Genomic DNA, 55,587 nt, shown 5'->3' on the forward strand with positions numbered 1-55,587 from the left:
CGATGCCGTCCAAAAAACTGTTCGAAAAGCAGGCCATCGTGGACGCCGGCGCGGACGCCGTGAAGGTGGGCGTGGGCCCCGGCTCGATCTGCACCACCCGCATCATCGCCGGCGTGGGCGTCCCCCAGATCACCGCCGTCAACGAGGCGGCGAAGGCGGCGATCCCGGCGGGCGTGCCCCTGATCGCCGACGGCGGCCTCCAGTACTCCGGCGACATCGGCAAGGCGCTCGTGGCCGGCGCGGACTCCGTGATGGTCGGGTCCCTGCTCGCGGGCTGCGACGAGTCCCCGGGCGAGCTGATCTTCGTCAACGGCAAGCAGTTCAAGACCTACCGGGGGATGGGGTCGCTGGGGGCCATGCAGTCCCGCGGCAAGAACACCTCCTACTCCAAGGACCGCTACTTCCAGGCAGACGTCGCCAGTGACGAGAAGCTCATCCCCGAGGGCATCGAGGGCCAGGTCCCGTACCGCGGCCCGCTCTCGGCCGTGGTCCACCAGCTCGACGGCGGCCTGCGCCAGACGATGTTCTACGTGGGCGCCCACACCGTCGAGGAGCTCAAGCACGAGGGCCGGTTCGTGCGGATCACGCCGGCCGGGCTCAAGGAGTCCCACCCGCACGACATCACGATGACCGTCGAGGCCCCCAACTACCAGCGCTGAGAGCGACCGTCCGCAGCACCGTTCGGAAAGGACACCATGAGCTACGACATCGAGATCGGCCGCTCCAAACGCGCCCGCCGCACCTTCTCCCTGGACGAGATCGCCCTCGTCCCCTCCCGCCGCACCCGCGACCCCCGGGACGTGTCCACGGACTGGCAGATCGACGCCTACCGGTTCTCCATCCCGTTCCTGGGCGCCCCGATGGACTCGGCGACGTCCCCGGAGACGGCCATCGCCCTCGGCCGCGCCGGGGGACTGGGCGTGCTGGACCTCGAGGGGCTGTGGACCCGCTACGAGGACCCGCAGCCGGTGCTCGACGAGATCGCGGCGCTCTCCGGCGAGGACGCCCCGGCGTCCACGCGCCGGATGCAGGAGCTCTACGAGGCGCCCGTCCAGCCGGAGCTGATCACGGCCCGGCTGGCGCAGATCCGCGAGGCGGGCGTCATCGTCGCCGGGTCCCTGACGCCGCAGCGCACGGTGGAGCACTACCGCACCGTCCTGGACGCCGGCGTGGACGTCTTCGTGATCCGCGGGACCACGGTCTCCGCGGAGCACGTCTCCCGCAACCAGGAGCCGCTGGACCTCAAGAAGTTCATCTACGACCTCGACGTCCCGGTCATCGTGGGCGGCGCCGCGGGCTACACGCCGGCGCTGCACCTCATGCGCACGGGCGCGGCCGGCGTGCTCGTGGGCTTCGGCGGCGGCGCGTCCATGCGCATCCAGAACACCCTGGGGATCCACGCGGCCATGGCCACGGCGATCTCCGACGTCGCGGCCGCCCGCCGGGACTACCTCGACGAGTCCGGCGGGCGCTACGTCCACGTCATCGCCGACGGCGGCGTGGGGGTCTCCGGGGACATCGTGAAGGCGCTCGCCATGGGCGCGGACGCCGTGATGCTCGGCACCGCGCTGGCCCGCACGGAGGAGGCGCCCGGGCAGGGCTGGCACTGGGGCGCGGAGGCCCACCACGGGCAGCTGCCGCGCGGGCTCCGCACCCGCGTGGGCACCGTGGGCCCCCTCGAGGAGGTGCTCTTCGGGCCGTCCCGCCACGTGGACGGCACCTCCAACCTCGTGGGCGCGCTGCGCCGCTCGATGGCCACCACCGGGTACCTGGAGCTCAAGGAGTTCCAGCGCGCCGAGGTGGTCATCCGCGGCTGACCCGCGACCGCCCCGCGGGGGCCAGTGCCGCGCCCCGCCGGCCCGGCACGGGCCCCCGCCGCAACTGGCGAACGCCCAGGAAGGCGCACTAGCCTTGACGGGTGCTCACGACCGCCCTGCGCCCCCGCTCGATCCTCGCCCTGATCGTGAGCCTCGGGCTGGCCGTGGGCTTCGTGCTGCTGAGCCAGTGGCAGCTGGAGTCCAGCGAGCAGTCCCGCACGGTCGCGGACCCCGCGAAGGACGTGGCCGTCCCGCTCACCGAGGCCGCTGAGGCCGGCGCCCCCGTGACCGCCGCGCAGGCCGACCAGCTCGTCACCGTCACCGGCGACTACCGGGACGGGTCCACCGTCCTGGTCCCGGGCCGGCTGCAGGACGGGACGGAGGGCTGGTGGGCCGTCACCGCCCTCGACGTCCCGGACACCGGGCAGCTGTGGCCGGACGCCGGCGGGGAGCTCACCCTCGCGGTGGCCCGCGGCTGGACCGCCGATCCCGCCGCCGTGCCGGAGGAGCCGGCGGGCGCCGTCGACGTCGTCGGCCGGTACCTGCCCGCCGAGGGCCCGGTGCCCGGCGCCGACCTGCCCGCGGGGCAGGTGGGCACGGTGTCCCCGGCGCAGCTCACCAACCGCTGGGACGCCCCGCTGTGGTCCGGGTACCTGGCCGCCTTCGCCGAGAACCCCGCGTCCGCGCCGTTCCAGCTCGCCGGGGACGGGACCCTCGCCCCGGACGCCGCGCTGCTGGGCCCGGGGCTGTCCCGGCTCGACATCGACCAGCAGCCCACGGACGAGTCCGTGAACCTGCTCAACCTCTTCTACGCGGTCGAGTGGGTGGTCTTCGCCGGGTTCGCCCTCTACATCTGGTGGCGGTTCGTGCGTGACGAGTGGCAGCGCGAGCAGAACCCCGAGGAGTACTTCTACTTCGAGGGCGAGTACTACTACGACGAGGCGGCCGGGCGCTACTACTACTACGACCCCGAGGCGGGGGAGTACTACTGGTTCGACGACCAGCCCGGCGCCCGGGCGGGCGAGCCCAGCACCCACGACAGGACCCAGGACAGGACCGGAGCCCACCATGACTGAACCCACGCAGCCGACCCCCGCCCCGAAGGACCGCACCGACGGGGTGCGGGTCTCCCTCCCGCCGGACGCCCGCCCCGCGGAGGCGGCGTCCCCGGGCCGCGTCCCGCGCCGGGCGGCCGCCCTGCAGCCGCGCCGCCGCTTCGGGGGCACCGAGGCCCAGATCCGCGGGGCCCTGGGCTTCTACATGGTCTGTGCGTGGATCTCCGGGACCTTCCTGCTCCTGCTCGTGGCCGAGATGATCACCCGCTACGGACTGGGCTACGACCTCGTCGCGGGCGGCACCGACCGGGCCACGGGGGAGACCGTGGCCCTCGGCTGGCAGGACCTCGAGCTCGAGAACCTCGCGGGCGGGGTCAACATCTCCACGTGGATCCTCATCGTGCACGGCTGGTTCTACGTGGTCTACCTCATCTCCTGCTTCCGGATCTGGACGCTCATGCGCTGGCCCTTCCCGCAGCTCGTGGTGATGGCCCTGGGCGGCGTGGTGCCGTTCCTGTCCTTCGTGGTGGAGCGCAAGATCCACGCCTCCACCACCGCCGAGCTGCGCGCCAACCCGAAGGCCGCGAAGCGGTACTGAGCCCTCCCCGCGCCTGGCCTAGGATGGAGGGCGTGACCGAAACAGCTGAGACCCGCACCGATCTGGAGCAGCGCCCGGTCCTGGTGGTCGACTACGGCGCGCAGTACGCGCAGCTGATCGCCCGCCGGGTCCGCGAGGCCAGTGTCTATTCCGAGATCGTCCCCCACACCTGGTCGACCGAGCAGATCCTCGCCAAGAACCCGGCGGCGATCATCCTCTCGGGCGGCCCCTCCTCCGTCTACGCCGAGGACGCACCGCAGCAGGACGCGGCGCTCTTCGAGGCCGGGGTGCCCGTCCTGGGCATCTGCTACGGCTTCCAGGCCATGGCGCAGGCCCTCGGCGGGACCGTCGCGCACACCGGCGCCCGCGAGTACGGGGCCACCACCGCCACCGCCGTCGGCGGCCCCACGGCCTCCATCCTGGAGGGCTCCCCGGGCACCCAGACCGTGTGGATGAGCCACGGCGACTCGGTCGTCGAGGCCCCCGCCGGCTTCGAGGTGCTCGCCTCCACGGAGACCACCCCGGTGGCCGCGTTCGCCGACGACGCCCGCCGGCTCTACGGCGTGCAGTGGCACCCGGAGGTCAAGCACTCCGTGCACGGGCAGCAGGTGCTCGAGCACTTCCTCTTCGACGGCGCCCGGGTCGAGCCCACCTGGTCGACCGGCAACATCATCGAGGAGCACGTCCAGCGGATCCGCGCGCAGGTCGGCTCCGCGTCCGTGATCTGCGGTCTCTCCGGCGGCGTGGACTCCGCCGTGGCCGCCGCCCTGGTCCAGCGGGCCGTGGGCGACCAGCTCACCTGCGTGTTCGTGGACCACGGGCTGCTGCGCGAGGGCGAGGCCGAGCAGGTCGAGCAGGACTTCGTGGCCGCGACCGGCGTCAACCTCTACGTGGCCGAGGAGAAGGAGCGCTTCCTCACCGCGCTCGCCGGCGTCACCGACCCCGAGCAGAAGCGCAAGATCATCGGCCGGGAGTTCATCCGCTCCTTCGAGGCCGCCGCGGAGGAGGTCGCCAAGACCGCCGCCCAGGAGGGCGAGCCCGTGCGCTTCCTCGTCCAGGGCACCCTCTACCCCGACGTGGTGGAGTCCGGCGGCGGGGAGGGCGCCGCCAACATCAAGAGCCACCACAACGTGGGCGGGCTGCCCGAGGACCTGCAGTTCGAGCTCGTGGAGCCGCTGCGCACGCTGTTCAAGGACGAGGTCCGCGCCGTGGGGCGCGAGCTCGGCCTGCCCCACGAGATCGTGGGCCGCCAGCCGTTCCCCGGCCCCGGGCTGGGCATCCGCATCATCGGGGAGATCACGGAGGCCAACCTCGCGGTCCTGCGCCGCGCCGACGCCATCGCCCGCGAGGAGCTGACCCGCGCCGGGCTCGACGACGAGGTGTGGCAGATGCCGGTCGTGCTCCTGGCGGACGTGCGCTCGGTGGGCGTGCAGGGCGACGGCCGCACGTACGGGCACCCCATCGTGCTGCGTCCCGTGTCCAGCGAGGACGCGATGACCGCCGACTGGTCTCGCCTGCCCTACGACCTGCTGGCCCGCGTCTCCAACCGCATCACCAACGAGGTCGAAGAGGTCAACCGGGTGGTCCTGGACGTCACGTCCAAGCCCCCGGGCACCATCGAGTGGGAGTAGGCCCGGGGGCGGGCCCAGGGCCCGCCCCGCACGGGCGGTACACGAGCAGCCGGGGTCGAGCGGTCCGCACGGACCGCTCGACCCGTGCGTGAGCGGTGCCCGGCCCCCGGGCCGAGGCGCAGGAGGAGAACCATGTCGATCGGAGCCGACCGCACCCCCCAGGAGTCGGACACCTCCCGGGCGCAGCCCCCGCGCGTGTCGCTGCAGCCCTGGACCCGCCAGATGGACGCCTACACCGGCCCGGACACGCTGCTGGACTTCAACCAGGTCGACAACGTCTGCATCGACCTCACCGAGGCGAACTCCTCGGGGCAGGCCCAGCTGCTCATGGGCCGCCCCACCCGCCTGTCCACGATCGTGCACGACCCCGAGGCCTACGGGCATGCCGTGCGCGCGGCCCGGTCCCTGCGCACCAAGACCCACGAGCTGTCGGTCAACCACGGGCTGGACGCCGCGTACCTCGCCGCCGGCACCGCGTCCTGGCTCGCCCGGCCCCGGGGCTCCGACCCGACCGGCGCCGGACAGCGCCGCTGGATCGCCCCCGTCCTGCTCGCGCCCCTCGCCCTGAAGCCGCGCCCGGACCTCGACGACTTCGAGCTCCAGCTCGTCGGCCCCGCCCGGCTCAACCCCGCCATGGTCCGCCGGCTGGCCGCGGACCACGGCGTGGACCTGACCTCCGGCGAGCTCGCCCGCCTCGCCTACGGCACCCGCCGGCTCGACCCGGCCCCCGCCCTCGAGACCCTGCGCACCCTCGCCGGGGCGGTGCCCGGGATGCACGTCGAGCACAAGCTGCTCGTCTCCACGTTCGCCGATCTGCACGACCGGCCCGCCGACCTGTCGGTCGTGGCCCGCACCGCGGTGGTCCGGGACCTCGCCCGGCTCAAGGACTCCGCGGTCGGACGGATCCCCCAGGTCGAGGAGATCACGGACGACGCGCCCCCGCTGGACCAGCGCGACCCCGCCGACGAGCTCCTCCTGCTCGACGCCGACGGCCCCCAGCAGGAGGTCCTCGACCTCGCCGCCCAGGGCCACTCCTTCGTGGTGACCGCGGCCCCCGGCACCGGGCAGCTCGACACCGCCGTCAACACGGTGGGCACCCTCGTGGCCGCCGGCCGCACCGTCCTGGTCCTGGGCGAGCGGCGCACCACGCTCGCCGCGTTCGGGCGGCGGATGGACGGGCTGGGCCTGGGCACCGCCGTCCTGCCGCTGTCCTCCCAGCTCAGCGACGCCGACGTGGCCCAGCAGCTCGTCCGGGCGGTGGCCCGCAACGAGCGCGCCGAGCGCCCGGACCTCGCCGAGCTGCACGAGACGCTGCGCACCAGCCGGGACCAGCTCGCCGAGCACGTGCGGTCCCTGCACACCGTGCGGCCCCGGTGGTCCGTCTCCCCGTACCGGGCCGTGCAGGCGCTCGCCGAGCTGACCTCCCGCCGGCCGGCGCCCGCCACGGCCGTGCGGTTCCCGCGCTCCGTGCTCGACGCGGTCACGGAGCGCGGCGACGCCGTCGCCCGGCTCGAGCGCGCCGCCGAGCTCGGGGCCTTCGACGCCGGGACCCTGGCCGGGCCCTGGACCGGGGCGCGCCTGGTCAACGAGGACGAGGCCCGGCAGGCGCACCGGCTGGCCCAGTCCCTGCTCCTGGAGCTCACCACCCTCGAGACCGGGATGCGGCACGTCCTGGCCACCAGCGGGCTGCGCGGCGGCACGACCGTGCCCGAGTGGGGCCGGCAGCTGCGGCTGCTGCAGGAGGTCCAGGACTCCCTGACCCGCTTCACGCCCGACATCTACGATCGGCCCGTGACGGACCTGGTCGCCGCGACCGCCGGGTCCGGCTGGCGGCGGGAGCACGGGATCGAGATGACCGGGCTGCAGCGCTCACGGCTGCGCAAGGCCGCGAAGGAGTACATCCGGCACGGGGTGCACCTCTCGGACCTGCACGCCGCCCTGCTGCGCGTGCAGTCGGAGCGGGAGCGGTGGCGGGAGTGGGCCACCTCGTCCACGCACCCGGTCGTCTCCGAGCGGGTCGAGGAGCTCGCGGCCGTGCAGGCCCGCTTCGTGGAGGACCTCGAGGGCCTGGCCATCGCCCTCGAGGGCTCGTCCACCGGCGCCGACCTCCTGGGGCTGCCGATCGACCGGCTGCGCGAGACCCTGGACGGGCTCATCAACGACGAGGAGAACCTCGCCGTGCTGCCCGAGCGCACCGTCCTGCTCGACGAGCTGCGCGGCCAGGGCCTCGGCGAGCTCGTGGACGACCTCGTGCGGCGCACCGTGCCCCGCGCGGAGGTCTCCGGGGAGTTCGACCTCGCGTGGTGGCAGTCCACGCTCGAGGCCATGATCACCGGCGACGACTTCCTGGCGATGCCGGAGGGGCACACCCTGCGCAAGGTGGAGTCCGTGTTCCGCCGCGCCGACGCGGCGCACGTGGCCTCCGGGGCCGGCCGGCTCCTCTGGGAGCTCGCCGACCGCTGGCAGCGCACCGTCCGGCGCTCCCCGCGCGCGGCGGCCGCCCTGCGCCGCATGCTCCGGGCGGGGGCCGCCCCGCTCGAGGAGGTCAGCGCCTCGGCGGGCGAGCTGATCGGCTCGCTGGTGCCCGTCTGGACGGCCAGCCCCCTGGTGCTCTCCGCGGCGCTGCCCGAGGACCACGACTTCGACGCCGTGGTGGTGCTGGACGCCGAGAGCTCCCCGCTCGCGGCGGTGCTGCCGGCGCTGACCCGGTGCCGGCAGGTCATCGCGTTCGGGGACCCGCACCTGGGCCGCCCGCAGCCGTTCACGGTGGCGCCCACCGCGGTGCCCGCCCCGGGCGCCCAGCCGGTGGTCGAGGTGGACAGCGCCTTCGACGCCCTCTCCCGCGTGGTGCCGGAGCGGACGCTGCGGACCGTGTACCGGTCCATGGACGAGCAGGTCTTCCGCCACCTCAACGAGCAGTTCTACCGCGGGCGCCTGAGCAGGCTCCCGCACGGTGAGTCCGTCACCGGGGCCACCCCCGTCCTCGACGTCGAGTACGTCCCGGACGGCGTGGGCGCCCTGACCGCCGGGATCGAGGGCATCCAGGCGCCCGCCGCCGAGGTGCGGCGCGTCGTGGAGCTCGTCTTCGAGCACGCCGCGCGCCACCCGCGCCGGTCCCTGGCCGTGGTCACGGCCAGCGCGGTGCACGCCGCGCGGATCGCGCAGGCCGTCCGGCAGCGGATGCGCGAGGAGCCCGCCGCCGCGGCCTTCTTCGCCCCGGGCCCCGAGTCCTTCCGGGTGGTCGACCTGCACCGGGCGGCGGGCATCGTGCGGGACACCGTCATCTTCTCGCTGGGCTTCGGCAAGACGGCCAACGGGCGCACCGTGCCGTACCTCGGGGCGCTGTCGGAGCGGCACGGCCGCCAGCACTTCGTGCTCGGCATGACCCGGGCCCGCCACAGCACCCGCATCGTGACCTCCCTGCACCCGGGGGAGATGGAGGGAAAGGGCCTCCAGCACGGCGCGCGGGACTTCGCCCGTGTGCTCGCCGCGCACCTCGGCGGCCTGCCGCCGGGGGAGGAGGAGGCCCGGGACACCCACGACGACGCCCTGGTGGTCGACCTCGCCCGCCGGCTGGTGGAGCGCGGTGCCTCGGTGCGGCTGGACTACGCGGGCGTCCTCGACCTGGTCGCCTGGGCCGGCACGGAGTCGCTGTCCGCGGGGGCCGTGGTCCCGGGCCGCACCCGTGCCGAGGGCCGGCCGCTGCGGATCCCCGTGGCCGGGCAGTCCGACGGCTCGCCGGAGAACGCCGCCCTGTCCGTGCGGGAGCGCTCGCGGCTGCGGCCCCAGCAGCTCGAGCGCACCGGCTGGAACTACCTCACGTTGTGGACCATCGAGGTCTTCACCGACCCGGACACCGTCGCCGAGCTGATCCGGCGCTATCTCGGCCTGCCCGCCGCCCCGCAGCGGGGTGACCGTGCCGGCTGAGCCGGGCCCGGCGTCCGGCGGGGACCCCGGGCCCGCCGAGCCGGACCGCGCCCCCCGGCGGGACGTGCCCGCCGCCCCTTTTCGAACCAATTTTCGCCAGCTCNGGCCAGGAGGTTAAAAGTGCTTCGAAAAGCCCCCGCCGGCGCGGGCCGAGGCGTGCCACCGGGGGCACGTTCACCGACGGCACGTCCACCGGGGCGGAGCCGCGCCTGCCCGGCCTGGACGGGCGGGCGTCCGCGGCGGACGCGGACCGGGCGGACGAGGCCTCCGATCGGGCCCACGAGGACTGGCTCAGGGCCCAGCGGCCTCCGCACTGGGACTGACCAGCGCCGGGACGAGGACCACGGTGGTGCGCCCGGTGCCGCCCGCGCCCGCGAGCTGCGCGGCGCCCTCGTGCGGGGCCCCCACCACCAGCAGCCCCTCCTCCTCGGAGGTGCCGGGCCCGGCGAGCAGACCGCCGTCCCCACCGGGGTCCGCGGAGGAGACCCACAGCACGGGCAGGCCCCTGCCCAGGACCTGACGCCCGCCCGGCGCGGCGCCGTCGGGCAGGTGGACGACGTCCACGTGGTCGCCCGCGCGCACGTGCCGCAGCACACCGGGGTCGTCGATGCGCAGCGTCACCGCCGTGACGCCCCCGTCCTGTCCCGTCAGCAGTCCCGGGCCCACGAGCGCGGTCTCCGTCAGCGGCTGCCCGGGGCCCGCGGCGCCCGCCAGGACGCGCCCGGACAGCTCCGCGGGGTCGGCCACGGCACCCTCCGGCGCCAGCCCGTGGGGATAGGCGGCCACCGCGAGCCGCTCCGGGGTGACCACCGTGCCCGCGGGCAGCGCCTCGGCGGCGGTGACCACCGGCACCGTCCTGGTCTGGGGCGGGCCGAGCCGCAGGACCACCAGGGCCGCCGCGAGCCCGAGGAGCAGCGCGGCCACCAGCCGGCGGCGCCGGGACAGTGCCGAGCGCAGGTGCAGGGACAGCGGGTAGCGGCGTCGGACGGTCCGGGGGCGGCGGCTCATGCCGGGCACGCTACGGGCCGGGTGCCCGGGACCCCGCCGTTCCGGGGCCGCCTGGGGAGGGGCGGGCAGCGCCGCCCGGGAGGTGCCTCCCGTGCAGTGCGGACGCCGGGGCGGCGTCCGGGGACCGGCTCAGTCGGAGGACCCGCCCGCGGTCGCGGAGGCGGACGAGGAGGACGCGCCCGCGCCGGCGGTCGCCGGGGTCGCCGTCTTCGCCGGCGCCGCCGGCTCGGCGGTGGAGGACGCGGAGGACGTGGAGGACGTGGAGGCGCCCGAGTCCGCGCCGCCGGAGCGCGAGTCGTTGCGGTAGAAGCCGGAGCCCTTGAACACCACGCCCACCGTGTTGAACTTCTTGCGCAGGCCCCCGTCGCACTCCGGGCAGACGGTCAGGGCGTCCTCGCTGAACGACTGGCGGATGTCGAACGCGTGGCCGCAGTCCTTGCAGGCGTAGGCGTAGACGGGCATGGGTCCTCCTGGGAAGGGTCGACGAGCGCGCTCGTTGGCACTCGAAGGGGTCGACTGCCGATTCTACCGTGTTCCCCGCGCCGGACCGGGGGGCCCCTCCAGCCGCACGGTTCCGTTCTCCGTGAGGGCCAGCGGCACGGGGGCGTCGAGCTCCTCGACCGGCACGGACCCGGCCGGGAGGACCTCGTCGGCGAAGACGCACACCACGGTGCGCAGCTCCGGGTGCGCCGTGCGCGGCAGCGTGGCGAGGAAGCGGTCGTAGTAGCCGCCGCCGAAGCCCAGCCGCGCGCCGCCGGGCGCCACGGCGAGCGCGGGCACCAGCAGCAGACCCACCGCGTGCATCACCTCCGCGCCGTGGCGGGCGCCCACGGGCTCGCGCAGTCCGCCCGCGCCGCCGGACCGCTCGGGGGTGTCCGGCGTCCACCGCGCCCACGAGAGCCGGCGCCCGGGCTCGCACACGGGCACCCAGATCCGGTGGCCGCGGTGGTGAGCCGTGACGAGAGCGGGCTCGAGGGGCGGCTCTGTGGCCAGCGGCAGGTACGCGGCGACGTCGAGGCGCGGGCGGTCGGCCAGCAGCTCGGTCAGGTGCCGGTCGAAGGCCACGGCGGCGTGCTCGCGGGCGGCCCGGGAGCGCCGCGCGCGGGCCGCCACGAGCTGCCGGCGCAGCCGGGTCTTGGCCTCGGCGGGACCGCGGGGGTCGGTCATCGTCGTGTCCGCTCCTCGTCCGACGCTCGGCCCGGGCGGCGCCCGGACGCGCCGGCCCTGGCGGGCCGGTGGTGCGAGGCTAGCCGCGCACCACCGCGGCGGGCAAGCGTGCCCGGGCGGGAATCCGCTGGTGGGAGCCCCCGATCCGTTAGCCTGAGCGCATGAGTGGAAACAGCAACCCCCGGACGGTCCGGAAGGCCGTCATTCCTGCCGCCGGGCTCGGCACCCGGTTCCTCCCCGCGACGAAGGCCATGCCCAAGGAGATGCTGCCGGTCGTAGACCGGCCGGCCATCCAGTACGTGGTCCAGGAGGCGGTCGACGCCGGTCTCCAGGACGTCCTGATGATCACCGGGCGCTCGAAGCGGGCGCTGGAGGACCACTTCGACCGGGTGCCGGCCCTGGAGCACCAGCTCGAGGAGTCGGGCAAGACCGATCTGCTGCGGGCGGTGGAGCACGCCTCCGAGCTCGGCGAGATCCACTACCTGCGCCAGGCGGACCCCAAGGGACTGGGGCACGCGGTGCTGCGGGCGAAGATCCACATCGGTGACGAGCCCTTCGCGGTGCTGCTGGGCGACGACCTGATCGACGCCCGGGACGAGCTGCTCACCGAGATGATCGCCGTGCAGGAGCGCACCGGCGGCTCCGTGGTCGCGCTGATGGAGGTCCCGGCCGAGCAGATCAGCGCCTACGGCTGCGCGGACGTCACCGCGGTGGAGGGGGAGGACTACGTGCGGATCAACGGGCTGGTGGAGAAGCCGGCCCCGGAGGACGCTCCGTCCAACCTGGCCGTGATCGGGCGCTACGTGCTGGTGCCGGAGGTGTTCGAGGTGCTGGAGAACACCGCCCCCGGGCGCGGCAACGAGATCCAGCTCACCGACGCGCTGCAGACCCTCGCCCAGCGCGAGGGCGAGGGCGGCGGGGTGTACGGGGTGGTCTTCAAGGGCCGTCGCTACGACACCGGCGACAAGCTCAGCTACCTCAAGGCCAACATCATCCTGGCCTCGGAGCGCGAGGACCTCGGGCCCGAGCTGTGCGAGTGGCTCAGGGAGTACACCCGGACCCTGCCGGTCGGCTGAGAGACCGCGCTCCCGTGGCCGGACAGTTCCGGTGGCCCGTCACCGTCTCCTGGGGGGACCTCCGGCTGCGTCCGCTGGCCCGGGGGGACCGCCGGGAGTGGGACGTCGTGCGCGCCCGCAACCGGGACTGGCTCGACCCGTGGGAGGCCACGAACCCCGCACCCGGCGGGGCCCCGCCCACGTTCGGGCAGTTCGTGCGCACCCTCGACCAGCAGGCCCGGCAGGGCACGGCCCTGCCCTTCCTCATCACGGAGCGGGTCCCGGGGACGGAGCGGTTCGGTCTCGTCGGCCAGCTGACCGTCTCCGGGATCTCGTGGGGGTCGTTCCTGTCCGCGACCCTGGGGTACTGGGTGGACCGGGACCAGGCGGGTCGCGGCGTGGCCCCCATGGCGGTGGCCATGGCCACCGACTACTGCTTCCAGGGCCTCGGGCTGCACCGGATCGAGATCAACATCCGGCCGGAGAACACCAAGTCCCTGCGGGTGGTGGAGAAGCTCGGGTTCCGGGACGAGGGGCTGCGCAAGGACTTCCTGCACATCGACGGGCGCTGGACGGACCACCGCAGCTTCGCGCTCACCGCGCCGGAGGCGCCCGAGGGACTCGTCCGCCGGTTCACGGGATCGGACCGCCCCGCCGTGTGGCAGTGACCCGGCCGGGCGTGTCCACAGGGATACCCACAGGCGCGCCCCCGCGGTAGTAGGCTGTTCCTCACGGCCCGAGCCCGGGCCCCGGACACGCCGGCGCAGCGCGCCGGCGTCCCCCGTCCGCTCGATCCGGCGACCACGAAGGCAGGACCGCGACCATGATCTGGGTGAGCAGCTCGGCCGTGCTGGCCGTGGTGTGCGCGCTGTCGCTGTTCTGGGTCGCGCCGCGACTGCAGCGCCGCCGGGAGCTCCCCGTCGAGGCGCCGGCCGAGACGGCCGGCCCCGACGGTCTCCCCGCGCCGATCGAGCAGCCCCCACCCGCGTCCCGCCGACGAAGGAACATCATGGCGACCACCGACACCGTCCCCCGGCCCGCCGACGGCGACCCCGGACGCACCGGCAGAGGGCACCTGCGCATCAGGCGGGACCGCGCCGTGATCCTCCTCGCCGGGTGCGCCGCCCTCCTGGCCGCACTCGTCACCGCCGTGGTCGCACCGTTCTCCGCCGCGGTGAGCTGGCCGTGGCCCGTCTTCCTGCTGCTGCTCGGCGTCGGCGCCGTCCTGTCCCTGCGCTACCTGGCCGTCCAGGACCGGGCCGCCCGCCGTGCGTCGCGCCCCGCGGTCCGGGCGCCGGAGGCGGAGGCGGAGCCGCACGCCCCCCGCGAGGACGTCGCCCTGTTCGACAACGAGCACGTCGTGGCGGAGGAGGTCCGCGAGCAGTCGCGCCGGACGGCCGAGGACCTCGACCTGCCCACCCCCGAGGAGCAGCCCCGGATGCCCGCACCCGCCGCCTTCACGGTCGAGGAGCTGCGGGCCGAGGCGCTCCGCGTGGCCCGAGAGTCCGCACCGGCCGCCGCTGCCCGGACGTGGGAGCCGGTGCCCGTGCCGCGTCCGACCTACGCCGAGGCGCCCGTGGTCCAGCGCCCGGAGCCGGAGCCGCTGCCGGTGCCGGAGCAGCCCGCCGCCCGCTCCGCGAGCCTGAAGGACGCCGTGCGCACGGGCGAGGAGCAGCGCCGCGCCGCCCTCGACCTCGACGACGTCCTCAAGCGCCGCCGCGCCTGAGCGCACGCACCACCCGGCCCGGTCGACCGGGCCGCACGCACCGCCGCACGCCCCCGCCGGGGCGCGCGGCGGTTCGCTTCCCCGGGGGCCGTGCACGGCCCCGGTATCATCGCCGCAACGGCCGGCCGCCGGTTCCGGCGACCGGTGGCCCCGACCAGGAGGACACCCATGACCGCCGTCGCCCACCGCGAGGTCGAGCGCAAGTACGAGTTCCCGGAGGGCGCCGAGGCCCGGGTGGACTGGAGCACGCTGGAGGGGTGCACCGTCTCGGCGGAGCCCGTGGAGCACCGCATGGAGGCCGTCTACCACGACACCGAGGACATGGCCCTGGGGCGGCGCCTGGTCGCGCTGCGCCGCCGCCGGGGCGGGGCCGACGACGGGTGGCACGTGAAGTTCCAGGGCGCGGACGGACGCCACGAGCTGCAGGTGCCGCTGCTGCGCACCCCGGACCGGATGCCCGCGTCCGTGCGGAACCTCCTCGCCGGGCTGACCGGGGGACAGGAGCTGCGGCCGGTGGCGACCCTCCGCACCGTGCGGCAGGTGCACCGGATCAGCGACAGCACGGGGGCGGCGGTCGCGGAGCTCGCCGTGGACGTCGTGGACGCCGTCGACGAGCGCACGGGAACGGCGCGGTCCTGGTCGGAGTGGGAGGTCGAGCTCCTCGACGGCACGGTGCCCGAGGTGCGCCAGGAGCAGATCTTCGCCGCGGTCGAGGCCGTGGTCTTCGCGGCCGGCGGGAAGCCGTCCACCTCCCGGGCGAAGATCGCCCGTGCGCTCGGCGAGGACGACGACGCCCCGGCGGGGCCCGGCCGGAAGCAGGACGAGAAGCAGCCGGAGGGCAGGAGCGGCAAGAAGGCCGGGAGCGGCACGAAGAACAAGAAGAACAAGAAGAACAAGAACAAGGCGGGAAGGAAGGGGAAGCCGGCGGGCGGGCCGGACGTGCTGCGCGCGGTGCTCGGGGAGCTCGCCGAACAGCTGGTGCTCTGGGACTTCAGGGTCCGCCTCGACGTCCCGGACGCGGTGCACCAGATGCGCGTGACGTCCCGTTCCCTGCGCAGCGTGCTGAGGGCGGCCAAGCCGTTCTTCGACGGCGCGGCGGCGGAGGAGCTGGACGCCCGGCTGCGGGAGCTCGCCCGGACGCTGTCCGCGGCCCGGGACGCCGAGGTCACGGCGGAGCTGCTGGCCGGGCGCGTGGAGGCGCTCGAGGGGCGGGTGGGGCCGGCCGCGGCGGAGAGCCTGCGGCAGCGGGCCGAGGAGGAGGCACGGACGGCGGCCGCGAAGGTGCGCCGGCACGTCACGGGCCAGGAGCACCTGCGGCTCCTGGCGGACGTCCAGGACTTCGCCGCCCGTCCGCCGCTGACCGAGGAGTGCACCCGGCTCTCGGGGCGTGAGGTCGCCGACGCAGTGGTGCACCGGGCCCTGCGGAAGGTGGTGCGCGTGGCCGAGGCGGAGCTGGCCGGCGGCCCGGGCGGCGAGGGGCAGCTGGAGCACCTGCACGATGTCCGCAAGGCCGTCAAGCGCGTGCGCTACGTCGACGCCGTCCTCGGCCGGACCGGGCACCGGCCGGGCAAGCAGCTGCGGCGCGCGGCCCGGGACGCGGAGGACTACCAGGACGAGCTGGGCCGGATCATGGACGCCGCGGTGGTGGAGCGGTGGCTCGCGGGCACGGCGGCCGCCCTCGGGCGCTCCGGTGCGGACCGCTACGCCGTGGGGGCGCTGCACGGCGCCGAGGTCCTCCGCTTGCGGGCCGGGACCGACGGCGGGGCGGACGTGGTGGGGGTGCTCCTGTCCCAGCTGCGGGAGGACCTCGCCTGAGCGGCGCTCCGGACGCCACCGCGCGGACGCCTCCCGAGAGGCTCCGGCGGGGCGCGCCACGACCCGCCTGAGCCCTGCCGGAGCCGCCCCGGCCCCGTCTGCACCCGGGGCGGCGGGCGGCCGGGGCCGGCCTGTCCGGTTCCGTCGCAGTAGTCATGCCCGGGTCACGGGGACGGGGGGACGATGGTCGCAGTCGACGGGCCGTTAGCGTTCTCGCGCGTTTCCCGGCCCGGACTCGACTGCCCGGTCGGCCGGTGAGGACGGCCGCCGGGACGGCTTCCAGCACCCGAGGAGTGCGTGATGACCGAGCACACCCAGCCGGACGGGCCGACCCCGTCCGGGATCTCCCTGGTGATGTCCCGCCGCGGACTGCTGACGGCCGGCACCGCAGTGGCCTCCGCCGTCGCCGTCGGGGCCGTTCCGACGACGGCTGCCGCCGCTCCCAGCACCAACGGCGTCATCTACGGGGTCGAGGACGACAAGGACCTGCTGTGGTACCGCCACGAGGGCCGCAGCAACGGCACGCCGCGCTGGGCCAACAACGGCACCGGGCGCAAGGTCGGCAGCGGGTGGGACTTCGCCCACGTCTTCGCCGGCGGCGCCGGGGTCGTCTACGGGGTCGAGCACGACGGGGACCTCCTGTGGTACCGCCACGAGGGCGCGGCCGACGGCACGGCGCGCTGGGCCAACCGGGGCCGCGGGCGCAAGGTCGGCAGCGGGTGGGACTTCACCCACGTCTTCTCCGGCGGCGCCGGGGTCCTCTACGCGGTGCAGGGCAACGGTGACCTTTTCTGGTACCGCCACGAGGGGCGCAGCAACGGCACGCCGCGCTGGGCCAACAACGGACGCGGGCGCAAGATCGGCAACGGGTGGGACTTCGCCCACGTCTTCGCCGGCGGCGACGGGATCATCTACGCGGTGGAGCACGACGGGGACCTGCTGTGGTACCGCCACGAGGGACGCGGCGACGGCACGGCGCGCTGGGCCAACAACGGACGCGGGCGCAAGGTCGGCAGCGGGTGGGACTTCGCCCACGTCTTCGGCGGCGGAGGCGGGATCGTCTACGCGGTCGCGTTCGACGGAGACCTGTTCTGGTACCGCCACGAGGGGCGCAACAACGGCACGCCGCGCTGGGCCAACAACGGCACCGGGCGCAGGATCGGCAACGGGTGGAACTTCGAGCACGTCCTCTACGGGAACTAGCGAGCGGCTCCCGGCCCGCACGACGACGGCCCGCGCACGACGAATGCCCCCGTCCGGCGTTGTGCCGAGCGGGGGCCTTCGCCTCCGGTGGAGCTAAGGGGAATCGAACCCCTGACCTTTTCATTGCGAACGAAACGCTCTACCAACTGAGCTATAGCCCCGGAGCAACCGTTCCATCGTATACATCCCGCGCCGGTTTCGCATCTCGGGCGCCCGGCGCGTCCGGGGCGGTTCCCGCCGGTGGTCGGGGAGCAGGGCCGGCAGTGGGTAGATTGACCGGCATGGACGACGCGCCCGGACCCCACGACCCCGCAGCCGACGAGGCCGGCGAGACGGCAGACCTGGCGGTCGCCTTCGTCCCCGGCGTGATGCCCGGCAAGTGGTTCTTCCGGTGGCGGGACCGCAACCCCGGCCGCGTCCTCGCCGAGCGCCCGCTCGAGACGGACGCGTGGGAGGAGGAGCTGGGAGCGGGGCGCGCCCACGCGTGCTTCGTGCGGCTGCCCGCGCACCCGCGCCCCGGGGTCGACGACCTCGCCACGCTGCGCGAGGAGTACCGGGCGGTGGAGCTCTACGCGGAGCAGCAGGTCGTGGTGCTGCCCCGGGACCACGAGCTGACCCTGCTCGACGAGGTGCCGGTCGCGGAGCTCGTGGACGAGGTGCTGCTGCAGGAGCCGGCGACCCTCCCCGAGCGCCACCGGCTGCGCTCCCCGGAGGCTGTCGCCGCGGACGCGCCGCTGCCCCCGATGCGCCACGCCCGGGACGCCGTCGAGCTCGTCGCCGCGGGCCTGGGGCTGGTCGTCCTGCCCATGTCGCTCGCCCGGCTGCACCACCGCAAGGACCTCGTCCACCGTGTGGTGCCCGATGCCGCCACGGTCCCCGTGGCGCTGGTGTGGCCGCAGGACCTGACGGAGGAGCAGGAGGAGCTCGTGCAGGACTTCGTGGGCGTCGTCCGCGGCAGGGGGCTCAACAGCTCCCGGGGTGCTGCCGCACCGGCGTCCCCGGCCGCGGAGGACCGGCCGGCCGCCAAAGCGGGTCCGGCACGGGCCCCGTCGTCGCGCCGTGGGGGACAGCCCCCGCAGGGGGCGCGGCGGGCGGGCGCGCCCCGGGGCGGGGCGCGGTCCGGTCGCGGCGGGCCCAAGGGCGGCCGCCGGTCCGGCGGCCGTGGCCGGCGCTGAGGGCGCCTACTGCTGTCCGGGGGACTGCTGCTCGACGGCCACCGTGTAGGACCACAGCTCCGAGGCGGTGCCCACGGGCCGGGGGCGCTCGCCCTCCCCGGCGGGGCCGCCGTGGGACCGGGCGAAGTCCTGCGAGGACCGCCAGGCGTCGTAGGAGTCCTCGTCGGCCCACCGGGTGAGCACGAGCCACTGCGTGCGCCCGTCCGTGGGTCGCAGCAGCTCGAAGCCCTCGAAGCCCGCGACCCCGGCCATGGAGCCGCTGTGGGCGGCGAAGCGCCGGCCCAGCTCGTCGCCGGAGTCGGCCGGGACGGTGATGGCGTTGATCTTGACGATGCTCATGCGTCCGATCCTGGCACATCGCGCCGGACCGACCGGACCTGTCCCGTCTCCGGCGGACCGGGCGCCGCGACCCCGGCCTCGGCCTGCCGGATCACGGTCTGGTTCAGCAGGGGCACGTGCAGGCCCTCGCGGTCGAGCATCTTCTTGATCCGCAGCCGCAGCGCCCGGGCCACGTCCCACTGCTTGAGGGGGACCGTGCGGACGGCCACGCGCACGGTGACGGACTCCCCGGTCACGGCCTCCACGCCCCACACCTCCGGGTCCTCGGTGATGTACTCGCCGACCTTCGGGTCGTCCCGCAGCAGCCCCGCCTCGTGCAGGATCAGCTCCGTGACCAGCTCGATGTTCGTGTCGTAGGGCACCGGCAGGTCCAGCACGCAGCGGGCCCAGCCCTGGGACTGGTTGCCCACGCGCAGGATCTCCCCGTTGCGCACGTGCCACAGGGTGCCGTTGACGTCCCGGACCTGGGTCACGCGCAGCCCCACGGACTCCACGGTCCCGCTCGCCTCGCCGAGGTCGACGACGTCCCCGATGCCGAGCTGGTCCTCGGCGACCATGAAGATCCCGGACAGGTAGTCCTTCACGAGGGACTGCGCCCCGAAGCTCAGGGCCACCCCGGCGATGCCGGCGGAGGCCAGGACCGGGCCGATGTCGTAGTCGAGCTCCGAGATGATCATCACCAGGGCCACGGCCCAGATCACCACCGTCCCCACGGACGAGAGCACCGAGCCGATGGTGTGGGCGCGCTGGGACTGCCGCGCGCCGGCCAGTCCCGCGTCCTCGACCCAGCGCGGCCTGCCCCGCTCCATCCGGCGCACGATCCGTGACCGGGTGCCCTTCGCGATCCCCCCGGTGACCCGGCGGATCAGCAGCCGCACCACGGCGGCCAGGATCGAGGCGCCGAGCAGCACCAGGAGGATCCGCAGCGGCTTGTCGAGCCAGAACTCCCACACCGGGTCCAGGGCCGGCACGGGGGTGGACATCAGGAGGGGGGCAGGGAGGAGCATGGAGGAAGCGTAACCAACGACGTCCGCGACCCGTCAGCCGTCCAGCCGATCCGGAGGTGCGTCGGGCACAATGGTGGTCGCACCCGCCGGGCCCCGCCCCGCCCCGCCCACCGCCGAGGACCCATGACTGCACCCAGCCCCGCCCCGACCGCCGCCCCCGACCTCACCGCCGCCCCGGACGCGGCCGTCCTGGCCGCCCGGATCACCGGGGCCCAGGACTCCGGCGCCGAGACGCTGGGCGGGGTCGCCGGCTGGGCCGTCGACGTCATGGAGGCCATAGGCGCTCCTGGCGCCGGTCTGCTCGTCGCGCTCGAGAACCTCTTCCCGCCGCTGCCGTCCGAGGTGATCCTCCCGCTGGCCGGGTTCACCGCGAGCCAGGGCAGCTTCTCGCTCGGCGGGGCGATCTTCTGGACGACCCTGGGCTCGGTGGTCGGCGCCGTGGCCCTCTACTGGATCGGTGCCGCGCTCGGCCGCCGCCGGCTGCGGGCGATCGTGGACCGGATGCCCCTGGTCGACCTGCACGACCTCGACCGCACCGAGGCGTGGTTCGAGCGGCACGGGAAGGCCGCCGTCTTCTTCGGGCGCATGATCCCCGTATTCCGGTCGCTGATCTCGGTCCCCGCCGGCATCGAGCGGATGTCGTTCAGCGCGTTCGTCCTGCTCACCACGGCGGGGTCCCTGATCTGGAACACCATCTTCGTGCTCGCCGGGTTCTACCTGGGCGAGAACTGGCACGTCGCCGAGCAGTACGCCGGGATCTTCTCCCGGATCGTGGTCGTCACCGTGGCGGTCCTGATCGCGTGGTGGGTGCTCAAGCGGGTGCTGCGCAACCGCCGGGGCCTGTCCGACTCCGCCCGCCGCGAGCGCGGGCAGCAGTGACCGCGGCGGTCACAGCCACCGTTTGAACCGGAACACGACGTAGAGCACCACGCCCGTCACGAGCATCAGCCCCAGCGCCATGGGGTAGCCCCACACCCAGGACAGCTCCGGCATGAACCTGAAGTTCATCCCGTACACGGAGCCGATGATCGAGGGCGCGAACAGGATCGCCGCCCAGGAGGAGATCCGCTTCATCTGCTCGTTCTGCTCGATCGCGGCCTCGTTCTGCCGGGCGGCGAGCTGCGTGGAGTCCAGCATGAGGGCGTTGGTGAGGGACGCCTGGAAGGACTCGACCTTGTTGTTGACGAAGATCAGGTGGTCCAGGACGTCCCGCAGGACATGCTGGAGCTCCCGGGGCGCGCCGGCCCCGGCGAGCTCCTCGAGGAACTGCCGCAGCTCCAGCTCCAGCGGGGCGACCGCCCGGTGGAACGCGCTGACCTCCCGGGTGAGCTGGTAGATGCGCCGGGAGACGACGCCGTCCCCGGAGCCGGAGTACAGGGCGTCCGAGATCTCGTCGATGTCGTTCTCGAGCCCCTCGACCACCGGGTAGTAGTCGTCCACGGTCTGGTCGAGCACCGCGTAGAGCACGGCCTCCGCGCCGGTCACCAGCAGGGCGGGCTGCGACTCCACCCGGGTCCGGACCCGCCCGACCCGCCCGTGCTCGGACTGCCGGACGGTGATCACGAAGCCGGGTCCCGTGACGATGTGGATCTCCCCGAAGTCGACCGTCTCGGTGGCGTCCTGGTAGACGGCGGGGCGCAGCACCGTGAACAGGGTGCTCCCGTAGCGGTCGAGCTTGGGCCGCTGCTCGGCCTGCCGGATGTCCTCCACGGCGAGCTCGTGCAGGCCGAACTGCTCGGCCAGGGAGTCGAGCTCGTCCGCGGAGGGCCGGTACAGGCCGATCCAGACGAGGACGCAGTGCTCCCCGGCCTCGGTGCAGCGGGGGTCCTCGGTCCGCAGCCGGGCGAGCAGCCGGTAGGTCTCCTCGAGCGTGGCGGGGGACGCGATGCGCTGTCCGCCCCGGTAGACGGCGTTGTCGACGATGCTCACGCGCCCATTATCCCCGGGGGCCGATCCACCGGCCCGCCCGCCGCGCGCGCTGTCGGCGCCCCGCCCCGGGCGTTCCTAGAATGGGGGGCATGAGTTTCCCCATGGACACCCGGGTGGGTGCCTACGCCGTGATCGTCCAGGACGGGGCGGTGCTGCTCAGCCACTGGAACCCGCGCCACCCCACGCTGCGGGGGGCGTGGAGCCTGCCCGGCGGTGGCATGGAGATCGGGGAGCAGCCCGCGCAGACCGCGCTGCGGGAGGTGCACGAGGAGACCGGCTTCACCGTGGAGCTCGACGAGCTGCTCGGCGTGCACAGCCGCCACATGGACGCCGGCGAGCGGCTGGACGGCCGGGACCGGCCCTTCCACGCCCTGCGCGTGATCTACCGCGCCCACATCACCGGCGGGACGCTCACGTCGGAGCAGGACGGCTCCTCCGACGAGGCCCGCTGGTTCCCCCTGGCGGCGCTGCCGCAGCTGCCCCTGGTCGGCCTCGTGCCCGTGGGCCTCGAGCTGGCCGGGCTCGTGGCCGCGGGCCCCGCGGGACCGGGGGAGGGCCGGTGAGCCGCCGTGGCGCCGCCGCGGGCCTGCTCGCCGTCGCCGCGCTCACCGGGTGCGGCGGCGGGGCCCCGGAGCAGCCGCCGGCCACCGCGGCGTCCCCCGCCGCGGAGCCGGTCCGGATCGCGGCGGGACCCACCGGGCAGACGGCCGTGCTCGCCCACGTCTACGCCGGGCGGCTGCGGGAGGCCGGCTTCGATGCGAGCGTGGTCGACGCCGGGACCGAGCGCGCCGACTACCTCGGGGCCCTCGAGCGGGGGGAGGTGGAGGTCGCCGCGGACTACTCCGGCAACCTCTACCTGCACCTGCGCGGCCGGGCGCCGGTGGGCCCGGCCTCCGCGGCGCCCACGGGCGAGGCGACGCCCACCCCCACGCCGTCCCCGGACGCCGAGGACGGCGGGCTCGCCGAGGACCTCTCCGAGCTGCTGGGACTGGGGGAGGAGCGCGCGGACGACGACGACGTGCTGGCCGGGGTGCAGGACGTGCTGCCCGAGGGCCTGCGGACCCTCGAGCCGGCCCCGGCGGAGAACACGGTGGCGGTCGTCGTGACCCGGCCGACCGCCGTGGAGCACGAGCTCACCGACCTGGAGGACCTGGGCCCGGTGTGCGACGAGCTGGCGCTGGGCACCGACCTCGACTTCGCGGGCCGCTCCTACGGCCCGGAGGGACTGGAGGACGCCTACGAGTGCGTGCCCGGCAGGTTCGTGCCGTTCGGCGACCAGGACGACCTCGTGGACGCACTGCTCGAGGACCGGGTGCAGGCCGCGGCCCTGTTCACGGCCTCGCCCGCCATCGAGGACAACGCCCTCGTGGTCCTGGCCGACCCGCTCAACAACTTCGTCCCGCAGCGGGTGGTCCCCGTGGCGGCCGAGGACCTGCCGGACGCCGCCGCGGACGTCGTCGACGGGGTCTCCGCGCAGATCGGCACCGAGGACCTCGTGCTGATGACCCGGATGACCTCCGCCCGCGACCCGTACACGCCCGAGGAGGCCGCGCGGTACTGGCTCGAGGGCGGCGACGACACCTGATCGGCGCACCGACGGGTGCCCCGGACGGCGTGCACCCCGGGGGTAAGGTGTACCGCATGTCAGTGGTGAAGCAGTCCGACAAGCTCAAGAACGTCCTCTACGACATCCGCGGCCCCGTGCTGGAGCAGGCGGAGCACATGGAGGCGGAGGGCCACCGGATCCTCAAGCTCAACATCGGCAACCCCGCGCCGTTCGGCTTCGAGGCACCCGACGCGATCCTCGTGGACATGATCAAGAACCTGCCCCACGCGCAGGGCTACTCGGACTCCCGCGGCATCTACTCGGCCCGCACGGCCGTGGTGCAGTACTACCAGACGCGCGGGATCATGAACCTCGACACCGACGACGTCTACCTGGGCAACGGCGTCTCCGAGCTCATCACCATGACGCTGCAGGCGCTGTGCAACCCGGGCGACGAGATCCTCATCCCGTCCCCCGACTACCCGCTGTGGACGGCGTCGGTGGCCCTGTCCGGCGGCACCCCCGTGCACTACCGGTGCGACGAGGACAACGACTGGAACCCGGACCTCGAGGACCTCGCGGCGAAGATCACCCCCAACACCAAGGGCATCGTGATCATCAACCCGAACAACCCCACCGGCGCGGTCTACTCCCGCGAGGTGCTGCAGACCATCGTGGACCTCGCCGCGGAGCACGAGCTGATCCTGTTCTCGGACGAGATCTACGAGAAGATCACCTACGACGACGCCGAGATGATCAACACCGCGACCCTCACCGGTGAGGACGTGCTGTGCCTGACCTTCTCCGGGCTCTCCAAGGCCTACCGGGTGGCCGGGTACCGCGCCGGATGGCTGGCGATCACCGGGCCCAATTGGAAGGCCGAGAGCTTCATCGAGGGCATCAAGCTGCTCGCCAACATGCGCATGTGCGCCAACGTCCCGGCCCAGCACGCGATCCAGACCGCGCTCGGCGGCTACCAGTCGATCAACGACCTCATCCTCCCGGGCGGGCGGCTCAAGGCCCAGCGCGACCTCGCCCACCGGCGGCTCAACGAGATCGACGGCGTGTCCTGCCGGCAGGCCGACGGCGCCCTGTACCTGTTCCCCAAGCTCGACGTGGAGAAGTTCAACATCGTCGACGACGAGAAGTTCGCCCTCGACCTGCTCAAGGAGCAGAAGATCCTCGTCAGCCACGGCCGGGCGTTCAACTGGCCGGAGCCCGACCACTTCCGCCTCGTCACCCTGCCGTCCGTGGAGATGCTGGCCACGGCGCTGGACCGGATCGAGGAGTTCCTCGGCAGCTACCGCCAGTTTTTCGAAGTCCTTTTGCTTCTTCGGCTNTCGGCTCCTGCAAAAAGAAGTTCGAAAAGCCCGCCCCGCACTCCCAGGAGGTCCCGCATGAGCGCAGCCGACCAGAGCCCCGGCACCGGGTTCGAGCAGGACGTACGGCCTCTGCTGCGCGCCCGGCCGGGCCTGTCCCTGGACGCGGTGGACACCGGCTCCACCCCCGGGTTCCGGGGGAAGAAGCAGCAGGGCACGGCGCTGCGGGCCGCCCGGGACGCCGAGCTGTCCCGGCTGCAGCGCCAGATCTACGCCAACGCCACGGTGGGCGCCCGGCACCGGGTGCTCCTCGTCCTGCAGGGCATGGACACCTCCGGGAAGGGCGGCGTCATCCAGCACGTCCTGGGCGGGCTCAGCCCGCACGGCGTGCACACCCACGGCTTCGGCCGGCCCACCGAGGAGGAGGCCGCCCAGCACTTCCTCCAGCGGGTGCGGCGCCAGCTGCCCCGGCCCGGGGTGATCGGCGCGTTCGACCGGTCCCACTACGAGGACGTGCTGGTGCCCGTGGTGCACGACGTGCTCGACGACCGGCAGCTCGAGCGGCGCTACACCGAGATCCGGCACTTCGAGCAGGAGCTCGCCGACGACGGGGTGGTGGTCGTCAAGGTCTTCCTCCACCTGGGCCTGGACGAGCAGCGCGAGAACCTCCTCGCCCGCATGAGCGACCGGACGAAGCAGTGGAAGTTCGACCCCTCGGACCTCGAGGCGCGCAGCCGGTGGGAGACCTACATGGCCGCCTACGAGCGGGCCATCGACGCGACCGACGCCGATCACGCGCCCTGGTACGTGGTGCCCACCGACCGGAAGTGGTACGCCCGTGCCGTGGTCCAGGACCTGCTGATCTCCGCGCTCGCGGGCCTGCGGCTCGACTGGCCGGACCCCGGCTACGACGTCGAGGACGCGCGCCGGCGCCTCTCCGAGCTCTGACCCGCGCCACGGCGGACCGGGCGGGGCGGGCTCAGCCGCGCCCGGCGCCCTCGTCGGCGTCGCCCCCGTCGGCGTCCGCGCGCCGGCTCCGGGCCGCGTCGAGCCGCTCGCGGGCGCCGTCGAGCCACTGCTCGCAGCGGGTGGCGAGGGCCTCGCCGCGCTCCCAGAGCGCGAGGGACTCCTCGAGGGACGTGCCCCCGGCCTCGAGCCGGGAGACGACCTGCACGAGCTCCTCGCGGGCCTGCTCGTAGCCCAGGCCGGCGATGTCGGACAGGTCGGGTGCTGCGGGGTGGTCGGTGCTCGCCATGGGTGGCGCCTCTCGTTCGGAACGGTCGGGGACGGCGGTGGTGCCGGTGCCCCGTGGGTCAGGGGGAGCCGGGGTGCTCGCCCGGGCGCCGGGCGGAGACGGTCTCGGTGCGCACGCCGAGCTCGCCCGCGGCCAGGCGCACCCCCAGCAGGTCCCCGGCGCGCACGGCGGCGGCGTCGGTGACCACGGCGCCGGAGGCGTCCAGGACCACGGAGTAGCCGCGCTGCAGGGTCTCCTGGGGGGACAGCGCCCGCACCCGGGCGCGCAGGGAGCGCACGGCGTCCCGCTCCCGCAGGGTCCGGGAGTCCACGGCGGACAGCGCCCGGGTGCGCCACCGGTCCACGTCCTCCTCCCGGAGCAGGATCATGTCCTCCGGCTGGGCCAGGACGGGCCGGGTGCGCACGGCGGTCAGACCGGCGGCCTCCCGATCCAGGAAGCCCCGCACGGCGCGGTCCAGGCCCGCCCGGGCCCGGGCCACCCCGGCGCGCTCCTCGACGACGTCGGGGACGATCCGCTTGCCGGCGTCCGTGGGGGTCGAGGCCCGCAGGTCGGCCACCCAGTCGAGCAGCGGCTGGTCGTTCTCGTGCCCGATGGCGCTGACCACCGGGGTGCGGGCGGCCGCCACGGCCCGGATCAGGGACTCGTCGCTGAAGGCCAGGAGGTCCTCGAAGGAGCCGCCGCCGCGGGCGATCACGATGACGTCCACCTCGGCCATGGCATCGAGCTCGCGCATCGCCTGGGTCACGGCGCGCACCGCGCCGGAGCCCTGGACCGCGACCTCCCGCACCTCGAAGTCCACGGCCGGCCAGCGCAGGGACGCGTTGCGGATGACGTCCTTCTCGGCGTCCGAGTTGCGCCCCGTGACGAGGCCGACCCGGCGGGGGAGCAGGGGCAGGGGCTTCTTCCGGGCGGCGTCGAAGAGCCCCTCCTCGGCGAGGGCGCGCCGCAGCCGCTCGAGCCGCTCCAGCAGGTCGCCCAGGCCCACCGGGCGGATGCCGCGGCCCAGCATGGACAGCCGGCCGGTCTTGGCCCAGAAGTCCGGCTTGAGCTGGGCGACCACCCGCATCCCCTTCTCCAGGGGACGGTCCAGGTGGGCGGTCTCGTTGGCGAAGAGGGTCACGGGCACGGAGATCTCGGCGTCGACGTCCCGCAGGGTCACGTAGGTGACCCGGGCGCGCCGGTTGAGCTCGATGATCTGCCCCTCGACCCACGTGGGCGCGCAGCGGGCGATGTAGGCATGCAGGTTCTCGGAGAGCATCCGCAGCGGCCACGGGTTCTCCGGGGTGGTCCGGTCCGCCCGCTGCGGCAGCTCCCGCTCGCCGCCCGCCGGGGCGTCCTGCTGCGGCTCCAGATACGTCATGCCTCATGCTTACCACCCGACGGGGACACCCGTGCACGCGCTCCGCCCGTGCGTACAGTGGTTCCGTGAGCCTCTCAGCACCCCCCGCCCCCGGACACCGCTCCGCGCCCCGTTCCGCGCCCCGCCCCCGACGACGCGCCACGACCGTCCTGCGCACCGGCCTCGGCACCGTCCTGGGCCTCGCCGCCGCGTCCCTCGTGGCGCTGCTCGTGCCCCTGCACTGGGCCCAGGACACCCTGGTCTCCCGCGACGGCTTCACCCGGGTGGTGGGCACCCTCGCCGAGGACCGGCCGTTCCAGGAGGAGCTGGCCCGCACCGCGGTGGGGCAGGTGGCCGACCGGATCGTGGGGGAGCGGGCCACCGGCGTCGGGTTCCTCGACCGGATGCTCGAGGACGCCGCCCGCCGTGCGGCCGACGTCGCCGCGGACCTCACCGCCGACCCCGCCTACCAGCGCGCGTGGACGGAGGCGCTCACCCGCACCCACGAGGCCAACGTCCCCGTGGACGGCGCGGTGGAGGAGCCGCCGAAGGACCTCGTGCTGGACATCGCCCCCGTCCTCCGGGAGGTCGACGCGGCCGTGCAGCGGGCCGTCGGCGTGGACGTCGGGCTGGCGGAGCGCGAGAGCCGGATCACCGTCCCGGGGTCGAACACCGGGCGCCTGATCGAGGCGGGCACCCGGGTCACCGACCTGGCCGTGCCGCTCACGTGGACCGCCGCGGTGCTCGCCGTGCTCGCGCTGCTCGTGACCCGGCACCGCTTCGCCGTGCTCGCCGTGCTGGGGCTGGGGACCCTGGCCGGACTGGGCGTCGCGTGGCTGCTCGTGGAGCAGGGCGTGCAGCGGGCCTCCGGCATGCTCGGCGGCGACCCCGTGGTCCGGCTCGCCGCCGACCGGGCCGTCCTCCTGCTCACCGACTCCCTCGGCGAGCAGATGGTCACGGCCGCCTGGGCCGCCGGGATCACGGGCGTCGTGGGCCTCGTCGGGGCCATCCTCGTGTCGGGCGGATCACGGCGCAGGCCCCGCCCCACCGCGTAGCATGGAGGCCATGCCGACCACCGTTGCGCTCTCCATGCCCACCGTCCCCCGTTCCCGGCGCTCGCCGGAGGACGTGGCCGCCGCCGCTCCCGTGGCCGGACCGAAGAAGGTCCTGCTCGCGTCCCCCCGCGGCTACTGCGCCGGCGTCGACCGCGCCGTCATCGCCGTGGAGAAGGCGCTCGAGCACTACGGCGCCCCCGTGTACGTGCGCAAGGAGATCGTGCACAACAAGTTCGTGGTGAGCACCCTCGAGGAGCAGGGCGCCGTGTTCGTCGAGGAGACCGACGAGGTCCCCGAGGGGTCCCTGCTGATCTTCTCCGCCCACGGCGTCTCCCCGGCCGTGGTGGAGTCCGCGAAGTCCCGCGAGCTGCGCACCATCGACGCCACGTGCCCGCTGGTCACCAAGGTCCACCGCGAGGCCGTGCGCTTCGCGAAGAGCGACTACGACATCCTCCTGATCGGCCACGACGGCCACGAGGAGGTCGAGGGCACCGCCGGCGAGGCCCCCGAGCACATCCAGGTGGTGAACAGCCCCGACGAGGTCGGCCAGGTCGTCGTCCGCGACCCGGAGAAGGTCGTCTGGCTCTCCCAGACCACCCTCAGCGTGGACGAGACCCTGGAGACCGTGCAGAAGCTGCGCGAGCGCTTCCCCTCCCTGCAGGACCCGCCCAGCGACGACATCTGCTACGCCACCTCCAACCGGCAGACCGCGATCAAGAAGATCGCCCCGGACGCTGACCTCGTGATCGTCGTGGGCTCGGCGAACTCCTCGAACTCCGTGCGGCTCAAGGAGGTCGCCCTCGAGTACGGCGCCCGCCGCGCCGAGCGCGTGGACTTCGCGAACCAGGTGGACGAGTCCTGGTTCGAGGGCGTCGCCACCGTGGGCGTCACCAGCGGGGCCTCCGTGCCGGAGGTCCTCGTCAAGGACGTGCTGCGCCTGCTCGCGGACTACGGCTACGGCGAGGTCGAGGAGGTCGTCACCGCCGAGGAGGACGTGCTGTTCTCCCTCCCCAAGGAGCTGCGCGCCCGGCTCACCGCGGCCGGGGACACCTCCCACCGGCTCGGCGGCCGCGGGGCCCGCCCCACCCGCTGAGCCGCAGGGCCCGCCCCACCCGCTGAGCCGCGGGCGGACCCGTCCGCTCAGCCCGCCGCGCGCTCGTCGAGCTGCCCCGGTACGCCGCCGTCCGGGGCGGTGCGGCCCGGGCGCTCCGCCGGCTCCGGGAGCTGCACCGCCTCCGGCGCCGGCGGCAGCTGCGCCGCCTCGGTGAACTCCGGCGCCGTGAGCGGGCGCGGCGCCACCACGAGCGGACGCGTGGTGAGCCGATCGTCCTCCGCGAGCGTGGGGTCGAGGTCGTTGATCCGCCGGGCCGTGGGGAACACCCGGGTCTCCACGGAGCCCGTCAGCCGGTTGTAGGTCTCCACCGACTTCTGCAGCGACCGGCCCATGTCGTCGAGGTGCTTGCCGACCGTGCCCAGCCGCTCGTAGAGCTGGCGGGAGAGGTCGAAGAGCTCCTTGGCGTTCTCCGTGAGCCCGTTCTGCCGCCACGTGAACGCCACGGCCTTGAGCGAGGCGAGCAGCGAGACCGGCGACACGATCGCCACGTTGCGGCTCGCGGCGTGGTCCAGCAGGGTCGGGTCCGCGTCCAGGGCCGCGGAGAGCGCCGACTCGGCGGGCAGGAAGCACAGCACCAGTTCGGGGGAGGCGTCCCGCGCCTCCCAGTACTTCTTCGACGCCAGCGCGTCCACGTGCCCGCGCACGGCCTTCGCGTGGCCGGCCAGCTGCGCCCGGCGCCCGGCGTCGTCCTCGGCGTCCTGGGCGCGCAGGTAGGCGGTCATGGGCGCCTTGGCGTCCAGGACGATGTCGCGGCCCCCCGGCAGGTGCACCACCATGTCCGGGCGGATCGCGCTGCGCTCGCCGTCCGCGGTGGTGCCGTTGGAGGCGACCTGCTCCCGGAAGTCGACGTGCGCGGTCATCCCCGCGGACTCGACCACCCGGCGCAGCTGCACCTCGCCCCACAGGCCGCGCGCGGAGCCCGAGCGCAGCGCAGAGGATAGGGAGGTGGTCGCGGTGCGCAGGTGGTCGCCGACCTCGCGGGTGTGGGCGAGGGCCTGGGTGATGCCCCCGTACTGCTCGGCCCGGTCCCGCTCGAGCGCCGTCACGTGCTCCTCGACCGAGCGCAGCTGGTGGGCCACCGGCGCCAGGGCCCGCAGGACGTTGTTGTCCTGCACGGAGCGGGCGTCGGCGTCCCGCAGCCGGTCCTCGAGCTGGGCGCGCGCCTCGACGGCCGCCGCCCGCTCGGAGGCCAGGTCCACGAGCCGGTCCTGGACGGCGGCGAGCTCGGCCTGCAGCCCGGCCCGCTCCTCCTCGGCCGCCCGAACCTCCCGGGCGGCACGGACCCGCGCCACGGCGGCGCCCAGGAGGGCGCCCACCAGCAGGGCGAGCAGGACGAGGACGACGACGAGGCTGACGGTCATGCCCAGCAGTGTGGCACGCCACCCGGACACCGCACGGCAGCGGCGCTCACCGCCCCGCTCCCCGCCCCATTCCCCGGAGTGTCGCCCGGTCAGCGCCGGACCGTGGTCCGGCGCACGGCGAGCAGCACCACGGCCACGAAGACCGCCGTCCAGAGCCCGGTGTTGAGCAGCAGCGCCCACAGGGGGTCGGACTCCACCGGCGGGCCGCTGGTCGCCACGACGTCGCCCTCCACGAGCGGATAGCGGGCGAGTCCGGCCAGACCGTAGAGCGGGGTGAACCGCGCGATGTCGAGCATCACCCCGGTGAGCGGGACGAACAGGTTGCCGAAGAAGCTGAGCACCACGAGCATCCCGGAGGCCGCCCCCACGGCGGACTCGGAGCGGAACAGCAGCCCGGCCGCCAGACCGTAGAGGGCGAACACCGAGGAGCCGGCCACGACGATCGCCGCCGTGGCGGGCCAGCGCCAGCCGCCCAGCTCGGCACCGGTCAGGGCGCCCACGGCGTAGACCACGAGGACGGGCAGCACGGCCATGGCGAGGGCCACGGCCACCTTGGACAGCACGTACCCGTGCCGCGGCGCCGGCGTGAGCCCGATCTGCCGGCCCCACCCGCGGGCCTGCTCCACGGCGGCTGAGCCGGCGATCGAGGTGGTCGCGGTGACCGCCCCGTAGACCGCCATCGAGATCATGTTGTAACCGCCGGCGTTGCCGTGGCCCACCGGGAGGTCGGAGAAGTCCCCCAGCGCCGTGAACATCACGTAGAGCACGGCGGGCAGGACCACGATGAAGAAGGTGTTCTCGACCATGCGCACGTTGCGGCGCAGGTCGTGGGCGGCGTAGGCGATGCTCATGGTGCTGGTCCTCCGGGGACGGGGGAGTAGGGGCGGGGAGTCGGGACGGGGGGAGCGGGGCCGGTCAGTCGGCGGTGAGGCCCAGGAAGGCCTCCTCGAGTCCGGCGTGGGTGATCTCGAGCTCGCTCGCGCCCGTGGTCGTCAGCAGGTGGCGGGCGATGGCGTCCGTGTCGGGGCCCGTGAGCCGCCGGCGTCCGCCGGCGGGCTCCAGCGCGGTCGCCCCCGGGACGACGACGGGCCCGGGCCCCTCCCAGCGGAAGCTGACCACGCGGTGGCCCGCCAGGGCCTGGACCTCGGCGGTGGGGGCGTCGGCGACCACCCGCCCGCCCTTGAGCACCACGGTGCGGGCGGCGAACTCCTCGGCCTCGTCGAGGTAGTGGGTGGCGAACACGACCGTCCGGCCGCGCTCCGCCTCGGCGTGCATCGCGGCCCAGAACTCCCGCCGGGCGCCGACGTCCATGCCCGCGGTCGGCTCGTCGAGGACCAGCAGGTCCGGCTCGGGCAGCAGGGCCAGCGCGAAGCGCAGCCGCTGCTGCTCGCCGCCCGAGCACTTGGAGACCTTCCGCCGCGCGAACCCGGCGGCCCCCGCCCGGCCCAGGGCCTCGTCCACGGGCAGCGGGTCCCGGTGCAGGGTCGCGACCATCGCGACCGTCTCGCGCACGGACAGGTCGTCGAGCAGCCCCCCGGTCTGCAGGACCGCGCCGATCCGCCCGGCCCGCACGCTCTCGCGCGGGGCGGCGCCGAGGGTGCGCACGGTGCCGTCGTCGGGGTCGGTGAAGCCCAGGACCATGTCGAGGAGGGTGGTCTTCCCGGCGCCGTTGGGCCCGAGCAGCGCGACGACCTCGCCGCGCTCGATGCGCATGCTCACGCCGTCCACGGCGCGGACGCGCTGCTCGCCGCGCCCGAAGCCCTTGTGGACGCCGGAGACGTCGACGGCCGGGGAACCGGCTGACGGGCCGGCGGGGCTCGGATGCGGCGATGTGCGGGAGGCCGGGAAGGACGTCATGCTCCGACTCTGCTCCACCGCGCGCCGTCCCGGAAGCCCCACGGGCCACGACACGCCCACGACCTCGGCCAGGGACACCGGGGGCGGCACGGCGTGCCGGCGCCGTGCCCGGTAGGATGGTCTCCCGTGGCTCTTACTATCGGAATCGTCGGACTGCCCAACGTCGGCAAGTCCACCCTGTTCAACGCGCTGACCCGCAACACCGTCCTGGCGGCGAACTACCCGTTCGCGACCATCGAGCCGAACATCGGCGTGGTCAACCTGCCGGACCCGCGGCTGGACCGGCTCGCCGACATCCACGGCTCGGACCGGATCCTGCCCGCCACCGTGTCCTTCGTGGACATCGCCGGCATCGTCAAGGGCGCGTCCGAGGGGGAGGGCCTGGGCAACCAGTTCCTCGCCAACATCCGCGAGGCGCACGCGATCGCCCAGGTGGTCCGCGCCTTCGACGACCCGGACGTCATCCACGTCGACGGCGAGATCAACCCCGCCTCGGACATGGAGACCATCAACACCGAGCTGATCCTCGCCGACCTGCAGACCCTCGAGAACGCGATCCCGCGCCTCGAGAAGCAGGTCAAGATCAAGAAGGCCGATCCCGCCAAGCTCGCCGCCATGCAGCAGGCGCAGACGATCCTCGAGCGCGGGGACACCATCTTCGGGGCGGCCGAGAAGGAGAAGCTGGACGTCGACCAGCTGCGCGACCTCAGCCTGCTCACCGCCAAGCCGTTCATCTACGTCTTCAACGCCGACGACGGGGTGCTCGGCGATGAGGCCAAGCAGCAGGAGCTGCGCGAGCTCGTGGCGCCCGCCGACGCTGTCTTCCTCGACGCGAAGCTCGAGTCCGAGCTCGTGGAGCTCGACGAGGAGGAGGCGAAGGAGATGCTGGAGATGTCCGGGCAGGACGAGGCCGGTCTCGACAAGCTCGCCCGCACGGGGTTCCACACCCTCGGGCTGCAGACCTATCTCACCGCCGGGCCCAAGGAGTCGCGCGCCTGGACCATCCCCGTGGGCGCCACCGCCCCGCAGGCCGCCGGCGTCATCCACACCGACTTCGAGCGCGGCTTCATCAAGGCCGAGATCGTCTCCTTTGAGGACCTCGACGCCGCCGGGTCCATGGCCGACGCCAAGGCCGCCGGCAAGGTCCGGATCGAGGGCAAGGACTACGTCATGCGCGACGGCGACGTGGTGGAGTTCCGCTTCAACGTCTGAGCCGGGCGGGTGCTCCGCGCCAGCGGAGATCACTCCGGCCCGGGGCGCCTGCGGTTCTGCTTGGTCTCGGAGCGGCGGCGTTTTCCTTCGAGACGGCGACGGCGCGAGCCGTGGGTGGGCCGGGTCGCTCGCCGGACGACCGGGGGAACCACCGCGCCGCGCAGGAGTGCGGCGAGGCGCTGTCTCGCCGCGGTGCGATTCTGTCGCTGGGAGCGGTGCTCGGCGGCGCTGACGGTGAGCACGGTGCCCGAGAGCCTGCCGGCGAGCTGATCGAGGGCACGTGCGCGCTGCGCGTCGCTCAGGGCCGTCGTCGTGGCCAGGTCGAGCGAGAGCTGCACCCGGGAGTCGGTGGTGTTGACGCCCTGGCCGCCCGGCCCGGAGGCGTGCGAGAACTGCTCGACCAGCTCACCCGCCGGCACCTTGAGGCCGCGGGGCGCGCCGGGGCCCGGGGGCACGTGCAGATCGTCCACCCGACGATTGTCCCGCACCGGCGACGCGACACGTTCCGTTCGGTCTCGGTGGGGAATGTCCCGGTTGCTCGGGCGAGGTCTGCGGCCGGGTGCGCCCCTCAGCCGCAATGGCGGTTCGGCGCGCGGCCCGGCACGTCCTGACTACTGCCCGAGGGGCTCACCGGTGATGCTGTCGACGATGCCGTTCTCGATGCCCTCGCACCGCGACACCCCGGCCGGTGTGACGGGTTCGTAGTGGATGCAGAAGGCGTCGTAGTAGGGCATCCCGTCCTGCCAGGCCGCGTAGGCCTCGTCGTAGGTGAAGTCCTGGTCCGGCAGCGCCCCGGGCATCGGCGGCGGGGTGGCCCCGGGGGTCGTCGACGGGGTCGGCGGGACCGGCTGCGTCGCCTCCGCGGTGCCGGTGGCCCCGGTCGTCGGGGAGGGGGAGGCGCTGGGAGACGCGTCGGGCTCGTCGGTCCCGCCGCTGTCGGGGGTGGTGCACCCGGTGACCAGGGCCAGGGACAGGGCGACCAGTCCCAGTCGCCCGATGGCCGGCTTCTGGTGGACGTTCTGCGGGGGGTTCGGTGACATGGCCGTCTCTCCGGTGGGGGCGGGGGATCCGTTCATCACTTTAGGGAATGCGGGGCGGTCAGCCCGCGTGCGACTCGCACGCAGTGCGGCAGATCATGCCTCCGGGCGCGGAGAAGACCTCCGACCGCGACGTCGAGGCGTTCTCGACGTCGCGGTCGGAGATCTTCGTCGTGCCGGCGGACCGAACCGGGCCCTTACCGCGGGGTCTCGGCGGCGTCCTCCGGCGGTGCTTCCGCCTCGAGGTAGTCCTCGACGTCCACGAGCACGGCGGGACCGGCCTGCGCCGCCTGCAGCGCGACGGCGAGGCTCGCCACGTCGTCCTCGTCCAGGGGCTGGTCGGGCAGGTCCACGGCGTAGCGCGCCTCGCCGTCGACCAGCACGGGCGTGATCTGGGCGGTGCCGCTGGTGAGATCGACGACGGTCGCGGGGGCGACCACCTCGAGGTCCTCGGGCGCCGGGCGGTCGTCGGGGAGTGCGGGGGAGCTCATGGGAACCGTCCTGTCGTTCGGGGTGCTGTCAGGCTACTGCCTGTTGCCGCCCGCGCAATGGGCCGACCCGGTACTGACGTCATGAGACACCCGCCGGCGGCCGACGGCGACCGCCGAGGCGGCGGCGGGGGTCAGCGCAGGGCGCGCTTGATGTCGGCGCGCTCCTTCTCGAGCTTGCGCACCCGGTGGCCCAGCTTGAAGAGCCGGACGGAGCCGACGAGACCCATGATGAGGGCGCCGGCGACCGCCGCGAGCAGCATGGCGACGCCGAGGGGGAGGCTGAACTGCCAGCCCAGGTAGTTGAAGTCCGCCGGGACGTTGTTCTGCAGGATGAAGACCAGCAGCAGGATCAGGATCAGCAGGCCGAGGATCAGGGCCGTCCACGCGGCGCCCGAGACGCCCTGCTTCTGGTGCCCGTCCAGGGCGGGGTCCGTGGCCGTCTGCGGCCGGACGGCCGGTTCCCGGCCGGGCGCCGGCCGGTCCGCGGCGGACGCGTCCGCGGCGGGGACCCGCGGCTCGTCCCCGGGGGCGGGATCGGGCCGGAGCGGGTCGGAGGATGCTGGGGTGCGGGCCATGACGGTTCTCTCCCTGGTCGCGGACGGGTCGCGGTGACCCTGTGCTCCTCACGGTAGTCCCGGTCGGCGCGCCGTTGAAGTCCCGCCGGTGCTCAGCGGGTCGTGCGCGTCCGCCGGAGGAAGCGGCGCACCTCGGCGGCGACCAGCGCGAGCGTGTCCTCCTGGCTCACGGGCCCGGACCGGCGGACCGCCAAGGCGTGGTCGGCGCCCTCCACCGGGACGACGTCGACGGCCGGCGCGCCGTCCGCGGCGGCCGCGACCTCGTCCGCGGAGCCGAAGGCGTCCCGCGTGCCCTGCAGCACGAGCACGGGGACCGTGGGCCGGAGCAGCTCCTCGGCGCGCGAGCGCTCCGCGCGTCCCGGCGGGTGCAGGGGGAAGGCCAGGCAGACGACGGCGGACGCGCCCACGGCGGCGGCCGTCCGGCACGCCACCCGGGCCCCGGCGCTGCGGCCCCCGACGACCAGGGGCAGTCCGTCCGCCAGACCGGTCACGGCCGGCGCGGCGGCCAGCCACCCGGTGTCGAGGGCGGCCGGACGGGGAGCGATCCTCCGGCCGGCGAGCACCCACGGCTGCTCGTGGCGCACGACCGTGACGCCGTGGAGGGGGAGCTCGTCGGCGAGGGCGGTGAGGTCCGGGGCGCCGGCGCCCCCGCCCGCGCCGTGCCCGAGCCACAGCAGCGCGACGGGGTGCTCGGCGGGGGAGACCAGCAGGCGTCCCGGCCCGCTCTCGGTGGGCACGGTGAGCTCGGTCGATCGGGGCATGGCCACCACGGTAGCCCGGCGGGCGCCCGCGGCCGGCCCGTGGTGCCCGGCGGCGGCGGTGCGGCCTAGCATGTGGTCATGGCCTCCCCGAACGCGACCGGCGGCGCCCGGCCGAGCCGGGCGGACCTCGAGGCCGCCCGGGGCGCGACCCTGCCCGACCTGCTCGGCCCGGACGTGCGGCTGCTGATCTGCGGCATCAACCCGAGCCTGTGGGCCGCGGCCACGCAGGCGCACTTCGCCCGGCCCGGCAACCGGTTCTGGCCGGCCCTGCACGACGCCGGGCTCACCGGCCGGCTCGTGGACTGCGCGGCCGGGATGAGCGCGGAGGACCGGGAGCACGTCCTGGGCCGGGGTCTCGGCATCACGAACCTGGTGCCCCGGGCCACCGCCCGGGCCGACGAGCTGGACCCCGCCGAGTTCGTGGCCGGCCGGGAGCGGCTGGGCGAGCTCGTCGCCGGGCTGCGCCCCGCCGTCGTCGCGGTCGCCGGGGTCACCGCCTACCGGCACGCCTTCGCGGACCCGGGAGCCCGGCTCGGGCGCCAGGACCGGGAACTGGCCGGGGCGCAGCTGTGGGCGCTGCCGAGCCCGAGCGGGCTCAACGCCCACGCGTCCCGGGCGAGCCTCGCCGCCGCGTTCGCCGAGGCCGGGCGGGCGGCGGGCCTCCCGGTCGCCCCGACACCGCCGTGACCCGGTCACGGGCGCCGCGTCCGCGTCAGACGAACAGCAGCAGGCTCACGGCCATGACCGCCATCCCGGCGACCAGCCCGTAGACCGACAGGTGGTGCTCGCCGTACTCCTGGGCCGTGGGCAGCAGCTTGTCCAGGGAGATGAAGACCATGATCCCGGCCACGCCCGCGAACACGACGCCGAAGAGGACGTCGTCGAGGAAGGGGAGCAGGACGAGGTAGCCGAGCACCCCGCCGACGGGCTCCGCAAGACCCGAGAGGAACGCCCAGCGGAACGCCCTCCGGCGGCTGCCCGTGGCGTGGTGGATGGGCACCGCCACGGAGATCCCCTCCGGGATGTTGTGCAGCGCGATGGCCACGACCACCGGGATCGCCACGGACGGCTCCTGCATCGCGGCCACGAAGGTCGCGAAGCCCTCCGGGAAGTTGTGGATCGCGATGGCCACCGCGGTCATCGTCCCCATCCGCAGGAGCCGGCGCTGCCGCCCGGCGTCGTCGTGCGGGTACTCGTGGGGGTTGACGCGCGTGGGCACCAGCCGGTCGATCACCGCGATCAGCAGGATCCCCGCGAAGAACCCGCCGGCGGTGGCCCACGCCCCCGAGCGCTCCCCGAGCTCCGCGACCAGGGCCACCTGGGCCTTGACGAAGATCTCGATCATGGACACGTAGATCATCACCCCGGCCGAGAAGCCGAGGCTCACCGCGAGGAACTTGGCATCGGTGCGCCGGGTGACCAGGGCCAGGAACGCGCCCACACCCGTGGCCAGCCCCGCGAACAGCGTCAGGCCGAAGGCGAAGAGCAGCTCGTTCACGACCGGGTCGGCTCCGTTCCTGGGCGGGGGTGGGCGCTCGCAGTCTAGCGAACGGCGGGTGCGCCCCGGCGGTGCGCCAGAATGGTCCGGTGACGACCTCCTCCGCGCGTGCCCCGGGTGCCGGCGGCCGCCCGGCCGGTGTCCCCGCCGGGCTCGCCGACCGGTACACCGCCGCGTGGGAGCTGGTCCCCGACGGGCGGGCGCGGGACGACGGCGGGGCCCTGGTCCTGCCGGTGCGCACCCGCGCCGGGGAGCCGGCCCTGCTGCGGCTCTCCCCGCCGCGGCCCGGCGCCGAGCACGAGCACCTGGCCCTGCGCGTGTGGGCCGGGCGCGGGGCCGTGCGGCTGCTCCGGGCGGAGCCGGCGGACCGGGCGCTGCTGCTCGAGCGCACCGCCGACCGGGACCTGCACGAGCTGCCGGTGCTCGAGGCATGCCGCGTGCTCGGCGAGCTGACCCGGGTCCTCGCCCGGCCGCCGCGGCCCCCGTTCCCGCGCCTGTCGGAGACGGCCCGGCGGTGGCAGGCGGAGCTGGAGGGGGCCGTGGACCTGGACGCCCGGTTCCCGCGGCGCTTCCGGCTCCAGGCCGTCAGGAGCCTCGAGCGGCTCCGGCGCGACGAGCTGGACGCGGCGCTCGTGCACCAGGACCTGCACCACGGGGCGGTCCGCGCGTCGCCGCGCGCCCCGTGGCTGGCCGTCGGCGCCGACGCGATGGTCGGCACCCCGGAGTTCGCGCTGGTCCCCGCCCTGTGGCACCGCACGGAGGAGGCCGGGCACGGCGGGGCCCTGGCCGCGGCCCTGGCGGACCGGATGGAGGCCCTCGCCCTGGCGGCGGGGGCCGACGAGGAGCGCCTCCGGGCCTGGACGCTCGTCCGGTGCGCCGTGGCGGCCCGGGACGAGGCGCGCCGCCCCACCGGCGCCCCGCACCGCGAGGTCAGCCGGCTGGTCCAGCTGTGCAAGGCCGTGCAGCGGGGCGCCTGAGGAGCCGTCCTCGCGCCCGGGCTCAGGAGGTGGGGGAGCGGCGGAAGCCCAGGTCCGCGGCGAGCGGGCGCCACGCCGCCACGAGCAGGGTGAGCGCGGTGGGCACGAGGACCGGGAAGCCCGCGGCCAGGTAGCCCAGGGCGCCGAGCACCCCGCCGGCGAAGAACAGCCCCACGAGCGCGGCCAGCAGCCGGAGCTTCCCGGCGTCGCCGGTCACGGGGTCCGCGTCCGCGAGCCGGTTGCGGTAGAGGAACTTGCCGAGCTCGATGCCGATGTCCGTGACCATGCCCGTCACGTGGGTGGTGCGGATCTGGGCGCCCGAGATCTTGGTGATCACCGCGTTCTGCAGGCCCATGGTGAACGCGAGCACCGGGACGAACAGCAGGTCCCGGTGCGCCCAGGTCAGGCTCTCGGCCAGCAGCCCGAAGACGAGCATGAGCAGGCCCTCGAGCAGCAGGACGTTGGCGTAGCGGCTGTGCAGCCCGCGGCGCCGCGCCCAGTTGAACATCAGCGCGCAGCACGCGGCCCCGGCCGTGAAGGCGAGGACGGCCAGGACGCCGACCGCCACGAGCCGCAGGTCGCCCAGCACGAGGTGGTCGGCGACCATCGCGGTGAGCCCCGTCATGTGGGAGGTGTACACGGCCACGGCCACGAAGCCCACGGAGTTGAGCACCCCCGCCACCAGGGCGAGCAGGTAGGCGAGGTGCCGGTTGAGAGCGGGCGTGCGGCGGGGTCCCGCAACGTTGAGCAGGTAGCGGTCGATCCGGGCCCTCATGCCGCGAGCCTAGTCCGGGGACCGCCGGGCGGCGTCACGGGGCCCGCAGCGCCACCGGCGGGACGAGAATGGGGGCGTGGCCACCGAGCGCGTGCGCCAGGACCCGTCCCTCCGCACGGCGGGCGAGCTCCTCGCCGAGCTGGACGTGGAGCCCGCCCTCGGGCTGAGCGCGGAGCAGGCCGGGGCCCGGCTGGCCCGGTACGGGCCCAACGAGCTGCGCACCGCCCCGCGGGTGCCGCGGTGGCGCAAGGTCCTCGCCCAGTTCCAGGACCCGCTGATCTACCTGCTCCTGACCGCGATCGCCGTGTCCGTGGTCGCCTGGGTCGCGGAGGGCGCCCGCGGGGTGCCGGTGGACGCGGTGGTCATCGCCGTGATCGTGGTGGCCAACGCGGTGCTGGGCCGCCTCCAGGAGGGCCGGGCCGAGGACGCGGTCGCGGCGCTGGCCGTGCTGACGGCGGCGAACTCCACCGTGGTGCGGGACGGGCGCCTGACCACGCTCCCCTCGGCCCAGCTGGTGCCCGGCGACGTCCTGGCCCTCGCCGAGGGGGACGGCGGTGGGTGCGGACGCCCGCCTGCTCTCCGCCGCGTCCCTGCGCGTGCAGGAGGCGTCCCTGACCGGGGAGTCGGAGGCGGAGCTCAAGGACCCGGCCGTGCTGCCCGCCCCGGCCCCGCTCGGGGACCGGCGGAACATGGTCTACAAGGGCACGGCCGTGGTCTCGGGGGTGGGCCGCGCGGTGGTCGTGGCCACGGGCATGGACACCCAGGTGGGCGCGATCGCCGAGATGCTGGAGCGCACGGAGGCCGAGCCCTCGCCGCTGCAGCGCGAGATCACGGCCGTGTCCCGGTCGCTGGGCCTCATCGTGGTCGGCGTCGCCGTGGTGGTCATGGCCACGGTCGTCCTGGTCAGCGGGGTGCGCGGCGTGCAGGACCTGGTGACGGTCCTGCTGCTGGGCGTCTCCCTCGCGGTCGCGGCCGTCCCGGAGGGCCTGCCCGCGATCCTGTCCCTGGTCCTGGCCATCGGGGTGCGGGCGATGGCCCGCCGACAGGCCGTGGTCAAGGACCTGCACTCCGTGGAGACCCTCGGCGCGGCCACGGTGATCTGCTCCGACAAGACCGGCACGCTCACCCGCAACGAGATGACCCTCAAGGTGCTCGTGACCCCGTCCGGCACGGTGGAGCTCTCGGGCACGGGGTACTCCCCGGAGGGCGAGGCCAGGGTCGTGACCGGGGGCGCGCCCGCCGCGCAGGTCCTGCAGGAGGCGCGGGGCGTGCTGGTGGGCGGCGCGCGCGCCAACAACGCCCAGCTCAACGAGGCCGCCGGCGTGTGGACCGTGCACGGCGACCCCACCGAGGCGGCGTTCCTCACCGCCGTGCACAAGCTCTACGGCGCCGCCGACCGGGCGGACGACTTCTCCCGGGCCCAGGAGATGCCGTTCACCTCCGAGCGCCGGATGATGTCCACCCTCGAGATCGAGACGGACTCCGGGCACCGGTACCTGTTCACCAAGGGCGCCCCGGACGTCCTCATGGACCGCTGCACCGGGGTGCGCGTCGGGGACGCCGTCGAGCCGTTCGACGCCGCGCGACGCCGGGACGCCGCCGCGGCCGTCGAGGAGCTGTCCGGGCAGGCGTTCCGCACCCTGGCGGTCGCCGGCCGGCGGGTCCGGGAGCGCGAGGCCGCGGAGCTCGGGGAGGCGGCGGAGCGGGACCTGGTCTGGCTCGGCGTGGTGGGCGTCCTCGACCCGCCGCGGGAGGAGGCCGCGGCGGCCGTGGCGCAGGCCCGGGCCGCCGGGGTGTGCACGATCATGATCACCGGCGACCATCCGGTGACGGCCGCCCGGATCGCCGCGGACCTGGGGATCGTGCCCCCGGGCTCGCCCGCGCTCACCGGGGCGCAGCTGGACGGGCTCACCGGGGAGGGCTTCCTCGACGCCGTGCGGGACGTCTCGGTCTTCGCCCGGGTGGCCCCGGGCCACAAGCTGCGGATCGTCGACGCCCTGCAGGCCCAGGGCCACGTCGTCGCCATGACCGGGGACGGCGTCAACGACGCGCCGGCCCTCAAGGCCGCCGACATCGGCGTGGCCATGGGCATCACGGGCACGGAGGTCACCAAGGAGGCCGGGCGGATGATCCTCGGCGACGACGACTTCGCCACCATCGTGGTGGCGATCCGGCAGGGCCGGGTCATCTTCGAGAACATCACGAAGTTCCTGCGCTACCTGCTGTCCTCGAACCTGGGGGAGGTGGCCACCGTGTTCTTCGGCGTGCTCCTCGCCGGCGCCCTGGGGCTGACGGACGCGGCCGGCGGCGCGATCGCCGTGCCGCTGCTGGCCACCCAGATCCTGTGGATCAACCTCGTCACCGACTCCGGTCCGGCCCTGGCCATGGGCGTGGACCCCGAGATCGACGACGTCATGGCCCACCCGCCGCGGCGGCCCGACGAACGGATCCTCGACGCGCCGATGTGGGGGCGGATCGCGCTGCTCGGCCTGGTGATGGGCGCCTCGACCCTGCTGACCATCGACATCTTCCTCCCCGGGGGGCTGGTGCCCGGCCAGGACTCCGTCGACGTGGCCCGCACCGCCGGGTTCACCGCGCTCGTGCTCGCCCAGCTGTTCAACGCCCTGAACTCCCGCTCCGAGCTCGCGAGCGCCTTCCACCGGCTGTTCGTCAACCCCTGGCTGTGGGGTGCCCTGGCCCTCGCCGCCGCCCTGCAGGTGCTCGTGGTGCACGTCCCGGTCCTCCAGGTCGCCTTCGGCACCGCACCGCTGGACCTCGCCCACTGGGCCGTCGCGGTGGGCATGGCGTCGCTCGTCCTGTGGGTCGAGGAGCTGCGCAAGCTCGTCCGCCGGGCCCTGGCGCGCCGGGGCTGACGGGGCCGGTGCCCGCCGGCACCGGCGCGGTCAGTCGGGCCGGCGGCCGAGGGCCTCGACGGTCTCGGCGGCCAGGGCGATGCCGGCGCCGCTGTAGAGGTTGAAGACCGTCCGGACCCCGTGCCCGCGCAGCTCCTGCACCTCGTCGTCGTACTGCGCCACGGCGGCCACGACCCCGTCGAAGCCCGTGGCGCTCAGCTGCTGGAGGGCCACGAGGTTGGAGCCGTGGAAGGGCATCGCCAGCACGGCGACCTGCACGTGGCCGGTCGCGATCACCCGCTCCCAGAACTCCTGGTCGGTCGCGTCGGCCTCCTGGACGTCGATCCCCTGCGCCCGCAGCCGCTCCACGCGGTCCGTGGCGTTCTCGATGCCCACCACGGAGAAGCCGTGCTCCTCGGAGAGCTCCCGGTAGGCCGCCTGCCCCACCCGGCCCATGCCGAGCACGAGCACCGTGGCGTGGCTGATGTCGATGGGACGGTCCTCCGGGTGCAGCCGGTCGTCCGGGTGCTCCGGGAGCCGCCGGGCGAGAGTGCTGGTCAGGGAGGAGCCGCGCCGGTTGACCAGGGCCGAGACCACGAAGCTCAGGGCGACCGCCACGGAGAGCATCACCAGCCAGTCGCCGTCGAACATCCCGGCCGAGACGCCGATGGCCCCCACGATGAGGGCGAACTCCGAGTGGTTGCCCAGCGCGAGGCCCGTCCGCAGCGACGTGCGGCGGCGCAGCCCGAACATCCACAGCAGCAGCACGAACAGCATCGCCTGGATTGGCAGGAGGCCCAGGAGCAGCACGCTCATGGCGAGCATCTCGAGGGTCGGCATCCCGTGGAAGCCGATCGAGACGAAGAACGCGACCAGCAGGAGGTCCTTGAGCGTGAACAGGGTGCGGGACAGCTCGCCCGCGTTGGCGTGCGAGGCCAGGAGCATGCCGACGAGCAGCGCCCCGAGGTCCCCCTTCAGGCCCACGGCCGAGAAGGCGATGTAGCCGGGCACCAGGGCCATGGCGACGCCGAACAGGGCCTGCAGCTCCCCGTGGCCGATGCCGTCCCAGATCCGGCGGAACACCCACGCCGCCGGCAGCAGCAGCACCAGGGCCAGGGCCCACGGGCTCGGCGGGTGCTCGCTGGTGACGGTGATGAACGCGACGGCGGCGACGTCCTGGATGATGAGGATGCCGATCGCCACGCGCCCGTAGAGCAACGTTGTCTCGCTGCGCTCCTCGAGGACCTTGAACACCAGGACCGTGCTCGAGAAGGACAGGGCGAACCCGGCCAGCAGCAGCGCGCGGAGGTTCTCGCCCGGCAGCTGCAGCCCCACCAGCATCAGCAGGCCCAGGAGCCCCGCCCCGAGCGCCGTGCTCAGGACCAGGTGGATCCCGGCCGTCCCCCAGACCTCCCGGCGCAGCAGCGACCGGGCGTCGAGCTTGAGACCGATGCCGAACAGCATGAGGGTCACGCCGACGTCGGCCAGCTGGTCGAGGGCAGGGAGCCGCTCCACGCCCAGGCCGTTGAGCACGAAGCCGGCCGCGAGGAACCCGATCAGGGGCGGCAGCCGCGCGAGGACGGCCAGGGCACCGGCCCCGAAGGCGACGACGAGATAGATGGCAACCGTGGACACAGTCAGCTCCCTCGCCGGCCGGTGGTGTGGTCCCTCCAGTCTAGGGCGGGCGCCCCCGGGGACCGGCGCGGCCCCGAGCGCCTACAGTGGTCGCAGCACAGCGCAGCGAGGGAAGGACCGGAGCATGCACGAGAGCCAGCGGCCCGGCGCCGCCGCGTCCGCCCCGACGCGCTCCCAGCGGCTGGACCGGCTGCCGTTCACCACCGAGCACCGGAAGCTCCTCGTCGGCTCCGGCGTCGGCTGGGCCCTGGACGCCATGGACGTGGGCCTGATCTCGTTCGTGATGGCCGCGCTCGCCCAGGAGTGGGGCCTGGGCTCCGGGGAGCTGTCCCTGCTCGCCTCGATCGGCTTCGTGGGGATGGCCGTGGGCGCCAGCCTCGGCGGGCTGCTGGCCGACCGGCTCGGCCGGCGCCAGGTCTTCGCGCTGACCCTGCTGGTCTACGGCACGGCCACGGGCGCGTCCGCGCTCGTCGGGTCCCTCGCCGCGCTGGTGGTCCTGCGGTTCGTGGTGGGCCTCGGCCTCGGCGCCGAGCTGCCCGTCGCCTCCACCCTCGTCTCCGAGTACGCGCCCCGGCGGATCCGCGGCCGCGTGGTGGTGGTCCTCGAGTCCTTCTGGGCCGTCGGCTGGATCCTCGCCGCCCTCGTGGGCTACTTCGTGGTGCCGTCCTCCCCGGACGGCTGGCGCTGGGCGCTCGTCGTCGGGCTCGTGCCGGCCCTCTACGCCGTGGTGGTGCGCCGGGCCCTGCCGGAATCCGTGCGCTTCCTCGAGCACCGGGGCCGGACGGACGAGGCCGAGGCCGCGGTGCGCCGGTTCGAGCGGGCGCGGCCGCTGGGCCGCTCCCGGGCCGAGACCCCCGAGCAGGCCCGGGCGGCCGAGGCGCACGGTCCGCGCCCGGCGGAGGACGCGAGCGGGATCTGGGCCCCGACCCTGCGGCGGCGCACGGCGGCGCTGTGGACCGTCTGGTTCTGCATCAACTTCGCCTACTACGGGGCGTTCACCTGGCTGCCCACCCTGCTGCTCCAGCAGGGCCTCACGCTGACGACCTCCTTCGGCTACGTCCTGGTCATCACGCTCGCCCAGCTGCCCGGCTACGCCGCGGCCGCCTGGCTCATCGAGGTCTGGGGCCGCCGGATCACGCTGGCCGTGTTCCTCGGGGGCTCCGCGGTGAGCGCCCTGCTCTTCGGCATCGTCTCGATGGGCAGCATCGTGCTCCCGTGGCAGGTGATCGGCTCCGGCATGGCGCTGTCCTTCTTCAACCTGGGCGCGTGGGGGGCCCTGTACGCGATCGGCCCCGAGCTCTACCCCACCGCGCTGCGCGGGACGGGGACCGGGGCGGCGGCGGCGTTCGGCCGCGTCGCCTCGATCCTCGCCCCGCTGGCCGTGCCGGCGCTGCTCGCGCTCGGCGGGGAGCGCTACGACGTCGTCACCGTCTTCGCCGTCTTCGGCGCCGCCTTCCTCGTGGCCGCCCTCTCCGCGTTCGCCCTGCCCGAGCAGCGGGGACGGGCCCTGCAGTGAGCTCCCCGGCCGTCCTGACGGACCGCGAGATCGGCCTCGCCCGGCTCGCGGCCCACGGGCTCGTGCGCCCGGAGGACGTGGCGCCCGAGGACGTGGTGCGCGCCCTCGGGGCCGTCCAGGCCCAGGACCTGCCCGGCGCCCTGGTGTCGGTCGCCCTGCGGCGGGCCGGCGGGTCCGACGGCCTGCGGCAGGCCTTCGACGACGGCCGGATCGTGCGCACGTGGCCCATGCGCGGGACCCTGCACCTGGTGCCCGCCGAGGACCTGCGCGCGTGGCTGGCGGTCCTGGGTCCCCGCACCGTCGCCTCGACGTCCGCCCGGCGCCGGGCCCTGGGCATCGACGAGCGGCTCGACGCGGCCCGGGAGAGCGCCCTCGCCGCGCTGCGCCACGGCCCGCAGCCCCGTGAACGCCTGCACGCCGCGTGGGAGGAGGCCGGGCTGCTGGGCGAGCCTGGCCGGGCCTACCACCTGATGCTCGCCCTGCACCTGGACGCGACCCTGTGCCTGGGCCCGCTGACGGCGGACGGCCGGGACCAGCTCGTGGTGCCCGTCGCGGACTGGGTCCCCGCCGCGGGGGAGGAGGCGGCCGTGCCCGGGGCGGCCGCCGGCGGCACCCCGCCCGTCGTCGCCCGCTGGGTGCGCCGGTACCTGCGCGGCCACGGCCCGGCCTCCGTCGCGGACGCCGCCCGGTGGGCGGCCCTGCCGCGCTCCGCGGTGCGCGCCGCGCTGGCGGGGGCCGACGGTGTCGTGGCGGTGCACGACCGCGCCGGCCGCGAGCTGTGGTGCGCCACCGAGGTGCTCGAGGGCCCCGCACCCGGCGGGCGCCGCGCCGCCGGGGTCTTCCTGCTGCCGCCCTTCGACGAGTACGTCCTGGGCTACGGGGACCGCTCCCACGTGCTGGCCCCGGCCCACGCGGCGCGGATCGTCCCCGGCGGCAACGGGGTCTTCAAGCCCACCCTCGTGGCGGGCGGGCGGATCGTGGGGACCTGGGGGCGCGTGCGCCGCGCCGGTGGAGCCGAGCTCGTGCTCGACCCGTTCGAGGAGCTCTCGGCGGCCCGCCGCACGGCCGCCGAGCGGGCCTTCGCGCGGCTGCCGGCGCTCTGAGCCGAGACGAAGCCGGTATGGGTCCGGGGGCCCGGGAGGTGGTCCGGCTCACCCGGCGCTCGATAGGGTGAGGCCATGATCAACCCCGCCCGCCTGCACTCGGACCTCTCCCGCCTCGGCCGCGAGACCGAGATGTTCCTGGCCACCACCGCGTCCCTGTCCGACGACGAGCTGGCCGCCCCCTCGCTGTGCGAGGGATGGCGCCGCGCCGACGTCGTCGCCCACCTCGCCTCCAACGGGCGCGCCCTCGTCAAGCTCGTCGACTGGGCCGTGACCGGGCAGGAGCAGGCCCCCTACGCCTCGATGGAGGCCCGGAACCAGGACATCGCCGAGCTGGCCGCCCTGCCCCGCCAGGAGCTGGTCGAGAAGGCGCGCGAGTCGGCCGCCTACTTCGCCGAGCAGGCCCAGCGGCTGACCGGTGAGCTCGCGGTCGAGGAGGTGCACCTGCACGGCAAGGTGATCCCCGCTACCTCGATCGTGGCGCTGCGCATCGCCGAGGTCGTCGTCCACCACCACGACCTCGACACCGCCTGGACCATCGAGGAGGCCGACCCCGACTCGCTGCTCAACGCCCTCGAGGCCGCCGTGCGCACCATGCGCGCCAAGGGCGCCCCCGGCATGACGCTGGTGACGGAGGAGCGCGACGAGTGGGTGATCGGCGACGGCGCCCTGCGCGTCGAGTCCGACCGGGAGGGCCTGCTCGAGTGGCTGGCCCGCGGCGACGGCGAGAACGTCGAGGCCGACGGCCCGCTGCCGGTGCTGCCCTCCTGGTGACCGGACGCCCCGTGCGCAGCTGGTGGCTCGCGGCGCTCGTCGTGCTCGCGACCGGCGCCGCCGCCGCCGTCCGGCTCGGGCGCGGCGAGCTCGGCGAGGCGACGATCGCCGTGCTCGCCGGCGCCGTGGCCGTCGCGCTGTGCTCCCCGCTGGTCTTCCCGCGCCGGGGCGCCGCCCCGGACGCGGTGACCGTCTACTACCGCCCCGGCTGCGGTTACTGCCTGCGCCTGCGTGCGTCCCTGGGCTCCCGCGCCAGGCGCGCCCGCTGGGTGGACATCTGGGCGGACCCGGACGCCGCCGCCTACGTGCGCTCGGTCAACGGGGGCGACGCGACGGTGCCGACCGTCGTCGTCGACGGCGTCCCGCACACGAACCCTTCCCCCGCCACGGTCCGGGCGGCGCTGGAGCACCGGGCCTGACCGGACCCCCGGCGCGCTCCACGTCCCCGGACGGATCGGCGCCCGCCCCGGGACGGGGACGAGGCGCCGCGCCGGACGGGCGGACGGGGGGAGTCGGCGGGGTCACAGCCGCCCGGGGTGCCGCCGGGGCGGCGCCGCGGGGTAGAATGGTCTACGGCCCGCTGAGCGGGCGCTCCCGCCCGGGTCCCTCCGGGTGCGCGGCGGCGCCCCGGCCGCACCCATCGGGAGGGCTGCACCTCCCCCCGCATCTCCACCCGAAGAGAGACCCACGCGTATGCCTGTCACCTCCACCACCGCCCAGCGCGCCGACCTCCGCAACGTGGCCATCGTGGCCCACGTCGACCACGGCAAGACCACCATCGTGGACGCGATGCTCCAGCAGACGCACGCGTTCTCCGCCCACGGTGAGGTCGAGGAGCGCGTGATGGACTCCGGTGACCTGGAGCGCGAGAAGGGGATCACGATCCTCGCCAAGAACACCACGGTGTTCTACGACGGTCCCTCCGCCGAGGGGGAGACCATCACCATCAACGTCATCGACACCCCCGGCCACGCCGACTTCGGCGGCGAGGTCGAGCGCGGCCTGTCCATGGTCGACGGCGTCGTGCTGCTCGTGGACGCCTCCGAGGGCCCGCTGCCGCAGACCCGCTTCGTGCTGCGCAAGGCCCTCGAGGCCAAGCTCCCCGTGATCCTCGTGGTCAACAAGGTCGACCGCCCGGACGCCCGGATCGAGGAGGTCGTGCACGAGTCCATGGACCTGCTGCTGGGCCTGGCCTCGGACATCTCCGAGGACGAGCCGGACCTGGACCTGGACGCCGTCCTGGACGTGCCCGTGGTCTACGCCGCGGGCCGTGACGGCCGGGCCTCCCTGACGCAGCCCGAGAACGGCGGCCTGCCGGACAACGAGGACCTCGAGCCGCTGTTCGCGACCATCATCAAGCACGTCCCCGCGCCCTCCTACGACCCCGAGGGCGTGCTCCAGGCGCACGTGACCAACCTGGACGCCTCCCCGTTCCTGGGCCGTCTCGCCCTGCTGCGCATCTTCAACGGCACCCTCAAGAAGGGCCAGACCGTGGCCTGGGCGCGCGCCAACGGCGAGCTCAAGAACGTGCGGATCTCCGAGCTGCTGGCCACCAAGGGCCTGGACCGCGTCCCGGCCGACTCCGCCGGCCCCGGCGAGATCGTGGCCGTGGCCGGGATCGAGGACATCACCATCGGCGAGACCCTCACCGACCCGGAGAACCCGCAGCCGCTGCCCCTGATCACGGTGGACGACCCCGCGATCTCCATGACCATCGGCATCAACACCTCCCCGCTGGCCGGCCGCACCAAGGGCACCAAGGTCACCGCCCGCCAGGTCAAGGACCGCCTCGACAAGGAGCTCGTCGGCAACGTCTCGCTCAAGGTGCTCCCCACCCAGCGCCCCGACGCCTGGGAGGTCCAGGGCCGCGGCGAGCTGGCCCTGGCGATCCTGGTGGAGCAGATGCGCCGCGAGGGCTTCGAGCTGACCGCGGGCAAGCCCCAGGTCGTGACCAAGACCGTCGACGGCAAGGTGCACGAGCCCTACGAGCACATGACGATCGACGTCCCCGACGAGTTCCTCGGCGCCGTGACCCAGCTGATGGCCGGGCGCAAGGGCCGCATGGAGGCCATGGCCAACCACGGCACCGGCTGGGTGCGGATGGAGTTCAAGGTCCCCGCCCGCGGGCTGATCGGCTTCCGCACCCGGTTCCTCACCGAGACCCGCGGCGCCGGCATCGCGTCCTCCTACGCCGACGGCTACGAGCCGTGGGCCGGGGACATCGAGTACCGCACCAACGGCTCGATGATCGCCGACCGCGCCGGCGTGGTCACCCCGTTCGCCATGATCAACCTGCAGGAGCGCGGGTCCTTCTTCGTGGAGCCCACCTCCGAGGTCTACCAGGGCATGATCGTGGGCGAGAACTCCCGTGCCGACGACATGGACGTGAACATCACGAAGGAGAAGAAGCTCACCAACATGCGTGCGGCCTCCTCCGACACCTTCGAGAACCTCACGCCCCCGCGCAAGCTGACCCTCGAGGAGTCCCTCGAGTTCGCCCGCGAGGACGAGTGCGTGGAGGTCACCCCGGACGCCATCCGCATCCGCAAGGTGATCCTCGACGCCAACGAGCGGATGAAGGCGCACCGGGCCCGGGCCCGCGCCTGACCCCGGACCGCAGCAGCACCGCGCAGCAGGCCCGGCCGTGACCCAGCCCGTCCCGTACTACCCCGAGCAGGGCGTCCTCGTGCGCGAGGACGCCCTGCCGGGGCTGCTGCCCCCGGGCCTGCGCCCGGAGGACGCCCGGCTCCTGTTCGTGCACGCCCACCCCGACGACGAGTCCATCGCCACCGGCGCCACCATGGGCCGCTACGCGGAGCTCGGCGCGCGGGTCGTGCTGCTCACCATGACCCGCGGCGAGCGCGGCGAGGTCATCCCCGAGCCGCTGCACGCCCTCGAGGTCGGCCGGCAGGGGTGCACCGACGACGGCACGGCCCTGGGCCGCCACCGGGTCGGCGAGCTCGACGCCGCCGCGGCCCGCCTGGGCGTGGCCGAGCGCTTCTTCGCGGGGGAGCCCCCCGCCCTGGACCCCGCCGTGGGCTTCGCCGGCGGCACGGGCCACTACCACGACTCCGGCATGTCCTGGGGCCCGGACGGGCGGGCCGCCCCCGCCGAGGACTCCTCGCCGCACAGCCTCACCGCGGCCGCGGCCGACGAGGCCGCCGCCCACGTCGCCGCGGCGGTCCGGGCCGTGCGCCCGCACGTGCTCGTCACCTACGACGACGACGGCGGCTACGGCCACCCCGACCACGTCCGCACCTCCGCCGTCGCGGTGCGCGGCGCCGAGCTGGCCGCCCGTCCGGGCGCGGACGCCGACGGGGAGCCCGTCGACCCCTGGCACACCCCCCTCGTGTGGGCCGTCGAGGGCGAGGCGCGGTCCGAGGACCCGCGGCCGCAGGCCGCGGTGCACGGCTCCGCCGGGCGCAAGCGGGCCGCCATGGCCGCCCACGCCACCCAGCTGGTGCTCTCCGGGGACGGCTCGCGCTTCGCCCTCTCGAACGGGGTGTGGCAGCCCTTCAGCGCCCTCGAGACCTACCGGCTGCTCGCCGGGGACCCGGACGCGGTCGCCGCGGAGGAGGAGACGCCCGGTCGCGCCCGGGCATCCGTGCTCTCGGCCCTCGTGACGTCCGTCGCGGCCGGGGCCGTGGCGGCGTCCGTGGCCACGGTGCTGCACAGCGCCGTCTGGTACGCGCCCGCCGGGTGGTGGCTCCCGTGGGGGCTGCTCTTCGCGACCGCCCTGCTGCTCAGCGTGTCCCTGTGGGTCGGCACCGCGACCCGCCGCGTGTGGGCCGCCGCCGTGCCGGGGCTGACCGGCTACCTCGTCTCCTGGCTCTTCGCCTACGGCGGGGACGGTTCCGTGATCGTCGTGACTGACCCCGGCACGCCCGTGGGGATCCTGGGGCTGGCCTGGTTCGGGCTGGTCTTCGCGACGACCCTGCTGTCCGTGCTCGTCACGGCCCGGTGGCTGCGCGCCCGGCGGCGCAGGACCGGCGCGGGCTGAGCCCCCCCGGCGCCCGCCTGGGCGGAGCCCGGTGCTCAGGCCCCCCGGGGCCGGCGCCGCGGCGGCGCGGGCGGGACCACCCGGGCGGCCCGGATCCCGCCGGCGCCGATCAGCACGTCCCCCCGGCGGGTCCGCACCGTGACGGACTCCTCGTCGGCGGCCAGCAGCTCGCCCAGCGCGTCGGTGAGCGGCAGCCCGGAGGCGTCGTCGGCCGGCAGGGCGTAGCGCACGCTCACGCGCGTACCAGCCGGCAGGCCGGTGAGCAGGCCCAGCGCCGAAGATGACGTCCCGGACGGCGATGTTGAGCCGGATGTCGGATGCTCCATGGCTGTCATCCTAGCCAGGGCACCGTGGCTAGACTGGTCGAAGCAATCCCAGGAGAAAGGTTCGAACCGCCGTGACCTACGTCATCGCCCAGCCCTGTGTCGACGTGAAGGACAAGGCCTGCGTCGAGGAGTGCCCCGTCGACTGCATCTACGAGGGGGAGCGCTCGCTCTACATCCACCCCGACGAGTGCGTGGACTGCGGTGCGTGCGAACCGGTGTGCCCCGTCGAGGCCATCTACTACGAGGACGACACCCCCGAGGAGTGGGCCGACTACTACAAGGCGAACGTCGAGTTCTTCGACGACCTCGGCTCGCCCGGTGGCGCCGCGAAGCTCGGCAACACGCACACGGACCACCCCATGATCGCGGCGCTGCCCCCGCAGAACCAGGACGTCGCCCTGTGACGCAGGGGGACCGTTCCTTCGGCCTCGCCCTGCCCGACTACCCGTGGGACACGATGGCCCCGTACCGGGCTGTCGCCGCGGAGCACCCCGGTGGGGTCGTGGACCTGTCCATCGGCACGCCCGTGGACCCCACGCCCCTGGTCGTCCAGGACGCGCTGGCCGCCGCCGCCGACGCCCACGGCTACCCGACCACCCACGGCACCCCCGCCCTGCGCGAGGCCGTCGTCGCCTGGTACGCGCGGCGCCGCGGCGTGACCGGCCTGGACCCCGCCGCGGTCATGCCCACGGTCGGCTCCAAGGAGCTGGTCGCCTGGCTGCCGCTGCTGCTCGGCCTGCGCCCCGGCGACGTCGTCGTGCGGCCCACGGTCGCCTACCCGACCTACGACATCGGGGCCCAGCTGGCGGGCGCCGAGGCCGTGGCCGCGGACGACCTCGACGAGCTCGACGACGACGTGCGCTCCCGCGTGCGCATGGTGTGGCTGAACTCGCCCGCCAACCCCACCGGCATCGTCCGGGACGCGGCGTCGCTGCGGCGGGTGGTCGACCAGGCCCGCGCCCTCGGGGCCGTGGTCGCCTCCGACGAGTGCTACGCCGAGCTCGGCTGGGGCGCCTGGGACGTCCAGCAGGGCGGCGCCCCGGTCCCGTCGGTGCTCGACCCCCGGGTCAGCGGCGGGGACCACTCCCTGCTGCTGTCCGCGTACTCCCTGTCGAAGCAGTCCAACGCCGCCGGCTACCGGGCCGCGTTCCTCGCCGGCGACCCCCGGCTCATGGCGAGCCTCGTCAACTCCCGCAAGCACGCCGGGATGATCGTGCCCGCCCCGATCCAGGAGGCCATGCGGGCCGCCCTGGGCGACGACGCCCACGTCACCGCCCAGAAGGCGCTCTACCGGTCCCGCCGCGAGCGGCTCGTCCCCGCGGCCGAGGCCTTCGGGCTGCGGGTCGAGCACTCCGAGGCCGGGCTCTACCTGTGGTGCACGGCGGGGGAGGACACCTGGACCACGGTGCAGCGCTTCGCGGAGCGGGGCGTCGTGGTGGGCCCGGGGGTGTTCTACGGCACGGCCGGCGAGGGGTACGTGCGTCTCGCCCTGACCGCCACCGACGAGCGCATCGACGCCGCCGTGGAGCGGCTCGGCCGCGCCTGACACGGTCCCCGGCGCCGCCGGGATTGGTCGCGGCGCGGACGGAGCAGGTAGGTTGGACCCTGACGATCGCTGTGTCCCGGGACACGGCCGTGCTGCGCCGACGGTGGCGCCCGGCGCGGCGACCACGGGCACCGGACACCGACATCCACTCGCGGAGGACGAACATGACTGAGTCTGCACAGAAGACCGGGACGGCCCGGCTCGACTACGGGAACGGAAGCCCCCTCGAGCTGCCCCTCCAGGACGCCACCGAGGGCAACCGCGGCTACGCGATCACGAACATGCTCAAGGAGACCGGCAACGTCGCCTTCGACCCCGGGTTCATGAACACGGCGAACGCGCGCTCCGCCATCACCTACATCGACGGCAACAACGGCATCCTCCGGTACCGGGGCTACCCGATCGAGGAGCTCGCCCAGCACTCCAGCTTCATCGAGACCGCCTACCTGCTCATCTACGGCGAGCTGCCCTCGCCGTCCGAGCTCGAGGACTTCGACACCCGGATCCGCCGGCACACCATGGTCCACGAGGACCTCAAGAGCTTCTTCAACGGGTTCCCGCGCAACGCCCACCCGATGCCCGTGCTGTCCTCGGCCGTCTCGGCGCTGTCCACGTTCTACGGGGACTCCCTCGACCCGTTCGACCAGGAGCAGGTGGAGATCTCCACCATCCGGCTGCTCGCGAAGGTGCCCACCCTGGCCGCCTACGCCTACAAGAAGTCCAAGGGCGAGCCGATGCTCTACCCGCAGAACGACCTCAGCTACACGGAGAACTTCCTGCGCATGTGCTTCGGCGTGCCCGCCGAGGACTACGAGATCGACCCGGCCATGGCGAAGGCCCTGGACGTGCTGCTGATGCTGCACGCGGACCACGAGCAGAACTGCTCCACCTCCACCGTCCGGCTCGTGGGCTCCTCCCACGCCAACATGTTCGCCTCGGTCTCCGCGGGCATCAACGCCCTCTACGGCCCGCTGCACGGCGGCGCGAACGAGGCCGTGCTCGCGATGCTCAACCGGATCGAGACGCAGGGCGTGACGCCCGAGGACTTCATGGAGCAGGTCAAGAACAAGGAGTCCGGCGCCCGGCTCATGGGCTTCGGCCACCGGGTCTACAAGAACTACGACCCCCGGGCCCGCATCGTCAAGGACTACGCCCACGAGATCCTCGAGAAGCTGGGCGGCAACGACCAGCAGCTCGAGATCGCCATGCGGCTCGAGGAGAAGGCCCTCGCCGACGACTACTTCGTGGAGCGCAAGCTCTACCCGAACGTCGACTTCTACACGGGCCTCATCTACAAGGCGATGGGCTTCCCCGAGAAGATGTTCACCGTCCTCTTCGCGATCGGCCGGCTACCCGGCTGGATCGCCCAGTGGCGGGAGATGATCGAGGACCCGGAGACCAAGATCGGCCGCCCGCGCCAGCTCTACGTGGGCGAGGGCGAGCGGCACTACCCGCAGCGCTGAGCAGTCCCGGCACCGGCGGACGCCGGGCCCGTCCCCTTCGCGGGGCGCGGGCCCGGCGTCCGCCGTTCCGCGCCGGCGCCCGCCCCGGTAGCGTGGTCGCATGAGCGAGCAGCGGCACACCCCGGACCGGATCACCGAGCTCGGCCCGGACGACGTCTTCGTCTTCGGCTCCAACGCCCGGGGCGCCCACCTCGCGGGCGCGGCGCGCACGGCCGTCGAGCGCTTCGGCGCCGTCCCGGGCCGGGGGCACGGCCTGCAGGGGCGCTCGTACGCGATCGACAGCATGAGCGGGCTCCCGGAGCTCGAGCGGGAGGCGGCGGCGTTCGTGGCCTTCGCCCGGGAGCACCCCGAGCTGACGTTCTGGCTCACCCGGGTGGGCACGGGCATCGCCGGCCACGACGAGCGGCGGGTGGCCGCCCTGTTCGCCGACGCCCCGCCGAACGTGGTCCGGCCCCGGGGCTGGTGAGCCCCGGGGCCGGACCGGCGCTCAGGCGCCCGCGGCGTAGCCCTCGGGGTTGCTCCGCTGCCAGTTCCAGTGGTCCCGGCACATCGTGTCGAGGTCCCGGTCGGCGGACCAGCCCAGCTCGGCCAGGGCCGTCGACGGATCGGCGTAGGACACCGCGGCGTCGCCGGGCCGCCGGTCCGTGATCTCGTAGGGGATGCTGCGCCCGGAGGCCCGCTCGAAGGCGGCGTGCACCTCGAGCACCGAGTAGCCCTTGCCCGTGCCCAGGTTCCAGGTGCGCACCCC

General features: G+C 74.5%; 54 protein-coding genes, 1 tRNA gene and 2 pseudogenes (1 of these 57 only partly in view). 34 read left to right on the forward strand and 23 right to left on the reverse strand.

Features of this window, described 5'->3' with window-relative positions; genetic code table 11:
• The 6 genes from H488_RS27365 to H488_RS27390 all read left to right on the forward strand — a co-directional run.
• The coding region (locus tag H488_RS27365) for an IMP dehydrogenase (protein WP_017833352.1) at positions 1-659 on the forward strand (659 nt) is incomplete at its 5' end.
• Between the two features lie 36 nt (positions 660-695).
• A complete protein-coding gene (locus H488_RS27370) occupies positions 696-1,817 on the forward strand; it encodes a GuaB3 family IMP dehydrogenase-related protein (protein WP_017833353.1) in 1,122 nt (373 codons plus the stop codon).
• Between the two features lie 101 nt (positions 1,818-1,918).
• Complete coding sequence (locus H488_RS27375) at positions 1,919-2,893, forward strand: SURF1 family protein (protein ID WP_017833354.1); 975 nt, start codon at positions 1,919-1,921, stop codon at positions 2,891-2,893.
• Positions 2,886-3,470: a DUF3817 domain-containing protein gene (locus tag H488_RS27380; protein WP_017833355.1), complete on the forward strand. Its 585-nt coding sequence runs from the start codon at positions 2,886-2,888 to the stop codon at positions 3,468-3,470. Before H488_RS27375 ends, H488_RS27380 begins: the two co-directional genes overlap by 8 nt.
• Positions 3,471-3,493: 23 nt before the next feature.
• A complete protein-coding gene (gene guaA / locus H488_RS27385) occupies positions 3,494-5,101 on the forward strand; it encodes a glutamine-hydrolyzing GMP synthase (RefSeq protein ID WP_051063763.1) in 1,608 nt (535 codons plus the stop codon).
• 132 nt (positions 5,102-5,233) lie between these two features.
• Positions 5,234-9,028 (forward strand): hypothetical protein, encoded by a 3,795-nt coding sequence (locus H488_RS27390; protein WP_017833357.1) that lies wholly within the window; start codon positions 5,234-5,236, stop codon positions 9,026-9,028.
• Positions 9,029-9,319: 291 nt separating this feature from the next.
• On the opposite strand, the gene H488_RS27395 is transcribed toward H488_RS27390, so the two are convergent.
• The 3 genes from H488_RS27395 to H488_RS27405 all read right to left on the reverse strand — a co-directional run bounded on the left by H488_RS27395 (position 9,320) and on the right by H488_RS27405 (position 11,203).
• Positions 9,320-10,036, reverse strand: coding sequence for an SAF domain-containing protein (locus H488_RS27395; RefSeq protein WP_051063765.1), 717 nt, complete (start codon positions 10,034-10,036; stop codon positions 9,320-9,322).
• A 129-nt stretch (positions 10,037-10,165) separates the two neighbouring features.
• Positions 10,166-10,498, reverse strand: a complete 333-nt coding sequence (locus H488_RS27400; RefSeq protein WP_017833359.1) for an FmdB family zinc ribbon protein — start codon at positions 10,496-10,498, stop codon at positions 10,166-10,168.
• 63 nt (positions 10,499-10,561) lie between these two features.
• Positions 10,562-11,203 carry a 5-formyltetrahydrofolate cyclo-ligase gene (locus tag H488_RS27405; RefSeq protein ID WP_017833360.1) on the reverse strand — a complete coding sequence of 214 codons (642 nt, stop codon included), beginning with the start codon at positions 11,201-11,203 and terminating at the stop codon, positions 10,562-10,564.
• A gap of 161 nt (positions 11,204-11,364) precedes the next feature.
• Here H488_RS27405 and galU point away from each other — a divergent pair, with 161 nt between their 5' ends.
• The 5 genes from galU (at position 11,365) to H488_RS27430 (ending at position 17,002) form a co-directional block, all read left to right on the forward strand.
• Complete coding sequence (galU, locus tag H488_RS27410; RefSeq protein WP_031282980.1) at positions 11,365-12,279, forward strand: UTP--glucose-1-phosphate uridylyltransferase GalU; 915 nt, start codon at positions 11,365-11,367, stop codon at positions 12,277-12,279.
• A gap of 14 nt (positions 12,280-12,293) precedes the next feature.
• Positions 12,294-12,926, forward strand: coding sequence for a GNAT family N-acetyltransferase (locus tag H488_RS27415; RefSeq protein ID WP_017833362.1), 633 nt, complete (start codon positions 12,294-12,296; stop codon positions 12,924-12,926).
• A gap of 155 nt (positions 12,927-13,081) precedes the next feature.
• Positions 13,082-13,984, forward strand: coding sequence for a hypothetical protein (locus H488_RS27420; protein WP_017833363.1), 903 nt, complete (start codon positions 13,082-13,084; stop codon positions 13,982-13,984).
• Between the two features lie 168 nt (positions 13,985-14,152).
• The gene (locus tag H488_RS27425; protein ID WP_017833364.1) at positions 14,153-15,799 is read left to right on the forward strand and encodes a CYTH and CHAD domain-containing protein; all 1,647 of its coding nucleotides are present in this window, start codon (positions 14,153-14,155) and stop codon (positions 15,797-15,799) included.
• Positions 15,800-16,099: 300 nt separating this feature from the next.
• Complete coding sequence (locus tag H488_RS27430; protein ID WP_017833365.1) at positions 16,100-17,002, forward strand: tachylectin-related carbohydrate-binding protein; 903 nt, start codon at positions 16,100-16,102, stop codon at positions 17,000-17,002.
• 88 nt (positions 17,003-17,090) lie between these two features.
• Here H488_RS27430 and H488_RS27435 read toward each other — a convergent pair.
• A tRNA-Ala gene (locus tag H488_RS27435) sits at positions 17,091-17,163 on the reverse strand.
• Between the two features lie 120 nt (positions 17,164-17,283).
• On the opposite strand from H488_RS27435, the gene H488_RS27440 reads away from it, so the two are divergent.
• Positions 17,284-18,177, forward strand: a complete 894-nt coding sequence (locus H488_RS27440) for a LysR family transcriptional regulator substrate-binding protein (protein WP_017833366.1) — start codon at positions 17,284-17,286, stop codon at positions 18,175-18,177.
• A 6-nt stretch (positions 18,178-18,183) separates the two neighbouring features.
• Here H488_RS27440 and H488_RS27445 read toward each other — a convergent pair whose 3' ends face one another.
• Both H488_RS27445 and H488_RS27450 read right to left on the reverse strand, forming a co-directional pair.
• Entirely contained in the window at positions 18,184-18,516 is a 333-nt protein-coding gene (locus H488_RS27445) for an antibiotic biosynthesis monooxygenase family protein (RefSeq protein ID WP_017833367.1), read from the reverse strand.
• Positions 18,513-19,523 carry a mechanosensitive ion channel family protein gene (locus H488_RS27450; RefSeq protein ID WP_017833368.1) on the reverse strand — a complete coding sequence of 337 codons (1,011 nt, stop codon included), beginning with the start codon at positions 19,521-19,523 and terminating at the stop codon, positions 18,513-18,515. Before H488_RS27450 ends, H488_RS27445 begins: the two co-directional genes overlap by 4 nt.
• A 123-nt stretch (positions 19,524-19,646) precedes the next feature.
• Between H488_RS27450 and H488_RS27455 the strand changes: the two genes are divergently transcribed.
• Positions 19,647-20,402, forward strand: coding sequence for a DedA family protein (locus tag H488_RS27455; protein ID WP_017833369.1), 756 nt, complete (start codon positions 19,647-19,649; stop codon positions 20,400-20,402).
• Between the two features lie 9 nt (positions 20,403-20,411).
• Here H488_RS27455 and H488_RS27460 read toward each other — a convergent pair whose 3' ends face one another.
• Positions 20,412-21,452, reverse strand: a complete 1,041-nt coding sequence (locus tag H488_RS27460) for a magnesium and cobalt transport protein CorA (RefSeq protein WP_017833370.1) — start codon at positions 21,450-21,452, stop codon at positions 20,412-20,414.
• An 89-nt stretch (positions 21,453-21,541) separates the two neighbouring features.
• On the opposite strand from H488_RS27460, the gene H488_RS37435 reads away from it, so the two are divergent.
• The 4 genes and pseudogenes from H488_RS37435 to H488_RS37945 all read left to right on the forward strand — a co-directional run bounded on the left by H488_RS37435 (position 21,542) and on the right by H488_RS37945 (position 25,265).
• Positions 21,542-22,015, forward strand: a complete 474-nt coding sequence (locus H488_RS37435) for an NUDIX hydrolase (RefSeq protein WP_237740438.1) — start codon at positions 21,542-21,544, stop codon at positions 22,013-22,015.
• Positions 22,012-23,037 carry a glycine betaine ABC transporter substrate-binding protein gene (locus H488_RS27470; RefSeq protein ID WP_017833372.1) on the forward strand — a complete coding sequence of 342 codons (1,026 nt, stop codon included), beginning with the start codon at positions 22,012-22,014 and terminating at the stop codon, positions 23,035-23,037. The genes H488_RS37435 and H488_RS27470 overlap by 4 nt, the downstream gene beginning before the upstream one ends.
• A gap of 56 nt (positions 23,038-23,093) precedes the next feature.
• Positions 23,094-24,308: pseudogene (locus H488_RS37940) on the forward strand (pyridoxal phosphate-dependent aminotransferase); the annotation flags it as partial.
• 87 nt (positions 24,309-24,395) lie between these two features.
• Entirely contained in the window at positions 24,396-25,265 is an 870-nt protein-coding gene (locus H488_RS37945) for a PPK2 family polyphosphate kinase (protein ID WP_109222037.1), read from the forward strand.
• A 31-nt stretch (positions 25,266-25,296) separates the two neighbouring features.
• Here the strand turns inward: H488_RS37945 and H488_RS27475 are convergent, their stop codons facing one another.
• Both H488_RS27475 and xseA read right to left on the reverse strand, forming a co-directional pair.
• Positions 25,297-25,572 carry an exodeoxyribonuclease VII small subunit gene (locus H488_RS27475; RefSeq protein ID WP_017833374.1) on the reverse strand — a complete coding sequence of 92 codons (276 nt, stop codon included), beginning with the start codon at positions 25,570-25,572 and terminating at the stop codon, positions 25,297-25,299.
• Between the two features lie 58 nt (positions 25,573-25,630).
• On the reverse strand, positions 25,631-26,932 hold the full coding sequence (gene xseA, locus H488_RS27480) for an exodeoxyribonuclease VII large subunit (RefSeq protein ID WP_017833375.1): 1,302 nt from the start codon (positions 26,930-26,932) through the stop codon (positions 25,631-25,633).
• Positions 26,933-26,997: 65 nt separating this feature from the next.
• Here xseA and H488_RS27485 point away from each other — a divergent pair, with 65 nt between their 5' ends.
• Positions 26,998-27,966 (forward strand): hypothetical protein, encoded by a 969-nt coding sequence (locus H488_RS27485; protein ID WP_017833376.1) that lies wholly within the window; start codon positions 26,998-27,000, stop codon positions 27,964-27,966.
• A 10-nt stretch (positions 27,967-27,976) separates the two neighbouring features.
• Positions 27,977-29,059, forward strand: a complete 1,083-nt coding sequence (locus H488_RS27490) for a 4-hydroxy-3-methylbut-2-enyl diphosphate reductase (protein WP_017833377.1) — start codon at positions 27,977-27,979, stop codon at positions 29,057-29,059.
• 47 nt (positions 29,060-29,106) lie between these two features.
• Here H488_RS27490 and H488_RS27495 read toward each other — a convergent pair whose 3' ends face one another.
• From H488_RS27495 to H488_RS27505, 3 genes are all read right to left on the reverse strand, one after another.
• Positions 29,107-30,441, reverse strand: a complete 1,335-nt coding sequence (locus H488_RS27495; protein ID WP_031282984.1) for a DNA recombination protein RmuC — start codon at positions 30,439-30,441, stop codon at positions 29,107-29,109.
• Positions 30,442-30,530: 89 nt separating this feature from the next.
• Complete coding sequence (locus H488_RS27500; RefSeq protein ID WP_017833379.1) at positions 30,531-31,292, reverse strand: ABC transporter permease; 762 nt, start codon at positions 31,290-31,292, stop codon at positions 30,531-30,533.
• 64 nt (positions 31,293-31,356) lie between these two features.
• Positions 31,357-32,298: an ABC transporter ATP-binding protein gene (locus tag H488_RS27505; RefSeq protein WP_017833380.1), complete on the reverse strand. Its 942-nt coding sequence runs from the start codon at positions 32,296-32,298 to the stop codon at positions 31,357-31,359.
• 126 nt (positions 32,299-32,424) lie between these two features.
• Here H488_RS27505 and ychF point away from each other — a divergent pair, with 126 nt between their 5' ends.
• A complete protein-coding gene (gene ychF / locus H488_RS27510; RefSeq protein WP_017833381.1) occupies positions 32,425-33,510 on the forward strand; it encodes a redox-regulated ATPase YchF in 1,086 nt (361 codons plus the stop codon).
• Between the two features lie 29 nt (positions 33,511-33,539).
• Here the strand turns inward: ychF and arfB are convergent, their stop codons facing one another.
• The 5 genes from arfB to H488_RS27535 all read right to left on the reverse strand — a co-directional run bounded on the left by arfB (position 33,540) and on the right by H488_RS27535 (position 36,374).
• Complete coding sequence (gene arfB / locus H488_RS27515) at positions 33,540-33,980, reverse strand: alternative ribosome rescue aminoacyl-tRNA hydrolase ArfB (RefSeq protein WP_017833382.1); 441 nt, start codon at positions 33,978-33,980, stop codon at positions 33,540-33,542.
• 141 nt (positions 33,981-34,121) lie between these two features.
• The gene (locus H488_RS27520; protein WP_017833383.1) at positions 34,122-34,550 is read right to left on the reverse strand and encodes a hypothetical protein; all 429 of its coding nucleotides are present in this window, start codon (positions 34,548-34,550) and stop codon (positions 34,122-34,124) included.
• A gap of 194 nt (positions 34,551-34,744) precedes the next feature.
• Positions 34,745-35,038, reverse strand: coding sequence for a hypothetical protein (locus H488_RS27525; protein ID WP_017833384.1), 294 nt, complete (start codon positions 35,036-35,038; stop codon positions 34,745-34,747).
• Between the two features lie 131 nt (positions 35,039-35,169).
• Positions 35,170-35,613 carry a LapA family protein gene (locus H488_RS27530; RefSeq protein WP_017833385.1) on the reverse strand — a complete coding sequence of 148 codons (444 nt, stop codon included), beginning with the start codon at positions 35,611-35,613 and terminating at the stop codon, positions 35,170-35,172.
• A gap of 92 nt (positions 35,614-35,705) precedes the next feature.
• Positions 35,706-36,374 carry an alpha/beta hydrolase family protein gene (locus H488_RS27535; RefSeq protein WP_043738915.1) on the reverse strand — a complete coding sequence of 223 codons (669 nt, stop codon included), beginning with the start codon at positions 36,372-36,374 and terminating at the stop codon, positions 35,706-35,708.
• A gap of 78 nt (positions 36,375-36,452) precedes the next feature.
• Between H488_RS27535 and H488_RS27540 the strand changes: the two genes are divergently transcribed.
• Positions 36,453-37,061 (forward strand): mismatch-specific DNA-glycosylase, encoded by a 609-nt coding sequence (locus H488_RS27540; RefSeq protein WP_051063768.1) that lies wholly within the window; start codon positions 36,453-36,455, stop codon positions 37,059-37,061.
• A 25-nt stretch (positions 37,062-37,086) separates the two neighbouring features.
• Here the strand turns inward: H488_RS27540 and zupT are convergent, their stop codons facing one another.
• A complete protein-coding gene (zupT, locus tag H488_RS27545) occupies positions 37,087-37,872 on the reverse strand; it encodes a zinc transporter ZupT (protein WP_017833388.1) in 786 nt (261 codons plus the stop codon).
• A gap of 89 nt (positions 37,873-37,961) precedes the next feature.
• Between zupT and H488_RS27550 the strand changes: the two genes are divergently transcribed.
• On the forward strand, positions 37,962-38,849 hold the full coding sequence (locus H488_RS27550; RefSeq protein ID WP_017833389.1) for an aminoglycoside phosphotransferase family protein: 888 nt from the start codon (positions 37,962-37,964) through the stop codon (positions 38,847-38,849).
• Positions 38,850-38,871: 22 nt separating this feature from the next.
• Here H488_RS27550 and H488_RS27555 read toward each other — a convergent pair whose 3' ends face one another.
• Entirely contained in the window at positions 38,872-39,624 is a 753-nt protein-coding gene (locus tag H488_RS27555) for a YoaK family protein (RefSeq protein WP_017833390.1), read from the reverse strand.
• 145 nt (positions 39,625-39,769) lie between these two features.
• Here H488_RS27555 and H488_RS37950 point away from each other — a divergent pair.
• Positions 39,770-39,874, forward strand: a pseudogene (locus tag H488_RS37950) (cation-transporting P-type ATPase); the annotation flags it as partial.
• Positions 39,875-39,903: 29 nt separating this feature from the next.
• Here H488_RS37950 and H488_RS37650 read toward each other — a convergent pair.
• Positions 39,904-40,119, reverse strand: coding sequence for a hypothetical protein (locus H488_RS37650; RefSeq protein WP_017833391.1), 216 nt, complete (start codon positions 40,117-40,119; stop codon positions 39,904-39,906).
• A gap of 59 nt (positions 40,120-40,178) precedes the next feature.
• On the opposite strand from H488_RS37650, the gene H488_RS27560 reads away from it, so the two are divergent.
• Entirely contained in the window at positions 40,179-42,497 is a 2,319-nt protein-coding gene (locus H488_RS27560; protein ID WP_017833392.1) for a cation-translocating P-type ATPase, read from the forward strand.
• A 30-nt stretch (positions 42,498-42,527) separates the two neighbouring features.
• Here the strand turns inward: H488_RS27560 and H488_RS27565 are convergent, their stop codons facing one another.
• On the reverse strand, positions 42,528-44,111 hold the full coding sequence (locus H488_RS27565; protein WP_017833393.1) for a cation:proton antiporter family protein: 1,584 nt from the start codon (positions 44,109-44,111) through the stop codon (positions 42,528-42,530).
• Positions 44,112-44,235: 124 nt separating this feature from the next.
• Here H488_RS27565 and H488_RS27570 point away from each other — a divergent pair, with 124 nt between their 5' ends.
• The 6 genes from H488_RS27570 (at position 44,236) to H488_RS27595 (ending at position 51,504) form a co-directional block, all read left to right on the forward strand.
• Entirely contained in the window at positions 44,236-45,627 is a 1,392-nt protein-coding gene (locus H488_RS27570) for an MFS transporter (protein ID WP_017833394.1), read from the forward strand.
• Positions 45,624-46,730 (forward strand): winged helix DNA-binding domain-containing protein, encoded by a 1,107-nt coding sequence (locus tag H488_RS27575; RefSeq protein WP_017833395.1) that lies wholly within the window; start codon positions 45,624-45,626, stop codon positions 46,728-46,730. The genes H488_RS27570 and H488_RS27575 overlap by 4 nt, the downstream gene beginning before the upstream one ends.
• Before the next feature lie 75 nt (positions 46,731-46,805).
• Positions 46,806-47,504 (forward strand): maleylpyruvate isomerase family mycothiol-dependent enzyme, encoded by a 699-nt coding sequence (locus H488_RS27580; RefSeq protein WP_017833396.1) that lies wholly within the window; start codon positions 46,806-46,808, stop codon positions 47,502-47,504.
• Entirely contained in the window at positions 47,501-47,923 is a 423-nt protein-coding gene (locus H488_RS37955) for a glutaredoxin domain-containing protein (RefSeq protein WP_229588697.1), read from the forward strand. Before H488_RS27580 ends, H488_RS37955 begins: the two co-directional genes overlap by 4 nt.
• A 274-nt stretch (positions 47,924-48,197) precedes the next feature.
• Positions 48,198-50,111, forward strand: a complete 1,914-nt coding sequence (gene typA, locus H488_RS27590) for a translational GTPase TypA (RefSeq protein ID WP_017833398.1) — start codon at positions 48,198-48,200, stop codon at positions 50,109-50,111.
• A 37-nt stretch (positions 50,112-50,148) separates the two neighbouring features.
• A complete protein-coding gene (locus H488_RS27595; RefSeq protein ID WP_017833399.1) occupies positions 50,149-51,504 on the forward strand; it encodes a PIG-L family deacetylase in 1,356 nt (451 codons plus the stop codon).
• A gap of 35 nt (positions 51,505-51,539) precedes the next feature.
• Here H488_RS27595 and H488_RS27600 read toward each other — a convergent pair whose 3' ends face one another.
• Entirely contained in the window at positions 51,540-51,830 is a 291-nt protein-coding gene (locus tag H488_RS27600; RefSeq protein ID WP_229588650.1) for a putative acetyltransferase, read from the reverse strand.
• Positions 51,831-51,901: 71 nt separating this feature from the next.
• Here H488_RS27600 and fdxA point away from each other — a divergent pair, with 71 nt between their 5' ends.
• The 4 genes from fdxA to H488_RS27620 all read left to right on the forward strand — a co-directional run bounded on the left by fdxA (position 51,902) and on the right by H488_RS27620 (position 55,305).
• Positions 51,902-52,234 (forward strand): ferredoxin, encoded by a 333-nt coding sequence (gene fdxA / locus H488_RS27605; RefSeq protein ID WP_017833401.1) that lies wholly within the window; start codon positions 51,902-51,904, stop codon positions 52,232-52,234.
• Entirely contained in the window at positions 52,231-53,376 is a 1,146-nt protein-coding gene (dapC, locus tag H488_RS27610) for a succinyldiaminopimelate transaminase (protein WP_017833402.1), read from the forward strand. Before fdxA ends, dapC begins: the two co-directional genes overlap by 4 nt.
• A 164-nt stretch (positions 53,377-53,540) precedes the next feature.
• A complete protein-coding gene (locus H488_RS27615) occupies positions 53,541-54,839 on the forward strand; it encodes a citrate synthase (RefSeq protein WP_017833403.1) in 1,299 nt (432 codons plus the stop codon).
• Positions 54,840-54,939: 100 nt separating this feature from the next.
• Positions 54,940-55,305 carry an A1S_2505 family phage non-structural protein gene (locus tag H488_RS27620; protein ID WP_017833404.1) on the forward strand — a complete coding sequence of 122 codons (366 nt, stop codon included), beginning with the start codon at positions 54,940-54,942 and terminating at the stop codon, positions 55,303-55,305.
• A gap of 21 nt (positions 55,306-55,326) precedes the next feature.
• Here H488_RS27620 and galE read toward each other — a convergent pair whose 3' ends face one another.
• Positions 55,327-55,587: the end of a UDP-glucose 4-epimerase GalE gene (gene galE, locus H488_RS27625; RefSeq protein WP_017833405.1), read on the reverse strand. It continues 762 nt past the right edge of the window; only the last 261 of its 1,023 coding nucleotides appear in the window; the start codon falls outside the window, past its right edge; it ends in the stop codon at positions 55,327-55,329.

The sequence above is a fragment of the Kocuria sp. UCD-OTCP genome (assembly GCF_000349605.1).
Lineage (GTDB): Bacteria > Actinomycetota > Actinomycetes > Actinomycetales > Micrococcaceae > Kocuria > Kocuria rosea.

Bases quoted from the DNA above. Each gene is read 5' to 3' on its own strand.
- H488_RS27370 (WP_017833353.1), top strand. From the start codon at position 696: ATGAGCTACGACATCGAGATCGGCCGCTCCAAACGCGCCCGCCGCACC.
- H488_RS27380 (WP_017833355.1), top strand. From the start codon at position 2,886: ATGACTGAACCCACGCAGCCGACCCCCGCCCCGAAGGACCGCACCGAC.
- guaA (WP_051063763.1), top strand. From the start codon at position 3,494: ATGGAGGGCGTGACCGAAACAGCTGAGACCCGCACCGATCTGGAGCAG.
- H488_RS27390 (WP_017833357.1), top strand. From the start codon at position 5,234: ATGTCGATCGGAGCCGACCGCACCCCCCAGGAGTCGGACACCTCCCGG.
- H488_RS27395 (WP_051063765.1), bottom strand. From the start codon at position 10,036: ATGAGCCGCCGCCCCCGGACCGTCCGACGCCGCTACCCGCTGTCCCTG.
- H488_RS27400 (WP_017833359.1), bottom strand. From the start codon at position 10,498: ATGCCCGTCTACGCCTACGCCTGCAAGGACTGCGGCCACGCGTTCGAC.
- H488_RS27405 (WP_017833360.1), bottom strand. From the start codon at position 11,203: ATGACCGACCCCCGCGGTCCCGCCGAGGCCAAGACCCGGCTGCGCCGG.
- galU (WP_031282980.1), top strand. From the start codon at position 11,365: ATGAGTGGAAACAGCAACCCCCGGACGGTCCGGAAGGCCGTCATTCCT.
- H488_RS27420 (WP_017833363.1), top strand. From the start codon at position 13,082: ATGATCTGGGTGAGCAGCTCGGCCGTGCTGGCCGTGGTGTGCGCGCTG.
- H488_RS27425 (WP_017833364.1), top strand. From the start codon at position 14,153: ATGACCGCCGTCGCCCACCGCGAGGTCGAGCGCAAGTACGAGTTCCCG.
- H488_RS27430 (WP_017833365.1), top strand. From the start codon at position 16,100: ATGACCGAGCACACCCAGCCGGACGGGCCGACCCCGTCCGGGATCTCC.
- H488_RS27440 (WP_017833366.1), top strand. From the start codon at position 17,284: ATGGACGACGCGCCCGGACCCCACGACCCCGCAGCCGACGAGGCCGGC.
- H488_RS27445 (WP_017833367.1), bottom strand. From the start codon at position 18,516: ATGAGCATCGTCAAGATCAACGCCATCACCGTCCCGGCCGACTCCGGC.
- H488_RS27450 (WP_017833368.1), bottom strand. From the start codon at position 19,523: ATGCTCCTCCCTGCCCCCCTCCTGATGTCCACCCCCGTGCCGGCCCTG.
- H488_RS27455 (WP_017833369.1), top strand. From the start codon at position 19,647: ATGACTGCACCCAGCCCCGCCCCGACCGCCGCCCCCGACCTCACCGCC.
- H488_RS37435 (WP_237740438.1), top strand. From the start codon at position 21,542: ATGAGTTTCCCCATGGACACCCGGGTGGGTGCCTACGCCGTGATCGTC.
- H488_RS37945 (WP_109222037.1), top strand. From the start codon at position 24,396: ATGAGCGCAGCCGACCAGAGCCCCGGCACCGGGTTCGAGCAGGACGTA.
- H488_RS27475 (WP_017833374.1), bottom strand. From the start codon at position 25,572: ATGGCGAGCACCGACCACCCCGCAGCACCCGACCTGTCCGACATCGCC.
- xseA (WP_017833375.1), bottom strand. From the start codon at position 26,932: ATGACGTATCTGGAGCCGCAGCAGGACGCCCCGGCGGGCGGCGAGCGG.
- H488_RS27490 (WP_017833377.1), top strand. From the start codon at position 27,977: ATGCCGACCACCGTTGCGCTCTCCATGCCCACCGTCCCCCGTTCCCGG.
- H488_RS27495 (WP_031282984.1), bottom strand. From the start codon at position 30,441: ATGACCGTCAGCCTCGTCGTCGTCCTCGTCCTGCTCGCCCTGCTGGTG.
- H488_RS27500 (WP_017833379.1), bottom strand. From the start codon at position 31,292: ATGAGCATCGCCTACGCCGCCCACGACCTGCGCCGCAACGTGCGCATG.
- H488_RS27505 (WP_017833380.1), bottom strand. From the start codon at position 32,298: ATGACGTCCTTCCCGGCCTCCCGCACATCGCCGCATCCGAGCCCCGCC.
- H488_RS27520 (WP_017833383.1), bottom strand. From the start codon at position 34,550: ATGTCACCGAACCCCCCGCAGAACGTCCACCAGAAGCCGGCCATCGGG.
- H488_RS27525 (WP_017833384.1), bottom strand. From the start codon at position 35,038: ATGAGCTCCCCCGCACTCCCCGACGACCGCCCGGCGCCCGAGGACCTC.
- H488_RS27530 (WP_017833385.1), bottom strand. From the start codon at position 35,613: ATGGCCCGCACCCCAGCATCCTCCGACCCGCTCCGGCCCGATCCCGCC.
- H488_RS27535 (WP_043738915.1), bottom strand. From the start codon at position 36,374: ATGCCCCGATCGACCGAGCTCACCGTGCCCACCGAGAGCGGGCCGGGA.
- H488_RS27540 (WP_051063768.1), top strand. From the start codon at position 36,453: ATGGCCTCCCCGAACGCGACCGGCGGCGCCCGGCCGAGCCGGGCGGAC.
- H488_RS27555 (WP_017833390.1), bottom strand. From the start codon at position 39,624: ATGAGGGCCCGGATCGACCGCTACCTGCTCAACGTTGCGGGACCCCGC.
- H488_RS27570 (WP_017833394.1), top strand. From the start codon at position 44,236: ATGCACGAGAGCCAGCGGCCCGGCGCCGCCGCGTCCGCCCCGACGCGC.
- H488_RS27580 (WP_017833396.1), top strand. From the start codon at position 46,806: ATGATCAACCCCGCCCGCCTGCACTCGGACCTCTCCCGCCTCGGCCGC.
- typA (WP_017833398.1), top strand. From the start codon at position 48,198: ATGCCTGTCACCTCCACCACCGCCCAGCGCGCCGACCTCCGCAACGTG.
- H488_RS27600 (WP_229588650.1), bottom strand. From the start codon at position 51,830: ATGGAGCATCCGACATCCGGCTCAACATCGCCGTCCGGGACGTCATCT.
- H488_RS27615 (WP_017833403.1), top strand. From the start codon at position 53,541: ATGACTGAGTCTGCACAGAAGACCGGGACGGCCCGGCTCGACTACGGG.
- H488_RS27620 (WP_017833404.1), top strand. From the start codon at position 54,940: ATGAGCGAGCAGCGGCACACCCCGGACCGGATCACCGAGCTCGGCCCG.